The sequence below is a fragment of the Hymenobacter mucosus genome (assembly GCF_900188255.1).
Classification (GTDB): Bacteria; Bacteroidota; Bacteroidia; order Cytophagales; family Hymenobacteraceae; genus Hymenobacter; species Hymenobacter mucosus.
In genome coordinates, this window is sequence record NZ_FZNS01000009.1 from 1 (window position 1) to 57671 (window position 57671).

The 57671-nt window shown below is 55.4% G+C and carries 50 protein-coding genes (1 of these 50 running past the window's edge); 28 read left to right on the forward strand and 22 right to left on the reverse strand.

All coding sequences use genetic code 11. The features are described 5' to 3' along the window. Positions 1-313: 313 nt before the first annotated feature. The 5 genes from CHB83_RS17780 to CHB83_RS17800 all read right to left on the reverse strand — a co-directional run bounded on the left by CHB83_RS17780 (position 314) and on the right by CHB83_RS17800 (position 8408). Positions 314-1594: a M16 family metallopeptidase gene (locus tag CHB83_RS17780; protein ID WP_089333596.1), complete on the reverse strand. Its 1281-nt coding sequence runs from the start codon at positions 1592-1594 to the stop codon at positions 314-316. 11 nt (positions 1595-1605) lie between these two features. After that, on the reverse strand, positions 1606-2802 hold the full coding sequence (gene porV / locus CHB83_RS17785; RefSeq protein ID WP_045689266.1) for a type IX secretion system outer membrane channel protein PorV: 1197 nt from the start codon (positions 2800-2802) through the stop codon (positions 1606-1608). Between the two features lie 46 nt (positions 2803-2848). Continuing rightward, positions 2849-6784 (reverse strand): type IX secretion system sortase PorU, encoded by a 3936-nt coding sequence (porU, locus tag CHB83_RS17790; RefSeq protein WP_089333597.1) that lies wholly within the window; start codon positions 6782-6784, stop codon positions 2849-2851. A gap of 135 nt (positions 6785-6919) precedes the next feature. After that, positions 6920-7657 carry a CDP-alcohol phosphatidyltransferase family protein gene (locus CHB83_RS17795; protein WP_089333598.1) on the reverse strand — a complete coding sequence of 246 codons (738 nt, stop codon included), beginning with the start codon at positions 7655-7657 and terminating at the stop codon, positions 6920-6922. Between the two features lie 115 nt (positions 7658-7772). Continuing rightward, positions 7773-8408 carry an MBL fold metallo-hydrolase gene (locus CHB83_RS17800; protein WP_089333599.1) on the reverse strand — a complete coding sequence of 212 codons (636 nt, stop codon included), beginning with the start codon at positions 8406-8408 and terminating at the stop codon, positions 7773-7775. Positions 8409-8526: 118 nt separating this feature from the next. On the opposite strand from CHB83_RS17800, the gene CHB83_RS17805 reads away from it, so the two are divergent. The 8 genes from CHB83_RS17805 (at position 8527) to ccsA (ending at position 19125) form a co-directional block, all read left to right on the forward strand. Continuing rightward, positions 8527-9651, forward strand: coding sequence for an NAD(P)/FAD-dependent oxidoreductase (locus CHB83_RS17805; protein ID WP_089333600.1), 1125 nt, complete (start codon positions 8527-8529; stop codon positions 9649-9651). A gap of 17 nt (positions 9652-9668) precedes the next feature. Next, a complete protein-coding gene (locus tag CHB83_RS17810) occupies positions 9669-12974 on the forward strand; it encodes a TolB-like translocation protein (RefSeq protein WP_089333601.1) in 3306 nt (1101 codons plus the stop codon). Between the two features lie 250 nt (positions 12975-13224). Next, the gene (locus CHB83_RS17815; protein ID WP_045689268.1) at positions 13225-13866 is read left to right on the forward strand and encodes a heme exporter protein CcmB; all 642 of its coding nucleotides are present in this window, start codon (positions 13225-13227) and stop codon (positions 13864-13866) included. A 123-nt stretch (positions 13867-13989) separates the two neighbouring features. Then, on the forward strand, positions 13990-14661 hold the full coding sequence (locus CHB83_RS17820) for a cytochrome c biogenesis protein (protein ID WP_055562210.1): 672 nt from the start codon (positions 13990-13992) through the stop codon (positions 14659-14661). Then, positions 14642-14887: a CcmD family protein gene (locus CHB83_RS17825; RefSeq protein WP_245855382.1), complete on the forward strand. Its 246-nt coding sequence runs from the start codon at positions 14642-14644 to the stop codon at positions 14885-14887. The genes CHB83_RS17820 and CHB83_RS17825 overlap by 20 nt, the downstream gene beginning before the upstream one ends. A 134-nt stretch (positions 14888-15021) precedes the next feature. Then, a complete protein-coding gene (locus tag CHB83_RS17830) occupies positions 15022-15450 on the forward strand; it encodes a cytochrome c maturation protein CcmE domain-containing protein (RefSeq protein WP_045690036.1) in 429 nt (142 codons plus the stop codon). A 112-nt stretch (positions 15451-15562) separates the two neighbouring features. Then, complete coding sequence (locus tag CHB83_RS17835; protein WP_143437182.1) at positions 15563-16450, forward strand: hypothetical protein; 888 nt, start codon at positions 15563-15565, stop codon at positions 16448-16450. A gap of 65 nt (positions 16451-16515) precedes the next feature. Further along, positions 16516-19125 (forward strand): cytochrome c biogenesis protein CcsA, encoded by a 2610-nt coding sequence (ccsA, locus tag CHB83_RS17840; RefSeq protein ID WP_089333603.1) that lies wholly within the window; start codon positions 16516-16518, stop codon positions 19123-19125. Positions 19126-19386: 261 nt separating this feature from the next. Here ccsA and CHB83_RS17845 read toward each other — a convergent pair whose 3' ends face one another. Further along, positions 19387-22200, reverse strand: coding sequence for a T9SS type A sorting domain-containing protein (locus tag CHB83_RS17845; RefSeq protein WP_143437183.1), 2814 nt, complete (start codon positions 22198-22200; stop codon positions 19387-19389). A gap of 166 nt (positions 22201-22366) precedes the next feature. Between CHB83_RS17845 and CHB83_RS17850 the strand changes: the two genes are divergently transcribed. The 8 genes from CHB83_RS17850 (at position 22367) to CHB83_RS17885 (ending at position 28816) form a co-directional block, all read left to right on the forward strand. Then, positions 22367-23167 carry a Rossmann-like and DUF2520 domain-containing protein gene (locus CHB83_RS17850; RefSeq protein ID WP_089333605.1) on the forward strand — a complete coding sequence of 267 codons (801 nt, stop codon included), beginning with the start codon at positions 22367-22369 and terminating at the stop codon, positions 23165-23167. Between the two features lie 86 nt (positions 23168-23253). Next, the gene (locus CHB83_RS17855; RefSeq protein WP_055562208.1) at positions 23254-23583 is read left to right on the forward strand and encodes a 2Fe-2S iron-sulfur cluster-binding protein; all 330 of its coding nucleotides are present in this window, start codon (positions 23254-23256) and stop codon (positions 23581-23583) included. Positions 23584-23696: 113 nt separating this feature from the next. Further along, complete coding sequence (iscX, locus tag CHB83_RS17860; RefSeq protein WP_045690196.1) at positions 23697-23933, forward strand: Fe-S cluster assembly protein IscX; 237 nt, start codon at positions 23697-23699, stop codon at positions 23931-23933. Positions 23934-23993: 60 nt separating this feature from the next. Next, positions 23994-24497, forward strand: coding sequence for a KdsC family phosphatase (locus tag CHB83_RS17865; RefSeq protein ID WP_045690195.1), 504 nt, complete (start codon positions 23994-23996; stop codon positions 24495-24497). Positions 24498-24634: 137 nt separating this feature from the next. After that, the gene (locus tag CHB83_RS17870; protein ID WP_045690194.1) at positions 24635-24829 is read left to right on the forward strand and encodes a cold-shock protein; all 195 of its coding nucleotides are present in this window, start codon (positions 24635-24637) and stop codon (positions 24827-24829) included. 141 nt (positions 24830-24970) lie between these two features. Next, complete coding sequence (locus CHB83_RS17875) at positions 24971-25888, forward strand: geranylgeranylglycerol-phosphate geranylgeranyltransferase (RefSeq protein WP_089333606.1); 918 nt, start codon at positions 24971-24973, stop codon at positions 25886-25888. Positions 25889-26005: 117 nt separating this feature from the next. Then, complete coding sequence (locus CHB83_RS17880) at positions 26006-27322, forward strand: BamA/TamA family outer membrane protein (protein ID WP_089333607.1); 1317 nt, start codon at positions 26006-26008, stop codon at positions 27320-27322. Positions 27323-27532: 210 nt separating this feature from the next. Beyond that, entirely contained in the window at positions 27533-28816 is a 1284-nt protein-coding gene (locus CHB83_RS17885) for a glycosyltransferase (RefSeq protein WP_089333608.1), read from the forward strand. Here CHB83_RS17885 and CHB83_RS17890 read toward each other — a convergent pair. From CHB83_RS17890 to CHB83_RS17900, 3 genes are read right to left on the reverse strand one after another with little or no spacing between them, the layout of a single operon-like run. After that, positions 28737-29342 carry an SAM-dependent methyltransferase gene (locus CHB83_RS17890; protein WP_089333609.1) on the reverse strand — a complete coding sequence of 202 codons (606 nt, stop codon included), beginning with the start codon at positions 29340-29342 and terminating at the stop codon, positions 28737-28739. The genes CHB83_RS17885 and CHB83_RS17890 overlap by 80 nt on opposite strands. Before the next feature lie 48 nt (positions 29343-29390). After that, entirely contained in the window at positions 29391-30146 is a 756-nt protein-coding gene (locus CHB83_RS17895; protein WP_089333610.1) for a PIG-L deacetylase family protein, read from the reverse strand. Continuing rightward, entirely contained in the window at positions 30139-31347 is a 1209-nt protein-coding gene (locus CHB83_RS17900) for an acyl-CoA dehydrogenase family protein (protein ID WP_089333611.1), read from the reverse strand. Before CHB83_RS17900 ends, CHB83_RS17895 begins: the two co-directional genes overlap by 8 nt. A 230-nt stretch (positions 31348-31577) precedes the next feature. Between CHB83_RS17900 and purH the strand changes: the two genes are divergently transcribed. The 7 genes from purH (at position 31578) to CHB83_RS17935 (ending at position 40960) form a co-directional block, all read left to right on the forward strand. Beyond that, a complete protein-coding gene (gene purH / locus CHB83_RS17905) occupies positions 31578-33116 on the forward strand; it encodes a bifunctional phosphoribosylaminoimidazolecarboxamide formyltransferase/IMP cyclohydrolase (protein WP_055562206.1) in 1539 nt (512 codons plus the stop codon). Between the two features lie 337 nt (positions 33117-33453). Next, positions 33454-34479: a rod shape-determining protein gene (locus CHB83_RS17910; RefSeq protein WP_045689771.1), complete on the forward strand. Its 1026-nt coding sequence runs from the start codon at positions 33454-33456 to the stop codon at positions 34477-34479. A 123-nt stretch (positions 34480-34602) separates the two neighbouring features. Further along, positions 34603-35523 carry a rod shape-determining protein MreC gene (mreC, locus tag CHB83_RS17915; RefSeq protein WP_045689772.1) on the forward strand — a complete coding sequence of 307 codons (921 nt, stop codon included), beginning with the start codon at positions 34603-34605 and terminating at the stop codon, positions 35521-35523. Between the two features lie 2 nt (positions 35524-35525). Further along, positions 35526-36059, forward strand: coding sequence for a hypothetical protein (locus CHB83_RS17920; protein ID WP_045689773.1), 534 nt, complete (start codon positions 35526-35528; stop codon positions 36057-36059). A gap of 239 nt (positions 36060-36298) precedes the next feature. Continuing rightward, positions 36299-38137 carry a penicillin-binding protein 2 gene (mrdA, locus tag CHB83_RS17925; protein WP_045689774.1) on the forward strand — a complete coding sequence of 613 codons (1839 nt, stop codon included), beginning with the start codon at positions 36299-36301 and terminating at the stop codon, positions 38135-38137. 52 nt (positions 38138-38189) lie between these two features. Further along, a complete protein-coding gene (rodA, locus tag CHB83_RS17930) occupies positions 38190-39488 on the forward strand; it encodes a rod shape-determining protein RodA (RefSeq protein ID WP_045689775.1) in 1299 nt (432 codons plus the stop codon). Positions 39489-39556: 68 nt separating this feature from the next. Next, positions 39557-40960: a hypothetical protein gene (locus CHB83_RS17935; protein ID WP_089333612.1), complete on the forward strand. Its 1404-nt coding sequence runs from the start codon at positions 39557-39559 to the stop codon at positions 40958-40960. On the opposite strand, the gene CHB83_RS17940 is transcribed toward CHB83_RS17935, so the two are convergent. Then, positions 40885-41961, reverse strand: coding sequence for a hypothetical protein (locus tag CHB83_RS17940; protein ID WP_143437184.1), 1077 nt, complete (start codon positions 41959-41961; stop codon positions 40885-40887). The two genes, CHB83_RS17935 and CHB83_RS17940, sit on opposite strands and share 76 nt — an antisense overlap. A 117-nt stretch (positions 41962-42078) precedes the next feature. Continuing rightward, positions 42079-43284 (reverse strand): hypothetical protein, encoded by a 1206-nt coding sequence (locus tag CHB83_RS17945; RefSeq protein WP_089333614.1) that lies wholly within the window; start codon positions 43282-43284, stop codon positions 42079-42081. Between the two features lie 34 nt (positions 43285-43318). Between CHB83_RS17945 and CHB83_RS17950 the strand changes: the two genes are divergently transcribed. The 4 genes from CHB83_RS17950 to recO all read left to right on the forward strand — a co-directional run bounded on the left by CHB83_RS17950 (position 43319) and on the right by recO (position 47800). Then, positions 43319-43642: a 2Fe-2S iron-sulfur cluster-binding protein gene (locus tag CHB83_RS17950; RefSeq protein ID WP_089333615.1), complete on the forward strand. Its 324-nt coding sequence runs from the start codon at positions 43319-43321 to the stop codon at positions 43640-43642. A gap of 208 nt (positions 43643-43850) precedes the next feature. Continuing rightward, positions 43851-44480: a thymidine kinase gene (locus CHB83_RS17955; protein ID WP_045689780.1), complete on the forward strand. Its 630-nt coding sequence runs from the start codon at positions 43851-43853 to the stop codon at positions 44478-44480. A gap of 85 nt (positions 44481-44565) precedes the next feature. Continuing rightward, a complete protein-coding gene (porZ, locus tag CHB83_RS17960; protein WP_089333616.1) occupies positions 44566-46911 on the forward strand; it encodes a type IX secretion system anionic LPS delivery protein PorZ in 2346 nt (781 codons plus the stop codon). A 166-nt stretch (positions 46912-47077) separates the two neighbouring features. Next, positions 47078-47800, forward strand: coding sequence for a DNA repair protein RecO (gene recO / locus CHB83_RS17965; protein ID WP_055562204.1), 723 nt, complete (start codon positions 47078-47080; stop codon positions 47798-47800). Positions 47801-47888: 88 nt separating this feature from the next. Here the strand turns inward: recO and CHB83_RS17970 are convergent, their stop codons facing one another. The 6 genes from CHB83_RS17970 to CHB83_RS17995 form a co-directional block, all read right to left on the reverse strand. Beyond that, the gene (locus tag CHB83_RS17970; protein WP_236704834.1) at positions 47889-48830 is read right to left on the reverse strand and encodes an FKBP-type peptidyl-prolyl cis-trans isomerase; all 942 of its coding nucleotides are present in this window, start codon (positions 48828-48830) and stop codon (positions 47889-47891) included. Between the two features lie 136 nt (positions 48831-48966). Continuing rightward, on the reverse strand, positions 48967-49464 hold the full coding sequence (locus CHB83_RS17975; RefSeq protein WP_089333617.1) for an FKBP-type peptidyl-prolyl cis-trans isomerase: 498 nt from the start codon (positions 49462-49464) through the stop codon (positions 48967-48969). Between the two features lie 9 nt (positions 49465-49473). Beyond that, positions 49474-50031: an FKBP-type peptidyl-prolyl cis-trans isomerase gene (locus CHB83_RS17980; protein WP_179225558.1), complete on the reverse strand. Its 558-nt coding sequence runs from the start codon at positions 50029-50031 to the stop codon at positions 49474-49476. 49 nt (positions 50032-50080) lie between these two features. Then, a complete protein-coding gene (locus CHB83_RS17985; protein WP_089333619.1) occupies positions 50081-50602 on the reverse strand; it encodes an FKBP-type peptidyl-prolyl cis-trans isomerase in 522 nt (173 codons plus the stop codon). Positions 50603-50692: 90 nt separating this feature from the next. Next, positions 50693-51748: an FKBP-type peptidyl-prolyl cis-trans isomerase gene (locus CHB83_RS17990; RefSeq protein ID WP_045687932.1), complete on the reverse strand. Its 1056-nt coding sequence runs from the start codon at positions 51746-51748 to the stop codon at positions 50693-50695. A 48-nt stretch (positions 51749-51796) separates the two neighbouring features. Continuing rightward, a complete protein-coding gene (locus CHB83_RS17995) occupies positions 51797-52840 on the reverse strand; it encodes a DHH family phosphoesterase (RefSeq protein ID WP_055562202.1) in 1044 nt (347 codons plus the stop codon). A gap of 263 nt (positions 52841-53103) precedes the next feature. Here CHB83_RS17995 and CHB83_RS18000 point away from each other — a divergent pair, with 263 nt between their 5' ends. Beyond that, positions 53104-53523: a nucleoside-diphosphate kinase gene (locus tag CHB83_RS18000; protein ID WP_045687931.1), complete on the forward strand. Its 420-nt coding sequence runs from the start codon at positions 53104-53106 to the stop codon at positions 53521-53523. Positions 53524-53930: 407 nt separating this feature from the next. Here the strand turns inward: CHB83_RS18000 and CHB83_RS18005 are convergent, their stop codons facing one another. The 5 genes from CHB83_RS18005 to CHB83_RS18025 form a co-directional block, all read right to left on the reverse strand. Then, positions 53931-55220: a nucleoside permease gene (locus CHB83_RS18005; RefSeq protein WP_055562201.1), complete on the reverse strand. Its 1290-nt coding sequence runs from the start codon at positions 55218-55220 to the stop codon at positions 53931-53933. Between the two features lie 204 nt (positions 55221-55424). Next, positions 55425-56033 carry a superoxide dismutase gene (locus CHB83_RS18010; protein ID WP_045687930.1) on the reverse strand — a complete coding sequence of 203 codons (609 nt, stop codon included), beginning with the start codon at positions 56031-56033 and terminating at the stop codon, positions 55425-55427. A gap of 134 nt (positions 56034-56167) precedes the next feature. Next, positions 56168-56614, reverse strand: a complete 447-nt coding sequence (locus tag CHB83_RS18015) for a nucleoside deaminase (protein ID WP_089333620.1) — start codon at positions 56612-56614, stop codon at positions 56168-56170. Positions 56615-56727: 113 nt separating this feature from the next. Then, on the reverse strand, positions 56728-57282 hold the full coding sequence (locus CHB83_RS18020) for a hypothetical protein (RefSeq protein ID WP_045687929.1): 555 nt from the start codon (positions 57280-57282) through the stop codon (positions 56728-56730). Positions 57283-57420: 138 nt separating this feature from the next. After that, a protein-coding gene (locus tag CHB83_RS18025) for a hypothetical protein (RefSeq protein ID WP_055562199.1) crosses the window boundary here: on the reverse strand, positions 57421-57671 show its 3' portion. 202 nt of this gene lie beyond the right edge of the window; only the last 251 of its 453 coding nucleotides appear in the window; its start codon lies off the right edge, out of view; the stop codon is at positions 57421-57423.

Consider the following 57671-nt stretch of genomic DNA (forward strand, 5'->3'; position numbering starts at 1 on the left):
TTAAGCCCCGGAGCGCCCATGGTACTGCCTTCACCGGCGGGAGAGTAGGTCGCCGCCAACCTTACTGTTTTTGCGGACGAGCCCCCGGCTGCGTCACCCAGTCTCCCCGTAGGGGGAGGAGGGGGATGCGCCGGGGGCTCGTCCCGTTTAGGGCCTTCCCAGCCGGGAGGCTCTTTTATCTATTTTGCTCAACAAGCCTATCTAGCGTTAACATTACCAGCCGGGGGCTTAGGAGCTAGCTTTCACTGTACGCAGCGCCCCACCGCCCCGTCTTTGCTTAGGCGGAGCGGTGGGGCGCTACGTTTTTATCTGCTTATCGTGTTGGGCCAGCTATTACCTCAATCATACTACTTGGTGAGAGGTATTCCTGAGCTAGCTCTCGCAGAGTGCTTGCCTCAACTTGATCAACCTCCTTCAAGAAGTCAGAGTAAAATGTACTTGGTAGGTCGTAGAAGATAATGCTCTTATACTTGTCACATTGTTCAAATACAGTGCTTAGTTCGTTAGCAAACTTACCAGCCATGTAGTTTTTCACTGTTCGCAACTCGTCTGCTGGAATTAAGTCTTCTTGCAACAAGCGTAGCTCATGCTGAACTTCCTTAATGGCCACGTCTGCATTCTTGGCGTTTACATCTGAACCAATTGCGAAGCTAGTTGCATGTTCGCGTGGGCCAGTGCTAGCGTAAATACCGTAGGTCAGGCCTTTGTCTTCGCGTATGTTCTTCATCAGGCGCGAACCGAAATAACCGCCGAGAACTTTGACTAGTACTTGGAGCTGGTGCGTCTGGGGGTGGTCAAGTGCCGGCCATAAACGACCAATGCGTAGAGAAGCTTGAATGCTGCTAGGTACTGTAACATAATCGAGTGCAGGTCCGCTAGCAGGAGCAACAGATACAAGCTTTTCGAGTGGCTTTTCAGTTACAATGCCTTCTCCTAGCGTTTGGCGCACCAACTGCTCATGGTACGTACTGACATCACCGCATAAGAACAGCTCAGCGTGTGAGAGCTGGTAGGTAGCATGGTAGAAAGCTTTAACCTCCTCAGAAGTTGTTTGCTCGAATTGCTTTTCGTTAAAGACCACTCCGTACGGATAGGTAGCTCCATATAGGTTCCTAGAGAACCGTTCAGCTGCTAGATAGCTAGTTTTTTGGCGCTCTACCTGGACGTTTTGGATAGTACGGGTCTTGAGTTGGTTGAACTCGTTTTCGGGGAATGTAGCTTCAGTTAAAACATCTAGGAACAAGGGAAGAAGCTTTTCCAAATGGCGAGCTAAGCAGTACAGCGTAAGCGTTGCCCGGTCAAACCCTTGTTCGCATTCCAGTGAAGCGCCGTAGAAAGCTACTTCATCAGCAATCTGCCGGGCCGTGCGGGTACGCGTACCTTCCAGTAGCATACGAGCGGTGAGTAGCGAAACGCCGGAAGCAGTATCGTACCACTTTCCGGCTTTGAATACCGCCTGGAGGCGAATTACTGGCTGGGCTGCGTTACAAAGAACGTGGAGGCGGGCTCCATTAGGGAGCGAAAACACGTCAGCCGCGGGCAGCGTTACGCTGGCCAGCGGCTGAACGGGAGGAGCGACTGTGCGGTCGAGCATTCAGTAGGGAGTTAGTTGGTCGGAGACGGCTCAGATTCACCGAAGGCATCCGAGAGGTCATTGACGTTAAAGTGCAGAGAGATGCGGATTGTTTGCGAGAGCGGATTGTTGCGCGAGTTTGGTACCAAGTAAGCTGCATCAACCCCTAGTACGTTGTAGCGCAAGCCCGCTCCAAAGCTGAGGTATTGCCGGTCACCTTTTCTGGGATTCTCGTAGAAGTAGCCAACGCGTGCCATCAACAGATCGTTGTACGTATACTCAAGGCCAGTTGATAGGTTAATTTCGCGTAATTCCTCTTTGAAGCCGCCTGGGGCATCACTAAACGAGTTGAAGACAGCTGCAACAATACCTTGCTCAGCACGCTTTCTGTTCTCGTCTACCACGGATTGCTTGGTAGTATTCGTCGGATCATCAACGTCGTAGAAAGGCGTTGGAACCAGAAGCTTGTTCACGTCGAAAGCTAGGGTAAGCTTGTTATAGGGGTCCAGCTCTTTTGTAATGGCCGTACCCAGCTTAAGATTCATAGGTAGAAAATCTGGCTGAGCGACATTGGTATAAGATATCTTATTGCCAATGTTAGAAATAGTACCACCTAACGACAAGTTGTACTCGCCCGCTCCAATTGTGAGGTCGTTGGTGTAATAGGCTCCCAGGTCAACGGCTACGGCATTAGCAGGCTTCGTATCGGCAGCGCCACCAGTGAGGTTAGAGCGCAGGAAGCGGGCATTTAAGCCAACGCCAAAGTTCTCGCTGAGCTGCTGACCATACCCTATGGTTAAGGCGTACTCTTTGGGGTTGAACGTTGGACCGGCTTGGCCCTGGGCATTACGGTACTGAATCTCACCCAAGTCAAAGTACATCAGATTGGCAGATAAGCCAGCGCGTTGGCCAATCTTGGCGGTACCGGAGAGGTAGGCAAGGCCCATATCATTAGCTACGCTAGCTAACCAAGGCGTATACGAGGGAGAAACGCTGTACTTGTACCTAACGAATCCTAGCTTACCAGGATTGTAGTATCCGCTGTTGGCGTCTGGGCTAATGGCCACCCCTGCCTCGCCGAGGGCTGCTGAGCGCGAATCAGGACTGATTGTAAGGATGGGTACAGCAGTGGTAATAGCGTTTGACTGGGTCTGGGCCTGAGCAGCAACTGCGAGGCTCAAAAGACTAGGAACAAGGGCAAAACGCAAGGACAGTTTTGTCGAACGCATAACAACGGAAAAAGTAGGAGCGGAAGGTAGGCGAAAAGCCAAGGTTTTAGTTGAGAAGAACTAATTTTTCGTATTTGGAAGCAGTAGAGCCGTCGCTTGTGCGAACACTCACCCGGTACACGTATACCCCACGCGCGAGCTGATCGTGGTACTCATCGCGCCCATCCCAGGTGATGGACGACACGTGCGAGCCAGCAGCCAGCGCCGAACCTTGTAGCGTGCGAACCAAGCGACCCGCTACCGTGAAGATCTGCACTTGAATGTCTAACTCTTCCCCACTCCGGTTATGATCGAAGTGGAAGGTCGTGTTACCAGCAAAGGGATTAGGATAGTTCAAGACGTGTTGCAGAGCCAGCTTGTCGGTGGAGGCGGCAATGAATTCTAGACTACGCTCACTGGAGTTGTTATACGTATCCCAAGCCTTCACCTTAAGCAGGTGTGGCCCCGGAGTAAGTTCTTTGAACACATACTGCACTTGGCCCGCCTGAAAGCTATCCACCTTAGCGGTGTAAAACTCATTCAGGATAATGACTTTGTTAGGGTCATTATCAAGACTAGCCGTAATGTCGTGGCCGATACCGGAGCCAGCCGTATTGATACCACTTTCATCCCGTAGCTTACCCAGCAGGGTAGAGGTAGTAGGAGTCAGACCGCCAAACACGAATGACTCATCATTGTTCATGAAAAGCCGAATGCGAGGCGGGATGGTATCTAACGAAGCCAAATCGGAAGCACCACCAACTGGCACCAAGCGGGCACCGTGGGCGTCTTGCTTACGAATGGAGTCGGCGGCATACAAACTAATTTTGCCTAGCCCAAAGCTGTAGTTGATATCCTTCGGCACCACAAAGTTGACAGTGAACCGACCGTTGGTTACGCTGGCCTGCCCATCATACACCACGTTCTCGCGAACAACTACGGAAATTACCGAGTCAGAGGATTCATTGCGCAACGTTTTAACGATGGACTGCTTTTCAAAGACCGTTACCTGAGCCGTGCCGGTAAAGGTAGAATTACGCTGACCGCTTTGCTGTACTTCTCCTTTGAGCACTACTCGGCTTAGGGCCTTTAAGGTGTCTTGCTGGGTAGCTCCTACAGGGCGGCCGTTGAGTTCCGTCACAACGGTCTGTTGGTCGGGGTAGGCTAGGCGCATGGAAGGGTCGCCTAGCAAGGCGTAGTTACGGTTGGCATCGCCAAAGGCGGCTATGTTTTTGGCCGTGGTGATGACGTCCCCAATGCGGGGCATGGTCCCGTCGGAGCGCCGTTGTAGCACGTCGTTAAAGAACTCAACCGCTAGGCCTTGGTTGTTGCTGGCGTACACTACCCGCGTAGTGGTAAACAAGCCAATAGCGCCCCCTGCAATGTCGGTCAGGGATAATTCGCCGGCGGAAGTGAGTTCAGGGTTGTCGTAAGTACTAAAGTCGCACGTACCGGTGAACATGAACGCCAAGCGGCGGGTATTTTGCAGGCGAAGAACAGAAGCACTGGTCAAAATTTGCTCGTCGGCCCAGGCAGTGGGGCCACCATGCCCGATATAGCTCACAAGTAAGGAACCCTGCTCAAACGACTCATCAATTGCCTGTTCGCACTCGGGGGAGCGCTGACCCGCGGCTACAGGGTTTTGCCGGTACATGTCAAGATACACCTTGCGCACGTTGTAGTTGGGCTGCGTAGTAGCCAGCGGGTTTGCTAGTGGCTCGGCACCTGCTCTTGTAAATAGGTTTGCGTCGCCGTCATCCGTGACGAACGTGAGGCGGTTGCGCCACTTGCCATAGCTAGTCGGGCTGTCGTAGCGGATAAGCTTATCGACTACCGCCTTTGCCATATCAGCATTGCCATATTGGCCTACTGCCGAGCGCACTGGGAGGCGGCCAACCCGCACGTCCATTAACTCATTGGAGCCTGGTAACCACGCACCCTCGTCGTCGTCGAGGATGCCGTAGTAATCATCAGAGGAATAGCTAATGCCTTGGTTGTTGGGGCGGAAGCCTTGCACGGGGTCAAAGCTTTCTACTGATTCGTAAACGGGAACGTAGTTCTGGGCAATACGGTCGGCGTCGGCTGGTAAACGGTTTGCCCACCAGCTGGGCTGTTGGGCTTTGTTGTTTGTTGGGTCCGACTTGTAGTCGTAAGAAGCGTCGCCGAAGAGGAGGAGGTACAACTGCTTGCCAGATGGTGACCGGTCGTAGATCATCTTCATCAGGTCGCGGATGGCCGTGACATCCTGCCCTCCCGAACCAAATTCGTTATATATCTGCGTGGTCGTTACTACGCTTGCCACCAAGCCATCGTGACTAGCACGGTGGTCGGCCAACCGCTGGGCCTGCGCTAAAAACGCAGGGTGCGTGACAATGACCAGGTCTATTTCCCCGTCCAGATTCAGGGTGTGCAGGTTTTGGTTGGCAACCTTGCCAAAGCCTAATGGCGCGGGAAAGGAGCTGCCCGGCGTAAATGCCACGAACTCGCGTAGCGTATCGGTGCGTGCCACGAAGGCGCCGTTGTTAAAGCTAACAGCTGCTGGCCGGCGCGGGTTGGTGACGTCCCATACGGTAGCACCGGCGGCGTTGCCGACATCAAACTGGCTAATGGCTGCCGGCCCAATGTTTTCGAGAGAACGGAACTCCAAGCTGCTCCCATTTAAGCGTAACTGACGCTGGGCATTAAGTTCTAGATAGTCTAAGTACCCCTTGGCTGAGAGGTCTGAGCCGCCATTGTAGGTAATATCTACCCGTAGCTCCGCCGGAGCCGTGGCAGGAACCACATAAGCGAAGGTAGATACACTAGTGTTGGCTATTTCCGGATAGGGAGTTGGTGTTCTGCCGCTTACTACCTGCGTACTGGTTTGGCCATTGATGCCTACCTGAAATATAGACGAGCTAGCCCCCGTAGACACCACCGATGACGTGATGCTAGCGGTGGTACCCGGGACCAAATCGGCCACCGGAAAACTAAAGGTTTTCTGGTTAGTGGTCGAGAATTCCTCTCCCAGCCAGGTGCGGCCCGACTTCAGAAGGTTGAGAAGGTCGCGCTCATAGTACTGCCGCTCTGTAAAGGCAGTAATGCGGGCCGTAGGCGTGCCCGTAACGGCTGGAGCTGTTGCCACGCGCCGGCCGGCAGTGGTGCCTACCGTCAGGAAATAGTAGGCGGTATCGGTATAAATATTGGTTTGATGGCGAAAACGAGTGGCAAAACCATCGCGCACCCAGGTATGTGGGCCGCGGGCATAAAATAGAAAGTACTCGTTGTCGTCGAAGGTAGCATTGGCATCGCCAACAAATTGGATAGCATTTTCCACCAAATCATCGGGCCGATAGGCTGCATTGGCTTGAGGAAGCGTACCCATTGCATTGCCATATAAACGCAGGCGGCTAGGGTCAATGCCCTGCACAGTGAGTCCAAAGCTCTGTAAGGTGGCTTTGCTGAGCTTGTAGATGCCGTTGGAGGGTACCCCAATCTTAAACCACTCGCCCTGGTTCAGAACGGAGGTACGGGCGTACACGCGGGTGCTTTGTCCGTCGCGGCGGGAGTCGGAGCTACGCGTGTAGGCGTAGGTGAACGACGTGAGTTTTTCGGCTTGTCCGGTTTGGGGGTTACGGCGTAGGGGCTGCACCGCCAGTAGCGTGACTGGTTGACGTTGCTCGGTGGTATGGGTAAGCCATACTGTTGGGCTAGCGGGAAGCGTAGCAAGGCTAAGCTGGCGCGTTTCTAGGGGCGTGGCGGCCTCGTATACTGCTTCGCGCAGCTGCCCATCCGTCACGTTGCCCGTCAAGCGTAGCTGATACGTACCTACCTGCTCATTCATGCGGAATGTAGCACCCCGGAAACTGGGCACGCGGCGCAATTGGTTGCCTACTATTGCGGGTACGGTTCCCAGCCATTCTACTTTTCCCTGTACCACCTGCTCGGCCGACTGAGCTGCAGCAGATGCCACAAAGCCCAACGCGGCCACTGCGGCCAGAACCCAACTAGTAAAGTGGCGCATAAAAAATGCTCAATAGTCTGGTGAACGAGGAGTGGTTAATACAGTTCGCAACAGGTAGTAGGTAGGCACAGTTCAGCAAACGCCGGCTACTTAACTATCGGACCAGGTAAATATTGTGGCCTGCCAATAGAAATATCAGGCGCGCGCAGTCTTTACCACTGAGAGCAGCACATACAGTAAAATAACCAACGGGATGGCCGCCGCTTGCAATACTACTAGCAGGCCCAAGCTCAGCAGTAGGAAAATGAACTGCAGAGAATTATCATGCCACCGTAGGTTTTTGAATTTTAAAGCAAAAAGGGGAAGCTCCGCTACCAGTAGCCCCGCCAAAGTCAGCGCCAGGAGCAGCAGTACCCACGGGTTCAGAATAATATCCTGCAGGGAAAATGTGTCGTGGACTAGAATGAGTGGTAATGAGGCTACCACCAAGGTGCAAGCAGGCGTAGGCAGGCCAATAAACGAGTCAGACTGCCGGGTATCGTTGTTGAACTTGGCCAGCCGCAGCGCCGAAAAAATACTAACCACGAAGGCGACGTATGCCAACCATTCAGGGAGACCAGTAGCGGGGAGGGCATGCCGCAGCAACTGAAATAAAATAGCACCCGGCACTACCCCAAATGACACCATGTCGGCCAGGGAGTCCAGGTCCTTCCCAATGGGAGAAGAAACGTGCAGGGCACGCGCCACCAATCCATCAAAAAAGTCGGCCACGGCAGCTATGCCAATGAGGTAAGCTGCCGTTACTAGTGGCATCTGCCAGGAAAGCGAAGTAGCGTCAGCCTGGGAGACGCCAGGGCCGAGGATAAGGGTAAGAGCTAGGCAGCCGCACAGTAGATTTAAGCAGGTAAGCGCGTTTGGGAGGTGCTTTTTCAAGGTTTGGAGGTAATCAGGAGCTAGTAGAGCAGGGCACTGCGCCCCAAGGAGATTTTCAGAATAGGAAGTAAGTTGAATAGCAGCTAGGACAGCAAGCCGCGCGGGGTAAAATACGCTAGCGCAAGAATGGGTTGCTTTTCCGCTCGGCGCCAATGGTGGTAGCAGGGCCGTGGCCCGGATATACCGTTACATCATCGGGGAGGGTAAGCAACTGGCTTTTGATGCTTTCAATGAGAGTATCGTAGTCGCCGCCAGGTAGGTCGGTGCGCCCAATGCTGCTTCGGAATAGCACGTCGCCGCCAATGACGGTACGCGTAGGTGCATGGTAGAATACTACATGGCCCGGCGCGTGGCCCGGCGCAAAGCGCACTTCCAGTTCGGTTTCACCAAAGCGCACCGGCTTCTCCGGCGTTAGAAAACCGGTAGGCTCGGCGGGCGTGTAGTGTGGAAATCCATAGTTAGAGGCATACGTAGGGACGGCCCGTAGCACGCTTAAGTCAGCTTCGTGAATAAGAAACGGGACTTGATAGGTGTCGAGGATAAACTTATTGCCTAGCACATGGTCAATATGGCAATGCGTGTTCAGCAGTAGTACCACCTGCAGCCCTTGCGCAGTAACAAATGCTTGTAGTGCCTCCTGCTCGGCCCGCTCGTAGCAGCCGGGGTCTACCACTACGCATTGCCCAGAGGCATCATGCAGCAAATAGGTGTTTTCAGAAAAAGCATTGAAGGTAAATCCAGAGACAGTCATGCAATGAAGGAATGAGGCCAGTGCCAGCCGAATAAAATTGCGAGGGTAAGTTACGAGTCTTACTGCGAATGATGCCCACGCTACCCGCGTTTCATCCTACCCCCGTACCTTGCCAGCCATGACACAAGTAGAGTACCTGATAATAGGCCACGGCATTGCCGGGGCTACCCTGGCGCACGAGCTACGTAGGCGTGGCCGTAGTGTGCTTGTGATAGACACGCCCCAGCCTGATTCGGCCTCGAACGTAGCTGCGGGGCTGATGAACCCTGTGGCGGGCAAGCGCTTTGCCTTGGCCTGGCGCGTAGAAGAATTGCTACCCGCCGCTAGCGCATTCTACCGCCAGTTGGAAGCCCGTTTTGGCCAGCCATTTTTCGTGGAAGCTCCCATCTTGAAGCTGTTTTCCTCCGTAGCAGAACAGAACACAGTAATAGCCCGCAGTGCGGACCAACCGTGGCGACACTTCGTGGAAAACCCAGGCGAGCCGCTGCCAGTGGTGCCTGGCATGCGAGCAGACTATGGGGGCCTACGCATCCGAGGCGGAGGCCACGTACTAGTAAGCAACGTGCTGGCTGCCTTGGCCGCCGAAGGAATTCAGGAAGGTTGGTTATGGCACGAAACTTTTGTTTGGGAGCAGCTTGTTCCGGCTGCGGAAGAGGCCGGGGGAGGTCTGCTTTATGCAGGTCGGGTACGGGCGCAGCATGTAGTGTGCTGCGAAGGTGCTAATGCCCGGCATAATCCCTATTTTCATTGGCTGCCGCTTACTCCTAACCAAGGAGAAGTGCTGGACGTGGAATGCGCCGGTCTTTCTGATCAGCAAGTATTAAATAAAGGCGCCTACGTGGTACCGCTCGGCAACGGGCAGTTTCGGGTGGGCGCAACGTACCGTTGGCCGCCCTTTGCGGCGGGCACCACTCCGGAAGCTCGCCAAGAGCTTAGCCAGCGCCTGGATGCTATGACCACCGAACCATTCCGGGTGACAGGCCAGCGGGCCGGGGTTCGGCCGGCGGTCCGCGACCGGAAGCCATTGCTGGGCACCCACCCGGCGCAAGCTTCCGTACACATTTTCAATGGCTTCGGCTCGAAAGGTGTGATGCTGGCCCCCCGGCTGGCTACCCTGATGGCTGATTGGCTGGAAACTGGCCAGGAGTTGTGGTCCGAGGTCAATATTCAGCGGTATTCTGCGTTATACATTGCCGCCTTGTCTTCGGCTGGGGTAGCATCTTCTTCTGGTTCTCGCTCCTAGTATTTCAGCCTTCTTCTATGAAGCACATCTTCTTTCTTTCCCGGCGCGGTTGGGGCCGTCCGGCTGGCCTGGCTGCGTTGCTGTTGGGTGCCTTTCTGCCGGGTGGGGCCGCCCTGGCCCAAACGGCCCAGGAGCCGTTCGGGCGTGTGCGTATCCAGTACAAGGATTTCAACTGGCAGCAGCTCAGCACCCAGAACTTCAACATCTACTTCTATGCGGGCGGCGAAACCAACGCCCGGCACGCGGCGGAATATGCCGAGAAAGAGTTGCAGCGCATCACGGGGCTTATTGGGTACTACCCCTATTCAAAGACGACGATTATGTTGTACAACTCCGTGGGCGACCTACGGCAGAGCAACATTGGTTTGGATGCGGATAAGTACCAAACCGGCGGCGAGACCTCACTAACCCGCCTCACAAAAGTTCAGATTGCGTTTGAAGGGCAGCAGACGCGGTTCAAGCAGGACTTAAGCACCCACATAACCCAGGTGCTGCTCAACGATATGATGTATGGGGGCTCCCTCAAGGAAGTCATCCAGAGCAGCTACCTGTTGCAGTTGCCCAACTGGTTTATTAGTGGCGCATCGGCGTACGCCGCCCAGGGGTGGAGCGTGGAAATGGACGACTACATGCGTACCATGACCAGCGAGTACGAGGGTACGAAGACGGCGCCGTTCTTTCTTCGCAACCCTGAGTTGGCGGGCCAGAGCATCTGGAACTACATAGCAGAACGCTACGGCTATACTAGCATTCAAAACATCCTCAACCTCACTCGTATTACCCGCGACGTTGAGGTGGGCATTAGTTCGTCGCTCAACGTGCCCTATAAGGTGTTCTTGAAAGATTGGCTGGGATACTACCGTCAGCTGAATGCTCAACCCCAGACGCCGTTTCAAAATACCGACGAGGCGCGGCGCGTAGTGCGCAACAACCGCAAAGGCGTGCTCTACTCGCAGCCAGTGATGAGCCCCAATGGGCAGCGCTTGGCCTACGTGCAGAATGACCGGGGCCGCTACCGCGTTTTGGTCGTTGGTAAAGACGGCAAGGGCCGCGACATTATTCACCGCGGGGGCTACAAAACGCCTGACCAGGAAATTGAAACCCGTTTGCCGGTGCTGGCTTGGCGGGGCAATGGGCAAGTGGCCGTGGCGGAGATGTACAAGGGCGATATGACCTTGCAGTTGCGTGATGCCCAAGGCGGCTTTGGAAGCATGCTAGACCGCCTGAAAGCCCTACTGCCTACTTTCGGCAAAAGTGCTTCCATATTCTCGGTGTACTCGCAGGTCAACAGCATGAGCTACTCGCCCGATGGCAAGTCCTTGGTGTTTAGTGGCGTGCGCAATGGTCAAACCGACTTGTACCTCCTTCGTGCTGGCACCCGGACGCCGGAAAAGCTCACTAGTGATGTTTTCGACGACGTAGAGCCAGCCTTCCTGCCTGGTGGGGGCGGAATAGTTTTCAGCTCGAATCGGTGGCTCGACTCGGCTGGCACAGCAAAAGGCAGCTTTGGGGCAGTAGTGAATAACTACGACCTGTTTCTGTATCACCTCGATGGCCGGGCCCAGCCCGTAGAATCGTTGGTGAACACCATTTCTAATGAGGGGCGGCCACGGGCCTTGTCCGACTCTGAGGTGCTGTTCGTGGGCGAGGAAAGTGGCGTGCGCAGCCTATACCGCCTGTCGTTGGCTACCAAGAAGTACCAGCCCGTAACAAGCTTCCTGCCCAACATCAAGGACTACGACTACAACGCTACCTCTGGCACTCTGGGCTTTGTGGCTGCTGAGCAGGCCCGCGACTTCGTGTATTTGTATCCCAACTACGCGTTGCCCGAAAACCTAACGCTTTCCAAAACGGCCCGCCAAGAAATACTGGAAGACCGCTCGAAAGCGCCAGTTCCCACCAAAGCAGCTACTCCGGCACCTAGTCCTACGGCGCCTACTATCGCCAACGCACAAGAGCAGCAAAATCAGAGCAACGGAGAGCAGCCACGTCGTACCGATGGGCGCGTCAATACCACTGACTACGAGTTCGACGAGGATATTCCAACCTCCCGGGCCAACCCCACGCCGCGCCGTATCGCCCGCCAACAGGCGCCTACCATTGTAGCACTGCCCCAGGCCGCCCCCTCCGAAACGAGTGGCGTAACGGGACCGTACCGCTACGATAACCGCTTCAGCGTTGACAATGTGGTATCGTCGTTGTACGCTGATCCACTGTTGGGCCTTGGCATCATTGCCCAGGCTAACATGGCTGACCTGTTTGAGGACCACCGGATTCGGGCAGGAATTTTTGCCCTGACGGATTTGCGCACCAGCAATATTTTTGCTGAGTATACCAACCTCAAACATCGCTACGACTGGACTATTGCTTATACCAAGCAAGCCTACTTCTTTGACTCTGAAACATACCAGAGCCGCTTGCGCTATGGCCGTCACGAGGTAGCGCCTACCATAGCGTATCCTCTCACGCACAACTTGAGCGTCCGTCTGGGGCCGCGCTTTGTAAACGTAAGCCGGCAGGTATTTTCTGACCTCAGCGGTACCACCGATGTAAACCGCAGCTACCTAGGCGGCTCCGGCGAATTGGTATTCGATAACTCCGTTGCTACGGGCGTAAATATGCTAGAAGGTACCCGCATGAAAGTGGGTTACCAGCGGCTGTATGGTCTTGATAATGGAGTGCCCACCTTTGGTAAGATTTACGTTGACCTGCGGCACTACCAGAAAATTCACCGGCAGCTGATTTGGGCTAACCGGGCCAGCTTTGGGCAGTTCTTAGGCGGCGGCAGCTTGCCTCCCTTCTTCCGCCTAGGCGGTATGGACAACTGGTTGAACAACGACTACGATGGTCCGCAACTAGCCACGCGCAGCCAAGACCCGTTGCCGGACCCCACGGAGTTAATGTATCAGCAGTTTGTGACCAATATGCGCGGCTTCAACTACAGCAAGCGCACGGGCCCGAAGTATGTGCTGCTCAACTCTGAACTCCGGCTTCCTATTATTCAGTACCTGTCTCGTAAGCCAATCGACTCCGGTTTCCTTCGGAACCTGCAGCTCACGGCTTTCGGTGATGTAGGTACTACCTATTCTGGTGCTAACCCGTTCAGCGTAAACAACTCGAACAACACGCAGATCGAAGAGCAAGGACAAAACCCCTTTACGGCCACCGTCATCAACTTCAGCAATCCTATGCTGTACGGCTACGGCTTTGGCATGCGCAGCACTGTACTGGGCTTCTACGTGAAAGGCGACCTTGCATGGGGCCGGGAGAACTACACGGAAAAAGGCCCGAAAGTATACGTGACGCTAGGGTACGATTTCTAGGGTAGCTACTACCCACTTGCGGAAAGCCGTCGAAAGAAATTTCGGCGGCTTTCGTTTTTGTACCCACGCGGTTGCAAGCACCGCTGCATCCCCTCAGTGTGCGGCCCACTACGAACTGCACCAGTAAATAGGTAGCAGATTCAGATGGATTCCGGACCTAATAGAGGCTAATCCGGGAGTTGGGTTGTATCTTTGCGGTCCTTTTACCAGCCGTGTTGCCGTGACGCTACTGAGCGAAATCTGGGTGTTGATACAGAAGGACTTCCGTCTGGAATGGCGGCAGCGCGCGGCCCTGAATGGGATGCTGCTGTACGTGGGCAGCACTGTGTTTGTATGCTACCTCAGCTTCTCCCTACGCGGCGGACAACTTCCGGCCCCGGCCTGGAATGCGCTATTCTGGATTGTCCTGCTGTTCTCAGCCGTAAACGCGGTGGCGAAAGGCTTCCTGCAAGAAAGCCGCGGCCGCATGTTGTACTACTATACGGTGGTGCGGCCCCAAGCTGTTATTCTGGCTAAAATTGGCTACAATGCCCTGCTATTGCTGGGGTTAGCATTGATAGGCTTTGCGCTTTATGCCATTGTGCTCGGAAATCCCGTGCAAAACACTCCGCTCTTCGTGGGCAATGTAGTACTCGGGGCAGTGGGGTTTGCCAGCACACTAACGCTAGTATCAGGCATTGCGGCTAAGGCTACCAATAGTAGCACGCTGATGGCCGTGCTAGGCTTCCCGCTGATGGTACCTATGCTGCTGCTGTTAATCAAAGTATCTAAAAATGCACTTGATGGGCTGGAGTTTGAAGCCAGCCAAAGCTCCCTGCTAACACTAGTAGCCCTAAACATGATAGTTGCGGCTGTTTCTTACCTCCTGTTTCCCTTCCTATGGAGAAGCTAAGCCGGTTTGTAAGCACTGAGGCGCCAATAGCGCATTTCGTAGCACTAAGCCCCCGCGCAAGTTGTTTCCCGCTCGACGGCCCAAAAGAGGGGGCCTTGGTTTACTCATTTCTTCTCTGTGCTCATGTCTAAAAATTGGTGGAAAGCCCTGTGCGTGGTACTGCTCCTGTACGTGGCAGTAGCAGGGCTGCTGATGCCCGTGCCGCGCTTGGCCATTCTGAATGAGAGCATCCGCAACCTGTACTTCCACGTGCCCATGTGGTTCGGGATGACCTTCATTCTGTTTGCCTCAGTTTACTACTCCATTCGTTATCTGCGCACACCTACGCCCGAACTGGATATTCTGTCGCACGAGGCGGCTCGCACGGGCATTCTGATGGGGTTGGTAGGTTTGGCAACGGGTAGCATCTGGGCGCGCTACACCTGGGGCGCTTGGTGGACCAACGACCCCAAACTCAATGGGGCCGCCATTGCCATGCTGATTTACGGTGCCTATCTGGTGTTGCGCTCGTCCTTTACTGATGAGCAGCAGCGGGCCCGTATATCTGCCATCTACAACATCTTCGCTTTTGCCACGGCAATGCCGCTCTTTTATATTCTGCCCCGCCTGACGGACTCTTTGCACCCAGGGGCGGGAGGCAACCCCGCTTTTGCAAAATATGACCTTGATAGCAACATGCGCTTGGTCTTTTACCCCGCAGTCATTGGTTGGACGCTGCTGGCCTTCTGGCTGGCACAAGTAGCCAGCCGTCTTTCCCTGCTCAAACTGAAAGTGTATGAAAAACAGCTTGCGTAAGCTTCGTCCGGCGCTATTGCTGCTGATGGCCCTGCTGCTACCAGTGCTACACGTAGCCGCCCAAACGGCCGCAGCCAACGAGCCTGAAATGGCCGATTCTCTTCGCCTCAACGGCAAAATTTACGTGGTGGTGGCTGTCATTACGGTGGTACTGGCAGGGTTGCTGTTCTTCTTGGCTTCCCTGGACCGTAAGCTAACCCGCCTCGAAAAGGAAGTGCGCGACTAGGCTAAACGAAGTTGGTTCTACCCCCTAGGAAAGGGCCTTCTTGCTTCACAAATTCATGATTCATGCGGACCTTTGCCGCTGACTTTGTTGTTTCGATTATCGGCTACCAGTAGGAGCCGCCTGTTGCACCCCACATGAAAAAAGCACACATCCTTGCCATTGCGGTTATTGCCGTGGCCATTGGCATCATCATGAGCGCCGCCGGAGATGCCAGCGTGTACGTGTCATTTAGAGAAGCTCGGGAGCGGGCTGCCGATGGCAACCTCACCAAAGTGCACGTAGTAGGGCGCCTCCCCCGTGATGGACAGCAGAACATCCTCGGGCTGGAATACAACCCTGTACAGGACCCCAACTACTTCGCATTTACGCTGGTAGACACTAACCGCATTGCGCAACGCGTAATCTACTTTAATCCCAAGCCACAGGATTTCGATAAATCGGAGCAGGTAGTGATTACGGGTGCCATGCGCAACGACATCTTCGTGGCCGATAAGATTCTGCTGAAGTGCCCATCGAAGTACGTGGAGAAAGACATCGAAGGCGCTACCGCCTCTATCAACTAAGGCTAGCATGAAGAGTGAGCAAGCAACATACGGAGCCTGGAAAGCGCCTAAGCGCCTTGGGCTGCGCGTAGCTGCAACTCACTTGATGCTTCTACCTGGTGCCTTGGCTGCCATGGCTCAAGTACCAAATGATGATATCGAAAACCGACAGCAGCTGCGCTTAAATGCGGCTATATCCTCGAACACCACGGGCTGCACAGTGCAATGGCGTTGCGTGGACGAAAAGCTGACGGGCAAATGCATCGAGTATCACAACGACCAGTGGTTTGAGTTTACGCCGCGCACAACGGGCCGCTACTACGTGAATATTGGTGGGCAGAAATGCCGCGATACGCGCGGTGTACAGCTAGTAGTGCTTACGGGGCAGCCCTGCCAGCCGGCTACGTACCGGGTGCTTTCCTGCACCTCGCTGGGTAGTCAGGATGATGTGTTTATAACGCTAGACTCTTTGCAGGCGGGCCAGCCCTACCTATTGGATGTAGACGGCTACCTCAAAGATTTCTGTCAGTTTTCCCTGGCCGTGAGCGACAAGCCCCAGGGCGTGCCTGCTCTAGCTCCACCACCTGTTTCAACGGTAGTAACGGCCACTAACAGCCGCTTCACTCTGCGTTGGACGCTGCCTGACTCGCTCAGCGCTACGCGTCAGTTTCGAGTGTTGCGACGGGAAGCGGCCCAGTTTCGGGCGGCGCCCATGGCTACGGTACCGGTGGCGCGCACTACTTACGGCGCTAACACCACTGAGTATACCTGGACTGACTCGCTCACCGCACCGGGCCGTTACCTCTACCATGTACTAGCTGATGCCTCGGATACTGGGGCGCCGGCCCTGGTACAACAGCAATGGTACGCCTACAGCCAGCTACTACCTGATCGTAGCAGTGCTCAGGCTATGAATGAGGCCGCTGCCAAGCGTGCCCTGAAAGCACAACAAAGCTGGGAGCGACGCGGCCATCGGGCCCGCCTGAAACGCCTTGCTACCCAGCGACGCTCTAATCCCTAAAAACAAGTTTGTACTGGTCTGGTACTACACCATAGGCTAGTATTTCCTCTTCAACGCAGTAGCTCATGTTGAACACATTTATCGGCGACGCCGGGCACTTTAGTGTCATCGTGGCTTTCGTAGCGGCCACGGTAGCGGCGTATGCCTACTACGCGGCAGCACGCAACCAGCCCTTGGGCGAGTCAGATGCCTCTTGGCTGCGTATTGGCCGCGGAGCATTCATAGTGCACGGCTTGGCGGTGTTCTCGGTAGTCATCTGCCTGTTCACCATCATTCACAGCCACCGCTACGAGTACTACTACGCTTGGAGCCACAGCAGCAACCACTTACCCGTGGAGTACATGATATCCTGCTTCTGGGAAGGCCAGGAGGGTAGCTTCTTACTCTGGATATTCTGGCAGGTGCTTTTGGGCTTTGGCATCATGCGTTACCACCGCCGTTGGGAAGCTCCCGTCATGACGGTGTTTGCCGGCGTGCAACTCTTCCTTACTTCCATGATTCTGGGCGTAGTGCTAGGTGGCGTGAAGATTGGCTCTTCACCCTTTATCCTGCTGCGCGACTTCCTAACGGATTTGCCTGTATTCAAGCTCAATCCCGACTTTGTGCCGAAGGATGGCACTGGCTTGAATGCCCTGCTGCAGAACTACTGGATGGTAATTCACCCACCCACGCTGTTCCTAGGCTTTGCCTTAACGCTGGTGCCCTTTGCCTTCGCCATTGCCGGTCTTTGGAAAGGTGAGTTCACCAAGTGGGTGCGCCCCGCTTTGCGCTGGACGCTGGTGGGCGGCTTAGTACTAGGGGTAGGCATTATGATGGGTGCTTACTGGGCCTACGAAACTCTGAACTTTGGCGGGTACTGGAACTGGGACCCGGTAGAAAATGCTGTGTACATTCCATGGTTAGTCCTGGTTGCATCTTTGCACGGTTTGGTGCTATGGCAGCGTAGCCGGACGGCCTTGCGCACGTCCTTCGTGCTGGTTATTGCCACTTTCCTGCTGGTTCTCTACGCTACCTTCCTCACGCGTAGCGGGGTACTAGGCAACGCTTCTGTACACTCCTTCACCGATCTAGGCCTCTCGGGCCAGTTGATTATCTACCTGGCCGCCTTTGTGGTAGTAGCCATTGGGCTGCTCGTATGGCGCTGGAAGACTATCCCCGTGTCGGAGAAAGAGCTGACGACCTACAACTCAGAACTGTGGGTATTTGTGGGAGCCACGGTGCTATGCCTGGGTGCGTTCCAGGTGCTGGTCACTACCAGCATCCCGGTGTACAATGCCTTCCTCGGCTTCATCGGTATCAAGTCTAACCTGGCTTTGCCTGCCGATCAGATTCAGCACTACACCAAAATCCAGTTGTGGATGGGAGTCGGCGTAGCCTTCTTCTCGGGCTTGGCCCAGATAATGTGGTGGCAGAAAAATAACAAAGAGTCGCTTACTAGCTCGCTCACCGTGCCCGGCATTCTGACGCTGCTTGGCGCTGCGCTGGTTATCCTACTGGTTCAGTACTTCGGTCTGAAAATGAGCATTACGTACATTGTACTGCTTACGACGGCTCTGTTCGGAGTACTAGCCAACTTGAGCATGGTCATCACGCTTATGAAGCGTAAGGTTAGTCTTTCCGGAGGTGGTATAGCCCACATTGGCATTGCGCTGATGCTGTTGGGCATTCTAGCATCGGCTGGTTACTCAAACATTATCAGCCAGAACGTTTCGGGCTTGCTATACTCGCGTGAGTTTGATGAGACTACCAACCGCGACAACGTGCTGCTGTGGCGCAACGATAAGGCCCAAATGGGTCCGTATGAAGTAAGCTACACGGGGCAGTACTTTGATGCGCCTGGCGTTCCTGGCTACGTAAACAAGCAGTTGCTATTCCGCACGGCCGACGAATATAAGGCGCTAGCTCGGGCTGACATTAAGCGCGGCGATAAGGTGTACTACAAGGCTGGCGACACAGTCGACATATTGCCCGAGAACACTTATTACCGAGTAGAGTATAAGCACCGCGAAACGGGAGAAACGTTCACCCTTTATCCGCGTGGGCAGGTGAACGAAGAAATGGGCGAGGGGCTATTGGCTTCTCCTGACATCAAGAAGTTCCTAGACCACGACATCTACTCCCACATCAGCGCCGTGCCTCCACCCGATAAAGAGAAGGACTGGAGCGAAGTGAAGGAACATGTGTTGTCGCTGGGCGACACGATTTACTTGAACGATTACTTCGCGGTATTCCGTGGGGTAGAGCCTGCCCACCAAACGGCGGGGTTAGGGCTGGCAAAGGGTGACTTAGCCATCCAAGGCGACTTTTTGGTATACGGCGAGAAAAAGCAGTACCATGTGCACCCCGTATTTGTGGTGCGCAACCGCATGATCGGCCGAGTACCGGACGAGGTAGAGGACCTAGGCTTGCGTTTAACTTTCCTCAACGTAGATCCTTCCAACAGCAAGTTCACCTTTGGTGTGAGCACCACTCAAAAGGACTACATCATTCTGAAAGCAGTAGAGAAGCCCTTCATCAACCTCCTGTGGAGCGGTACGCTGCTCATGGCTGTCGGCTTCTGTATGGCCCTGTACAAGCGTCGCCGCGACGTAGATGTAGCTGAGCTGCCCGTTCCTGAAGAAGCTGTGAAGGCTCCTCGGCCTCGCCCGATTCAGCAAAAGCGCCAAGTTGCGTAAGCGTTAAGCCTATCACTACGGCACAAACAACGAGGCCCTAGTCGTCTGACTAGGGCCTCGTTGTTTGTGATGGCCAAGTGTGGAACGCGAAGCATGCCTCTTGGTACTATCCTCACGAATGGCAGATAACGCAGTAATTCCGCTTACCAATGCAGGTGTTTTACCTTGGCTAGACAGGTTGCAGGTATGATCCTGTAGCAACAAAAACGGGCAGCTCCTAGAGCTGCCCGTTTTTGTGAGGCCTATATGAAGTAACAACGCCTACTTCTGCACGGCAATGTTGCGAATCATGTAGTCGTTGCCCGACTTCACCTTCAGGATGTACATGCCACTGGCTAAGCGCGACAAATCCAGCTTGTTGGCGAAGTTGTCGCGGACGTTGGCTGTGTATACACGCTGGCCCACCAAGTTCGTAACTTCTACTTGAAGTCCGGCCCGGGCGTTGGCGCCGCGTATATCCACTGTAAATTGCCCCGCTGACGGATTAGGATATACAGTCACGGCTTGCACGAGCGCATCTGAAACGCCAGTAGATACCGACGTGATAGTGATGTCGTCAACGGCCAGGAAAAACTGGTCGGCAGCGCTGTATACGTGGAAGCCCAGGAAGTAATTGCCGGTAGTGGCGGGCGTAATAGCTGCTACTGGTGTAGCGCTGTTGGCATCAGCAGTCAAAACGGTAGCAGTAGCAATGTTGCTGTTGTTCCACAGCGTATTGGTTTGGCCAGCCACCGTTGCAGCCGTGCCATACTTCACTTCCAGCTTTTCAGGGTAGTTGGCGCCACTGTTGCGGTATTTGAAGGCAAGCTGATAGCGAGAACCCGCACGCAGGAAAAGAGCAGGCGTGAAAAACCAGTCGTCGGCCTCCGTGGTACCGTCCTCGTTATAGAGGTAGGTCATGGCATTTGGTGAAGACGAGCCCACGAAAATAGGACCGGTGTCCGTTGGTACGCTCGAGCGGTTCTGCCAAGTTTCTTCATCATTATTCACGTTGAGCACCGTATAGCCACAAGGTATTGACCCGCTTGCTACTCCATCGAAGTTCTCGGAGTAGGGGAAGCTGGTTACAATGCTGGGTTGGCACTGGGTCGTAAACGTGAATGGGCCGGCCAAATCGCTCTGGCTAGTAGCACTGCAGTTGGTGCGAATGTAGAACTGGTACACGGTAGCACTCGTCAAGCCGGTGATGGTGGCGGGAGAGCCCGTAACTACTACAGAAGTACCGCTAGTAGCCGGGTTGAAGCCACCAGGACCGTACAGGATTGTGTAGCCTGTAGCACCAGTAGGAGCAGTGAAACTTACAGCGGCCGTTGTGGTATTAGTGCTGGTTACTGCGGTAGCCGTCGGCGTTTGACAGGTTTGTGGAGTGCCTACACTAGCGGCTATAGCCAACCGCACAAAGTTGAGGTTAGAGGTATTCAGCGGTATCCAGGCTCCAGTAGAAAGCTTGGCGAAGAAGGTATTTGGCCGTTGAGGATCTTCTATTTGTACAGCTAGGCCGATATTCGAAGCAGAAGTTTCCTTGACAGCCACAAAGAACGAACCGCTCACGGCAATATTAGGAATGGCTACCGTTGCAGTGCCCCCCGCCGTCGTCCGATTCTGCGTGGGGGAGGTGTAGAGTACCGCACCTGGTGTGCCATTGGCTCCGGTGGCGTCTAACACTACAACTTGGTATGGAGCCGTATTGGTGCTAGTGCCGCCCGCAAAGGTTGGCCTTACCTCGTAGAGGGTGGTCGGCTGCGTTAGGGTGTATTTAACAGCTAGCATCCCATCAACGCCTGTTCCGCCGACACCGCCTGCGAAAGCTTCAGTGGTATCAATATAGGATAAGTGGTTAGAGGTTACCACTTGGGTGTAAGTAGCCGAATTGTTTAACGTAACGTCGTCCTCGGGCACTGTTACCGTCAGTGTGTTGGTGCCGGTAGAAGTGAGGGCATAGCCAGCAAACGTAACCGTGGTAGTAGCCCCAGGAGCTAGGCTAGCAACAGTTTGTGTGGCCGTAAACGTGTTTGGTCCCCGTACCGCGAGCGTTACCGGGATGTTAGTGAGAGTAGCATTGCCCGCATTAGAGATGACAGCTTGTGGTACATGTGGCGTAGCAAATGCCCGTGGCGCTTCTCCTAGCGTATAGACTGCGTCAACGCTCACATCATTGTCAGGAAGCGCAAACCGGTAGGTCCGGCCTGCATCAGGTAAATGGGTATTCTGTACCAAGTGTGGTAGATAGAACACCGTACCATTTTGCGTTATCGTATTTTCAAAAATAGTGGTGTTCCAAGGTTGATTAGGCGCTTTATATGTCAGATTTAAATCGACTGGGTCAGCTGATAATCCCTTTAAACCGATATAGAATGATTGAGCAGTAGGTGTGTTGCCGGAGGATGTCCAGGTGCCATACACCAGTTCTATCGTATTAGTACCCTCAAAAAGCCGGATCTGAAACTGCATCGTGTTCATCTGCGACGGAACAGTTGACGTAGTTCGCGTAGTGGGCTTATCGCGCAGATTCTCAAACTGAATAGTACAAATGCGGTTGCCAGCCGTACCCGTAGTAGCTACTCGGTATTCCGTTGGGGTAGCTGTTTGATCGGCAGCACCTGTCAAGTCGATGCCCGAGGTAGCGGCTATAATGTTTTGGTCATCCTCATTGAAAAGCGGGAATAAATCGGTGGCGCTAGCCGGCGCAGCAGACCCCAGTTTAATGAAGCCGTTGGTATTGAGCACAAACTGCGTGTACACCGTACCGTTGAACACGAACGAAAACCCAATAGGCTGAGCAGCCGAGTTAGCATCGTCCGTATTAGCAGTTGTAATGGCAGTTCCACTCGTGCCTAAATCGGTGTAGGTGCCGCTTACGTTTTGGCTGAACGTCTGAAGGTACGGGAGGTCGTTTACTCTATTTGCCGTATTGCCACGCTGCTGAACAGGTGTTACCCTAGTAGGTATGGTTCGGGTATAGGGTCGCATATCGGACCACACCTGGGCTTGAGCGGTTGTGGCCCCAAGACTCACAAGAGCCCCCAAAGCCAACTGGCGCCACGTGGTAGCAGCCTTTGTGTAGAGGTTTAACATATTCTGAATGAAGTTGAAAAGGATGACCAACAGTGCAGTTAGCAGCTACACGTAGCAAGGACGTTAGCCTAGCTAAACAAGTTGTTAAATTTCCTCTAAAAATTGATTTCTACAGGCGGAAAATGTACAAGCCCGTACCTTGTTGGTTAAATAAAGGTGGAGCGCTATGGAAGAAACTAAAACTGCTGCGAAACGCGTAGTGCTGCTGGGCGCCGGCCGGGTAGCCCAGCATTTGGCCCCGGCCTTACTGGCCGCCGGCTATCATGTGGCGCATATTTGGAGTCGCTCTTTGGCCTCGGCCCAGGCCCTAGCTGCCACAGTACCGGGGGCTACCGCAGGTGCCACGGCAGCACTTCCCGCCGCCGATGTGTACATACTAGCCGTGCCCGATGCAGCGGTACCGGCAGTGCTAACCACAATGCAGTTCCCAAGTGGTGCCCTGGTAGCCCACACGGCCGGCGCTTTGCCGCTCAGCGTATTTTCTGCGTGCCCACAGGTGCGAGGTGGAGTGGTATATCCCATTCAAACCTTCAGCCCAGGCCGGATGATAGATTGGGGGCAGGTACCGCTGTGCGTAGAAGCCGCCGAGGCAGCCGGGGAGGCTACGCTGCTGACGCTGGCGCAGTCTCTCAGCCACAACGTGCGGCTTGTCGACTCAGCTCAGCGCCTCCGTTTGCATGTAGGAGCAGTGTTTGCGTGCAATTTTACCAATCACTTGCTCGGTATTAGTCACGCGCTGCTCACGGAAGATAAGCTACCCTTTGAACTGCTTGCTCCCCTGGTGCGCGAAACCGTAGAAAAAGCTCTTGAACACCCGCCTTTCATGGTGCAAACCGGTCCTGCCGCCCGCTACGATGCTCCTACACTCGCCCGCCATGAGCAGGCGCTGGCCGAGCAGCCAGGGTGGTTGGCTATTTATAAGCATCTGACTGCTAGTATACAAGAGAAACAGCATGCAATAAGTTAAAACAAGCAAGCTGGTCTCTTACTTTGATTCCGGGACGGGGGTGTGTACCTTCGTGCCCGCATTTTTGCCCGTTCAACGCGCTACTCGTGAAAGTCGTCAATATTACCTTTAAGTTTCAGGACGGCCAGCCCGACCAGACCCACGTGGCCGCCCAGGGCGAATCGGTGCTGGACGTGGCCCTCAACAACGACATCCAGCTCCAGCACAACTGTGGTGGAGTATGTGGGTGCAGTACCTGCCATGTATACATTGAGAAAGGCGAAGAAGATCTGCCCGAAATCAGTGATAAGGAGGAGGACTTCATTGACCGCGCCGTAAACCCGCGTATCAACTCCCGCCTGGGCTGTCAGTGTGTGGTGCAGGGCAATCAGGACGTGGTGGTACTTATTCCCCCACAAGAATTCCTGGGCCACTAACGGGTTGCCGCCGCGCATCTAGTTAGCACGTGCTACCTAGATGCGCGGCGCACGCGTGTGCTACCGAACCACGCCGCCTTCACACTTTCCTACTAACCAGCACAACGACGGATATGAATCACTTTGAACCCCCCATGCAGTGGAACGACCATGAGGATATTGCCATGGCCCTGTACGAGAAGTTCGGCGACGATTTTAACGAAGCAAAGATCTACCGCATTCGCTTTACCGATTTGGTAGAGTGGGTACTGAGCTTGCCCAATTTTGAAGGCACCCGCGAACAGTCCAACGAAGGCCACTTGGAGCAAATTCAGGCTAAGTGGGTGTATGAGTGGCGCGATAATCAATAAAACAACCGGCCCGGCGCTAGGTCCGCGGCCGTGTATGAATGCGGGCCTAGTTATCTGGCTATGAATACTGTGAATGCCGCGCCCGACCTGACCGGTATCAAGGCGTTTATTTTTGATGTGGATGGCGTACTAACGGATGGTACGCTGTTGGCGCTAAACTCCGGGGAGCAAGCCCGTGCTTTTCACATTCGTGATGGGTACGCCATTCGGTACGCCCTGCGCAAAGGCTACCGGATTGCTATCATCTCGGGACGGGAAGAGGAGGGGGTACGTAAACGGCTAGAGTCGTTGGACGTGCACGATATTTTCTTGGGGGTAGATGACAAGATGAAAATCTTCAACGCCTACATCAATACCTACCGCATCGACCCCGCCCACATTGCCTACATGGGCGACGATGTGCCTGATGCTGAGGTAATGCGCCGCTGTGGCGTGGCGGCCTGCCCAACCGATGCCGCGCGCGACGTGCGGGAAATAAGTAACTATTATGCCACGCTGCCTGGGGGCCATGGCGCCGTGCGGGAGTTGATTGAAGACGTGCTGCGCGCTCAGCAAACTTGGTAATACCAGCGGCTTGTACTAGGCGGATTACATCCTAAAAGGAAACCCTGGCAACCCCAACCCAAACGGTTGGGGTTGCGCTTTTCTAAAATCCATCTATATTTACCCGACCATCATCTAACCTATTTTTTTTCTTTTTCATGAAAACAGGAACCGTAAAATTCTTTAATGAGTCGAAGGGCTACGGCTTCATTACAGAAGACGGCACGAAGGAAGATTTCTTCGTTCATGTTACCGGCCTTAACGGGGGCCAGGTTCAGCAAAATGACCGGGTAGAATTTGACACGCAGGAAGGCCGCAAAGGCGTGAATGCCGTTAATGTGAAGAAACTGTAGAATAAGATCTATACGTTTTAGTAACTAGCAAGCAAAGCCCTTTCCAGTCCTGGAAAGGGCTTTCTGTTGGGCTCTTGTTTCCCTCATTCCTACTGGTACTTGGGTCCGGTGCGGCCGATATCGTGTTTCTTGCAGCCTGTCATGTCAGCCGCTTCTTTGCCTTCTTCTGCTCACCGGAACCCAACGCCTGCTGCCGAGCCTGGCCGTTTGCGCCAACTAGCGCAACTTATTCGCCTGCCCAATCTGCTCATTATGGCCCTGTGCCTGCTGCTGGAGCGCGCTTCACTGCTTCTGCCTGGCGCACCGTGGCGGGTTGTTCTGGCTCCTTCGTTTGGGTTATTGGCCTTGGCTGCCCTGAGCATTGCGGCCGGAGGATACATCATCAATGACTACTACGATGTGAAGATTGATGCTATTAACCGGCCCGACCGGTTGGTGGTAGGGCGGGCCGTCAACCGTCGCCATGCTATGCTAGCCCATATTTTATTATCTGGGCTGGGTGTACTAGTAAGCGGAGCACTGTCGCCGCTGTTAGGGTTAGTAAATCTGGGCTCGGCACTACTACTGTGGGGTTATTCGGCGCGGTTTAAGCGAGTAGCGCTGATAGGAAACCTAAGCATTGCTACGCTCACGGCGGCGCTGGTGCTGCTGCCGGAGTTGCAGTTGCGCACCGGGGTCACGTCGGTTTGGCTGTACGCGCTGGCCGCGTTACTACTCACCATGGTGCGCGAAATAGTAAAAGATGTAGAGGATATGCGCGGCGACGCGCAGCACGATTGCTATACTCTACCTATTGTATGGGGGGTGGTGCGCACCAAATGGGTAGCCGGTTTTTTCCTGTTGTGCTTGGTAGTGCTCGTGGGCGGTGTGCTAGCCAGAACCACGGCTATGGAGCGTTGGCTACTAACTACTTGGCTACTTGGGCTGGTTTTGCTACCATTGCTTGGGCTGGCACACTACCTACGCCGAGCCGACCGACGGCGGCACTTTGCGCGCCTAAGTGCCTGGTGCAAATGGGTGATGTTGGCAGGGGTACTTTCTATGCTGCTAGCAGGGTAAAACCGCAGAGCACACTGTTGCGTTAGGGGGTAAACGAATGAACTGCGGGGCTGCGCCTTATGCAGGTACGCATTCCCGTATACTTCTCTTTCACCTTCTGACCCCAAGCCATCCAGTATGCGCTTCCTCTACCCGCTGCTAGCACTCAACACGCTGGCTGCATCCGTTGCCACTGCACAATCGGCCGTTACTGCCGACACGGCTGCCCAGCCCTCGGTTGGGGTTGCCGTACCTACTGCCACCGTCGATACGGCCGCTGCCTCGTCGTCTACCAGCGCTGAGGTAACTACTGGGTCTGCCAACACCGCTGCCGGCGGACCTACCTTGGGCCTGAGCCGCCCTGTGCAGCCCACAGCGCGTAAGATAGGCGCTCGTGACCCTGATAAACCGAGCTTCATTCCGGTACCCATTGCCTTCTACCAGCAAGAAACTGGCTTTGCTGGCGGTGCTGCTGTTTTGCCCGTGTGGCGCTTTGGTCAGGATACCACTGTTCGGAAATCGAATGCGCGCTTGGTGGCCTGGATTTCGCAGAAAAAGCAAACTACGGTTCAGCTTACGCATACCATTTTCACGCCGGAAGAGAAGTTTTACTTTTCTGGTGAGCTGAGCTACTATGATCTGGCTTTCAGCTACTACGGCCGCGGCAACGATACCCGCAAGAGCGACGAAGTAACCATCCAGTACCCACTGTGGGTGTTCGATGAAAAAGTACTGGCGAAGGTAGTTCCCAATCTGTTTTTGGGTGTGCGCTACCGCCTGACCAACTTGGGCGACGTGAAGCTGAAGGACCAGATGGGACGGGGCGACGACAACGTGTACACCCGTTTGTCAAATCAGGAGCGTAACGGCGGCATCAGTTCGGGCGTTGGCCCGGCTCTGCTCTACGATGGGCGCGACAACGTGCTGGCTACGTACAGCGGCAACTTTGTAGATGCGCACATGCTGTTCAATGGCAGCTTCCTCGGCAGCGACTACAAGTTTACTCGCTACATGGTGGATGCGCGTCACTTTAACCCCTTGTTCGGCTCAAACAACACCATCTTCGCGGCTCAGTTTCTGGGGCAGTACCATTCCGGTAATGTACCTTTCCGTGAGTTGGGCGGGATGGGCGCTACCCTGGGCGGGTCGTTGTACAACAACGCCTACTTAATGCGTGGTATCTATGAAGCCCGTTTCCGTGAGCGTCAGTTTACTACGGTGCAGGCCGAAATCCGACAGAAACTATTCTGGCGCTTCGATGGGGTAGTATTTGGTGCCCTGGGCCAAGTAGGCTACAAGCTTTCTGACTATTCGTTTGACGGCACCAAAATAGCCGGTGGCGTAGGCGCACGTTTCCGCTTCAACCGCCGCGACCGTCTCAACATCCGTCTCGATTATGGGGTAGGTTCTGGCGGAAACTCCGGCATCATCTTCGCCGTGGGCGAGGCTTTTTAGTCCATACTTAGCAACGACGTATCAACAAGAAGCGCCCTCTTCTATTCGTAGAAGAGGGCACTTCTTGTTGGCAGATACTAGGGACTTAAACACAACCAGTAAGTTGACAATGTGGTTAGTAAGCTGAACTAGTGTAGCCTCAACAATAAAAACAGAATTTACTAACCTATTTAGACCATCACGGAGGAGCTTGCTGCGTAGAAGAATTCGATGGATTTCCTACTCTCTCCTCACCTATCTATTCCGTATAAGCCGGCCATTGCACTACGTTCTGCCGAGGCATGGAAAGTGCTAATTCCACCAGCGGAAGGCCTGCGCGCTATTGTTGTTATTCCGGCCAAGGATGAGGCCGAAAACTTGCCCGCCACCTTGGCCGCATTGGCTGCCCAAACTACACTGGAAGGCCAGCCCTTGCCCGTTGGGTTTTATGAAGTGCTAGTACTGGCTAACAACTGTACCGACAACACGGCAGCTGTAGTACGCCAAGCTGCAATCCGCTGGCCGCAGTTGGCTATACACGTGGGTGAGGTGCGTCTGCCAACAGGCGAAGCTCACGTAGGCAAGGCCCGCCGCCTGCTGATGGATGAGGCCTGCCGCCGCCTAGAATGGGCGGGTACTAAGGGCGCATTCATTGCCAGCACGGATGCTGATACGCGCGTGGCTCCCGATTGGCTAGCCGCTACTGCGGCTGAGCTAGCCGCCGGGGCCGATGCCGTCGGAGGGCGTATTCTCACGGCCGGTTCGTCGGTGCCTGCTTGCCCTGTGCGGCGCTACCAGTTGCAGGATGCGGCCTATTACCTGCTCCGGGCCCGGCTAGAGCATCTGCTCGACCCCGTAGCGGCCGACCCGTGGCCCCGGCATCACCAGCATTTTGGCGCTAGTTTGGCCTTAACCACGGAGGCGTACCGCCGCGTGGGAGGGCTGCCCGTAGTTCCGTACCTAGAGGATGAAGCTCTTTGCCAGGCCCTACTGCAGCACGATTTGCGCTTGCGCCATAGTCCCCGCGTGCGGGTGTACACCTCTAGCCGCCAGGAAGGCAGGGTAGCGGTGGGCTTGTCGTGGCAACTGCGGCAGTGGGCCGAAATGCAGCAAAAACAATGTGAGCCCCTGGTAGACAACCCTGCCCGTCTGGCCGCCGAATGGGAGGCACGCAACCGATTACGACGCCTTTGGGAGCAAGCCGCCACCGGCACCTTAAAGTCTAAGCAACTTCAACAGGAAGCACACTCGGTGGCGGTGCCACTACGGGCCTTGCAGCGGCAAATTAGGAAGAGCACCACCTTTGGCCACCTGTGGAGCTGGGTTCAGCAGTGGTGGGCACAGCAGAACGACTGGAGCTGCCGTTGGCCCCAGGTGGCTCTGAGTACTGCCCTACTAGAGTTGCGTCGGCTGCTGGCGGCATATGATGCTCAGCCTATATACGCGAGAATAAATCCAGGCGATACTGTTCATGGCGTTGCCCGCCAAGGTGGTGTAGTGCACCCTCGGGAGTAGCTAGTTCTAGGAAGAAGGTATGCACGTCGTCACCAGTCAGCGGGTAGTCGTGTACGCGTGGCGTCCAATGAACCAATAACAGATGGCCTCCTGGTTGCAGCGCCGCAAGTACCTGATCAGCCGCGCGCGCCAGATCCTCGGGACTCCAGTAATAGCCTACCTCTGATACCAGGATCAGGTCGAAGGCTTGCTGGCTTGGAAACTCTTCCGGCACCCGCAGTTCCTGAAACTCTACGTGTGGAAGATGCGCGCAACGCAGACGGGCTTGTTCCAGGGCTGCTGCCGCCACATCTACCGCTAATAAATGCCCACAGCGGGGTGCCAACTGCTCCGTGAGCACTCCCAGAGAACAGCCTATCTCAAAGGCTTGGGGGTAGTGGTCACGCGGTAGAGCACCTATTGTGGTAGCATATTTTTCCCGCTCATACGGGCTGGTCTCGAAGTTCCACGGGTCGGCATTTGCCCGGTATACCTCGTCGAAATAAGAGGGCGGGAGCGTATTAGGTTGGTTGGGATTGGGCTGCATTTGAATAGGAAGAGCAATACTGTGCTTTAGCAATACATGTCAGGCGGGCTAGCCGCCAGAAGCTTCCAGGAATACTTCTGTGGGCTGAGAAAAATGCGCTAGCATACTAGGCCCCAGCGTGAAGCCGGCGGGGTCGTCGTCGATGGGGCTTCCAGGTAATTGGGAGCGGTGGCAAGCAATGGCGCGTTGTTTTTGACGTAGCACTGGGCTGATGTCGAGCTGCCAGCCTTGCACCTCGCCCGGTTGAGGTAAGTCGGTGGGGGAGGCACGCTCCCAGGCCCATACTACGTATTCCACCATACGTGGGGGATGCGTTAGGTGAGCTAGCGCCGCTAGTGCCAGCGCACTAGTAGCCCGGTGGTCGGGATGCGGGTCGCGGCGCCAGGGCACCAGCACGCTATCAGGCTGGTACTGCTGTAAAATGGCAACCAGCTTTTCCACGGCCGCAACTCCAGCTGCCTCCTTAGGTGTTGGCACGGCTCCGTCGGGAAGTTTTAGTGTCTGCAGATCAGCAGTGGGTACCGCTAGCTCACGCAGGGCCGCACGTAGCTCCTCCTCGCGCAGGTGCTGGCGAGCGGAGGCTGAAAACTTCTGCGAGTTGGGGTGGGACATGGTGCCGTCGCTTACCAAAACGCACCACACAGGCAGGTTCGCTTGCCGCAATAGGGCGAGCAGCCCCCCGCAGCCCAAGGATTCATCATCGGGGTGAGGAATGAGCACCAAGGTGCTACCCAACGCAGTGGCAGCCCCAGGTGGGTGAGTAGGGTAGGTGGTGAGTTCAGGTGGGGAAGGCAGGTTAGTCATGCCACAGGCAGTAAGCGGGAGCGGAATGTTGCAGCACAAAGCGGCCTGCATCGGCTTGGGCAGCATCGGGCGCGGGCTGGCGCAGGTAATGAGTTAGGTCGCGGTGGAGGCGTTCAAAAGGTTCGGGCTTCAAGAGGCCGCGTGCTCCTACGCATTGCTCAGCCAAGGGCAGTATGCGCTGGCAGATTTCGGCAATGGCGGTGCGTACCATGTTGGCGTGAGCGACGGTAGCTTCGGCGGTAGGGGCCGAGAGTTGAGCTACGTAATCGGCTGCCGCCCGCAGCCATTGCCCTCCGCTTTCGGTCAGCAAAGCCATTTCGCCCAGCCGTTGGCGTTGGTAAGGGTCGTCGGTGCGGTGCAAGGCGCATAAGAAGCGGCGGGTCTCATCAAAAACAGCCTCGGCGCCACCCAACTGCACAGCGGCAAACCGAATGGCTCCGCCGCTAAACCACGGCTGGCGGTAATAGTCGCCGGGATGGCCAAGCAGTTCTGCTGAACCTATTTCCAGACCCGTAAAATCGACGCGGAAGCTAGCCGTAGCCTGCATACCCAGAGGGCGCCAAAAGCTTCCATCTAGGGTTGGGCGCTTCTCATCGGCAGGTAGAATGAGCATCTGCCAGCTGCCATCTGGCAGGGCCCCCGTCAGGAGCGGGCGCGTGACATGGCCTGCGCCGGAGGCAAACGTTTTGCTGCCGCGCAAGCGGTAGCGGCCGTTGGGCAGAGGCTCAAGGTGTACTCCATCTTGTGCTTCCGTATTCCAAACCCCGAACAAGTGGCCCGCTCGGGCATCGGCCGCCCATTGGCTTATTTGTTCAGGCCGCCCAAAGCGCTGTAACAGCTGCAAGGCGTTTACGTGTCCTTCGTAAACCCGCCCTACTGCCAAGTTGCCCCGGCCTATGTGGCGCAAGGTGCTAAGCAGCGTGTGCGTATGTGTGGGGGCGCCTAGTCCTACGCCGCCCAAGCTAACCGGCAACGGAGCCACCAGCAAACCCGCTGACCGTAGCCAGGCAAACTCTGCGGTGGGGAAGCCGCCCGGCTGATCGGAATGAGGGGCTTGGGCGAAAAGACGAGGGGCTAGTGCAGCCGCGGCTGTTTCGGCCGCCCCTACTGAGGATAGTAGCCCGCTGGGAAGTGCCGCTTGCTGATCATCGGCCGCAGGTGGGCCAGTAGATTCGACAACCGATGTAAGTAACTCTGACATAATATCGAGTAGAAAAACAATGGGTAGGCTATCCAGCGGAGAACCCGCTACGTAGCGCCAGAGCAGTTACCGATAAAGAATAGTACCGCGTAGCAATAGCTCCTCCGTAGCACAACGTAGCTCAGCGCTAGAGGTTGGCGTAACAATTCCGTAACATACCGAATTGGGGTGCCGCCGGGGGGGTGCCTACCTTCGCGGCGCGTTTCACATTTCACCTAAGCCCGTTTGCCATGCAGCCGCAGCCTATTCGTTCCGCTCTCATTTCCGTGTATTACAAGGACCGTTTGGAGCCCCTCGTAGCGCTGTTGAAGCAGCACGGAGTTACTATTTACTCCACCGGTGGCACTCAGCAGTTCATTGAGGAGCAAGGAGCCGAAGTAACAGCCGTAGAGAGCCTGACCGGCTTTCCTGCCGTATTCGGTGGCCGCGTAAAAACTTTGCACCCGAAGGTGTTCGGTGGAATCCTGCACCGCCGCCACGAAGCCGGCGACTTGCAGGAAGCCGAGCAGCACCAGATTCCCCCCATCGACTTGGTAGTAGTAGACCTGTACCCTTTCGAGGAAACAGTGGCCTCGGGAGCGGCTGAGCAAGACGTTATCGAGAAAATTGACATTGGCGGCATTTCCCTGTTGCGCGCTGCCGCCAAGAACTTCCGCGACGTGCTGGTAGTAAGCAGCCGCGACCAGTACGCCGCCGTGACGGAGCTGCTGACCACGAAAAACGGCGCTACTGACCTGGAGGACCGACGCCACTACGCCGCTGCTGCTTTCGAAGCTACCTCTCACTACGATACCCAGATTTTCCAGTACATGGCCCAGGGTACGGAGTTGAGCGGCGCGGCCCTCAAGCTCAGCGAGAAGCCCGCCACGCCGCTGCGCTACGGTGAAAACCCCCACCAAGCCGGCACATTCTACGGTGATCTGACTGCCCTCTTCGACCAGTTGCACGGCAAGCAGTTGAGCTACAACAACCTAGTGGACGTAGACGCCGCCGTGTTGCTCATGCAAGAGTTTGCTACCAATGGCCCCGCGGCCTGCGCTATTCTCAAGCATACCAACGCTTGTGGGGTAGCACAAGCGGCCACGCTTCAGGAGGCTTACCTCAACGCCCTGGCCTGCGACCCTGTATCAGCATTCGGTGGGGTTATTATTGTTAATCAAGAAGTAGATGCGGCAACGGCCGAGGAGTTGAACAAGCTATTCTTTGAAGTGCTGATTGCTCCCTCCTTTGCTGCCGATGCATTACCTATTCTGCAGAGCAAGAAAAACCGCATCCTACTTCGTCAGAAGCCGGTAACGTTCCCCGCCAAGCAAGTGAAAACGCTGCTCAACGGGGTAATCGAGCAGGACTTTGACCGCGTAATTGAAGGGGCCGCCGAATTCCGCACCGTTACCCAGTCAGCCCCGACGGAAGAGGAAGTGGCCGCCCTGGAATTTGCGCTTAAAATCTGCAAGCACACCAAAAGCAATACCATTGTGCTGGCTCGCGCCGGGCAGCTGCTAGCCTCTGGTGTAGGTCAAACCTCGCGGGTAGATGCTTTGCGCCAAGCTATTGAGAAGGCCCGCAGCTTCGGTTTCGACTTGCAGGGTGCGGTAATGGCTTCCGACGCGTTCTTCCCCTTCCCCGACTGCGTAGAAATTGCTGGCGAGGCCGGAATCCGGGCCGTAGTGCAGCCCGGCGGCTCTATTAAGGACGCCGACAGCATTGCCGCCTGCGACCAGCGCAACATGGCGATGGTACTCACGGGGGTACGCCACTTCAAGCACTAACCCATTGTAGGTAAGAGCAAAGCACCGAACCTATTCTCGGCTGAAGGACCTGAACAACAAAGCCCCGCTACTTCTTAGAAGTAGCGGGGCTTTGTTGTTCGCGAAAGAGTACAAATGCGCGCTAAAAGAATTGTTGCGGTTGAGTTGCAATGAAGCGCGTACATTCGCGTTAGAGTAGCTTGATCTAATTTTGGATTGTATTGTAGGAAGCAGCAACGCCTGGTCATTCCGCCGCACATATGAATGCGGACGTGCCGGGCTTCGCTGAAACTTGCTTACTTTTGCCCCACTTTTGACGGGTGCAATCGGCCCGTTCTCATTCACTTGCCGCTACGCAATGGGTTTCTTTAATTTTCTGACCAGCGACATTGCCATCGACCTGGGCACGGCTAACACCCTCATCATCCACAACGATAAGATTGTGGTGGATGAGCCGAGCATCATTGCGAAAGATCGTACCACCAATAAAGTAATTGCCGTGGGTCGGCAGGCGCAGCAAATGCACGAAAAGACCCACGATAACATTAAGACCATTCGTCCTCTGAAAGACGGCGTTATTGCTGATTTCCACGCCGCAGAGGAGATGATCAAGGGAATGATTAAGATGATTGACACGCGGACGCGACTATTTCAGCCCTCGCACCGCATGGTCATCTGCATTCCCTCGGGCATCACGGAAGTAGAGAAGCGCGCCGTGCGCGACTCCGCTGAGCACGCCGGTGCCAAAGAGGTTTGGATGATTCAGGAGCCTATGGCGGCGGCCATTGGTATTGGCATCGATGTGGAGCAACCTGTGGGTTCCATGATTATTGACATCGGCGGTGGCACCACCGAAATTGCGGTAATCGCCCTGTCGGGTATTGTTTGCGACCAGTCGATTAAGACGGCGGGCGACGTGTTCAACCAAGACATTCTGGATTACATGCGCCGCCAGCACAACCTCCTGATTGGAGAGCGAAGCGCCGAACGCATTAAGATAGAGGTAGGCGCCGCCCTCACTGAGCTGGAAGTGCCCCCTGCCGACTTTGAGGTTCGCGGCCGCGACCTGATGACCGGTATTCCGAAAGTTATTAAGGTGACCTCATCTGAAATTGCTATTGCTCTAGATAAGTCAGTAGCCAAAATTGAGGAAGCCGTTCTGAAGGCGCTGGAGATTTCGCCACCCGAGCTATCGGCCGATATCTACGAGAATGGTATTCATCTGACCGGCGGCGGCGCGTTACTGCGTGGGCTCGACAAGCGGCTGGCTGTTAAAACCAAGCTGCCCATTCACATTGCCGAGGACCCGTTGCGCGCCGTAGTGCGCGGCACCGGTGCCGCCATCAAAAATATCCAAGGCTTCCGCGGCGTACTGCTGACCTAAGCTTCTCTAGTACCAGGACGTAAGAAGTGAGAAGCAAGACGTTGGAGAACGGCCCGTACGGGGCTGCTCCGCAACTCTTCCTTCTCACTTCTTCCTTCTCATCCTTCTGCCACCTGACCATTCGTGAGAAACCTCTTTGCCTTTCTGTTTCGCTACCGGGGTATCCTCGTGTTTGCGCTGCTGGAGGTATTGAGCTTATACCTACTGGTCAAAAACAGCTCCTACCAACGGGCGGCCTTCTTTAACTCGGCCAACACCTACGTCGGACAGGTGCTGGATTTCCGCACGCGCATCACTGATTACTTCCGGCTGGTAGAGCTAAACCACGAGTTGGTAAAGGAAAACGCCATGTTGCGCCAGCAGTTTTACCAGCCCGACCTGAGCCGCCGCGAAGCCGATTCCTTGCCCGTGAGCCGCGACAGCCTCACCCAAGCCCGCTTGGCCCGTTTGGGCCGCCCCGATTCCTTGCTGCTGGGGCTGCGCCAGCTGCCCGCCCGCGACCCAGACTACCCTCTTATTCCGGCTCGGGTAGTAAGCGCCCCCTTGCGCAAGGTGGACAACTTCATCACCCTGAACGTGGGAAGTATTGATGGGGTAAAGCCCCAAATGGGGGTTGTATCGGCGGCGGGAGTAGTAGGGCGGATACTGGTGGTAAGTGAGCATTATGCCACGGCTACCTCGGTGCTGCATTCGGGTACCAAGATTTCGGCTCAGATTGTTCGGGACGGAACGGTGGGCACCATCCGCTGGCAAAACGATGATCCTACCCACGTTCTGCTCGACGATGTGCCCCGCCAAAACAAGCTGGTGCGGGGCGACACAGTAGTTACATCCGGGTACAACGCGGTGTATCCGTCCGGGGTGCTCATCGGTACCATCGACTCCTTCACGCGGGAGAGCGACAAGAACTTCTGGACGGTGCAGGTACGGCTAGCCGTGGACTTCTCCCGCCTGTCGTACGTGTACGTGGTCAATAGCCGGGTAAAAGCTGAGCGCGACTCACTGGAAATACGCGCTGGCGTTAAACCCGATACCGACGAATAGCCATGAGCACACTAGGTTCTCTGCTGCTGCAAGTGTTGCGCTTCGTGTTTTACGTGGCCTTCTACGTGCTGCTCGTTAGTGGACCCGACTTCGTGCTGTTCAACCTGGGGTGGTGCTATTTCTACCTGGGGTTTCTGCTGTTCCTACCCATCGGGACGCCCATTGTGGTGCAGCTGCTGCTGGGGTTTGGCTTAGGCTTCACCATGGACGTATTCTTTGATACGGGGGGCGTGCACGCCGCCGCCGCGGTGCTGCTCGCCTATGCGCGCCCGTGGGTGCTACGCCTGCTTACCCCACGCGATGGATACGACGCGCAAGATTCAGTAAACATCCATCAAATGGGAGGGCAGTGGGTTATTGTGTATCTGCTGCTGCTTACATCTTTGCACCACACCGCTTTCTTTCTACTCGAGCTAGGCAGCTTTCACGTATTTGGCCTTACTCTGGTCAAGATTATTGTTAGTACGCTGTATACCAGTTTAGTGCTGCTGATTATTCAGCTGGTGTTCTTTCCTACGCGGCGCCGGAATCGGTAGAGGAAATCTTACACTTGTGGATGGTAGGGTGGGAGAGGAGGCAGCATGCGGTATATACTGGCGGAACAAGTAGGCCTCAGTTGGTTGTTCTTGGCCGCAAGCTCAGGCGTGGGCAGGAGCGAAGCTAGGAGGCGCTGCCGTTGTCACGCTCAGCCGTTTACTGTTTCCCGGTCTGCTGCTAGTATCTTTGCTGTTCTGGCCTGCGTGCCATAAGTGCCTACTCTTCAGATTACACCACCTTGCAATACCTCGAAGGCCGTAAATACGTCGTCCAAGCCATCTTCTTGGCAGTGGCGCTGGTGTTTGCCGCGCGCCTTTTCTACATCCAAGTCATGGATGGCAGCTACAAGCTAGCCGCCGACCGCAACACGCTGCAGCGAATTGTGCAGGTGCCCTACCGCGGACTCATTTACGACCGGAAGGGTCAGATTCTGGTGCAGAATACTCCGGTGTACGACCTGATGGTGACGCCCCGGGAAGTGAAGAAGCTAGATACCCTTCGGTTTTGTGAGTTGATTCAGTTATCCCTGGAAGACTTGCGCGCGGGCCTCAAGGCAGCTAAAGCGTTCAGCCGGGTCAAGGCTTCGCCGTTGGTGTCTAACCTCAGCACGCCGGAGCTAGCCGCTATTCAAGACAACCTGATTGACTTTCCGGGCTTTAGTGTGAAGGCTCACATGGCGCGCTCCTACAACACCAAAAACCTTGCGCACGCCCTGGGCTACGTGGGCGCCATCACGCCGGCTTTTCTGGAGAAGCCTAAGTTCTCCAAGTACAACCCTGGCGACTTCCTCGGCATCACGGGTCTTGAGTCGTATTACGAGAAGGAATTGATGGGCCGTCGGGGGGTGCAGTATCGCATGGTGAACGTGCGGGGCATCGAGAAAGGCGCGTTCCGGGGCGGAGAGTTTGATACGCTATCGGTGGCTGGCCAAGACCTCCATCTGAGCATCGACTCCGACTTGCAGGCCTACGCCGAAATGCTCATGCAAGGCAAGCGGGGCTCAGTAGTAGCCCTAGACCCCAAAACGGGCGAAATTCTGGCCTTTGTGTCGGCGCCGATGTTTGAGCCCGCCACCCTGTCGGGCAAGGGCATGGGCAACCGCTACATGGACCTGCTCAATAACACCGAGCGGCCCCTGTTTAACCGCCCCCTAATGGCGACCTATCCGCCCGGCTCTACCTTTAAGCTGGTAAATGAGCTAGTAGCCTTGCAAATGGGGGTTGTAACGCCACAAACCGGCTTCCCCTGCAACTGGAAGCTAGTGCGCTGCACCCACCGCCACGAGTACCCCAGCAATGTGGGTATTGCCATTAAGAACAGCTGCAACCCGTACTTCTATCAGGTAATGCGGACTGCCGTCATGCGGGGGCGCTCGGCCAACCGCTTCGAGGATGCTCGCCTGGGCCTGGGTGAGTGGCGGCGGCAGGTAATGAAGTTTGGCTTGGGCGAAAAGCTAGGAGTAGACTTGTCACAGGAAAAGAAAGGCCTAATTCCCTCACCGGACTTTTACGATAAGCGCAATGGCTACCACCGCTGGAATTTCCGCACGGTATACTCGCTCAGTATCGGGCAGGGTGAAATCGGTATTACGGGCTTGCAAATGGCCAACATCATGGCCACCATTGCTAACCGCGGCTGGTACTATACTCCTCACTTTGTGAAGGGGATTGGTGCGGGTGGGCCACTGCCTCAGTACCGGGTACGGCATACCGTGGGTGTTGACCCCATACACTTCGATGAAATCATTCCCGGTATGCAGGGGGTAGTAGATGGTAGGGGGGGCACTGGCGGCAACGCTAGCCTGCTGGACGTAGGAATTTCAGTGGCGGGTAAAACCGGTACTGTGCAAAACCCCCACGGCGACGACCACGCGACCTTTGCGGCCTTCGCGCCCGCCGAAGACCCCAAGATTGCGGTGGTAGTTTTCATCGAAAACGCTGGTTTTGGGGGCAGCTCAGCTGCTCCGCTAGCCTCGCTGCTCATGGAGAAGTACATCCGTGGCAGCGTGGCACCCTGGCGCAAGCGCTGGGAAACCTGGCTGCAAGGCCCCGGCGAAAAGTTTGTCCGGCATCACTAATATTCTTGACTGTTGTGCTGGGCATGTCGCAGCATAACCTACTTCCTACACGTTGAACACGCAACCTGCACGGTATTCACGCAGCATCGACTGGGTCACAGTCCTCATCTTCGCCGTGATGGTAGGACTGGGGTGGGTGAGTGTGTACGCAGCCAGTTACTCTCCCGACGCTCCCGCCGACCCCTTTAGCCACCTGAGTTTTCAGGAGTTAATGGCGTTCAACTGGTTTAAGCAGATTCTCTGGATTGGGACGGCCATTGTGCTCATCGTCGTTCTGGTCGTCATCGATTCCAAGGCTTACGACACCTTTGCCTTCGTGCTGTACGGAATCATGATTCTGCTGCTCATCGTTACGCCCTTCATTGCACGGCCCATTGCCGGGTCACGTTCTTGGCTAGAGCTAGGCCCGGTGCGTCTGCAGCCCGCTGAGTTTGCCAAGTTTATTACGGCGCTGGCCGTATCGCGCTACATGGCGGGCATCAACCTGCGGCAGCAAAACTTCCGCGACCAACTGGTGCTAGCTGGTTTGACGTTGCTGCCACCATTGCTCATTATAGCGGCCAACGAAACGGGGCAGGCGCTCGTGTTTGGAGCCTTTTTGCTGGCCTACTTTCGGGAAGGAATGTCCCCGCTAATTCTGCTGATTTTGGCGGCGGCCGGGGCCATCCTAATTCTCGCACTGCTGGTACCTAAGCTGTGGCTCATGGGGGCTTTTACGGTGATGCTGGGACTGATTTTCGCTTTTAACCCTCGCCTGATGCGTCATCACTTACCCATGTCGCTCAGCATATGGGCCGTAGTTATTGGCATGGTGTTCGGCGTGGACTTCTTTTTCAACAATGTACTGCAAGACCACCAGCGTAAGCGGATTGAAGTGCTGATTAACCCTTCCGCCGACCCGCTGGGAGTGGGCTGGAACGTAACCCAGTCCAAAATTGCCATTGGCTCGGGCGGATTAGCGGGCAAGGGGTTTCTGCAAGGCACCCAAACCAAGTTCGACTTCGTGCCCGAGCAAAGTACCGACTTTATCTTCTGCACCGTAGGCGAGGAGTGGGGCTGGATTGGTACAATGGTGGTGGTTATTCTGTTTATGAGCCTGCTGGCTAGAGTACTCTACGTGGCAGAGCGGCAGAAATCAGTATTCGGGCGCACCTATGGGTACTGCGTAGCCAGCATCATCTTCTTTCACTTCTGTGTGAACATCGGCATGACCATTGGGCTGGCCCCAGTTGTAGGCATTCCGCTCCCCTTCTTCAGTTACGGGGGGTCTTCGCTGTGGTCCTTCACCACGTTGTTATTTATTCTGCTGGCCATCGATGCCTACCGCAAACAGGATCTGGAGCGTTACTAATGCGTTGGTAGCGACACTAGCAGCAGGGCGCATTCAGTAATTGCGCATAATTCTGCGTTCTTGCGGTCATGAAGTATTCGGCGGCTGACGTTGCCTATTCTCCTCTTTCTTCGGCTCGGGTTCCGGTATGGATATGGGGTATCCTGTTGCTACTACACGGCCTGTTCTTCGGCTGGCAACTGGGGCATCAATCTTACGACTTTCCCGATTCAGGCCGCTACCTCATGGCGGCTCACAACCTGCGCACAGCGGGAGTGCTATACGCTGAGCCACTAACCGGCCTGCCCCTATCCGCGCAAGAATACAGTATTCGTCCTCCGGGCTATCCGGTGTTGCTGATCTTGCTGGGCGCCACTACTACAGCAATACCAGTGGCCGTGCTTCTGCTGCAGAATCTGCTGAGCTTACTAAACGTAGGGCTGGCCTTGCAGTGGATTGCTCGGCGCCGGCCTACTCTCCACCAGTGGCAGTGGGGCGTGCTGCTAGGGCTAGCCATAGTACCAGGGCAGTTTATTTACGCTAACGCACTCATGAGCGAAATACTGCTGCAAAGCTGCATAGTAGGCCTTTGGTTAAGCTTGACCGCCTTTTTTGCGAACCCCCAACGCCACTGGGTCTGGGTATTAGGGGCCATATTGGCGGCACTTGCCCTACTCTTCAAGCCCGTATTCTTTCCATTTGCCGGCCTGTTCTTGGCCCTAGGTGGATGGGTGGGCTGGAAGCAACGGCGGCTTCGGCTGTTCCTGATTGGGTGTATTCCGGTGGTAGTAGCCCTGGGCTGGCAGGCACGTAATGCAAAGCAAACGGGGTACTTCCACTTCTCCAGTATTGCCGAAATCAACTTGCTGCGTTACAACGTACGCGCCGTTTTACAAAAGACAGAAGGCTACGAAGCAGCTGAACAGTTTGTAGCTACTACGGTGGCTGCCGCAGAAAGCCAACCTACGTTTGCCGCGCAACAGCACTACATCCGGAAGCAGAGTCAAGCAGTGCTACTACGGCATCCTGTGGCGTATGCAGCCCTGCATGGTCAGGGTATGCTCAATCTGCTGCTCGACCCCGGTCGATTTGACTTGGTGCACTTCTTTGGGCTACCGGAGCGAAATACGGCCGGCTTGCTTGGGCAATTTGCGCAGCATGGGTACGCGGCCATGGTTGCCTACGTACAAAGGCTGCCCCTGGGGCTGCTAGCTATTTTGCTGTTGGTAACAGCCACCAATGTAGTGCGGCTGCTGCTGCTGCTACGGTTTGCTGCCTGCCCCTTACCGTGGGCTTGGCGTTTGCCACTGCTTGGGTTGGTTTTGTACGTGGCACTACTTACGGGCCCGTTGGGGGCGGCGCGTTTTGCTGTGCCCATATTGCCCCTGCTACTGGCCGCGGCTGGCCTAAGTTTACCTCAAAGGTGTACCGGAGCGCCAGGCTCCTCTTCTGAAGGAGCATTGCCTGGGCTTAGCCAGGCAAACAAAGGGTGATGCGTAAGAATAAGAGCAAACGCCACGGCAAAGGCGGGCGCTAGTAAGTAGCCCATTCTGGCCAGGTCACCGGATAGTAGCATGTGGACGGCAACTACCCCCGCGAGGGTGACTACCGGCCAGCCCAAAGGGCGTACCCATCGTTGCCGATCCGCGGCCTTACCTTGCAGACCTGCTAACAGGGCCAAACTAAAGAAGCCGAAGATGCTGAATATCTCGCCGGCGCCTTTCACGGAAAACAAGCGCCGGAGCGAGTACGCCAAGTTCTCCATATGACTGATGGCATTGTGCACACTTTCTGCCGGGGTAGCTCCAACGCGAGCGTCAATCCAGCTGCGTACTCCCCAAGCCAGGGCGGCACTTACTACCATCCATCCCAGCTGTGCCCGCCACCCTACTGCCCGCTGCCCCCAGAACAGCAGCCACGGCGCCAAAAACACAAACGATTCCTTGGCGTGTGGGCCTAGTAAGATGCAAGCTACCAATGCTGCGGCTGAACCACTCCGAGCAGCATAGAACCCGAGAGCAAATACGAATAAGTACAGGCTATCTACTAATGGTAACCCCGCGGTATACACGGCCCAGCGGCTAGTCAGTACGGCTACCACGCCTAACGCCGCTGCGGCTGGAGTGGCACCATACAAGCAGCTAGTTTGGTACAGCACCAGCCCCACCCCCGCCAATAGCAGGCAGTTGACAAGGTAAAAGCCCAAGCGTAAAGGCCACTCGCTGGCCGCACGCTGGGGCCATAGGCGGGCGTATACCTGCTCTAGCGGCCACGCTACGGCGGCGGCGGCCAGCGGCACCAGCACCCGGTAGCGACGCGTAATACTCACACCCGCAAACTCACCGCGGGCAATTTTTAAGTAACTCCGGGTGTCAAGGGAGTGCGAGAAGTCGTAGTGAACGTACATCGTGTACGCCGGACCGGCTACCAGGCCAAGGGCCAGCAAGTACACCAGCAGCCAGCGCCGCACCCTCGGCCGACTTATCCTCCACATATGCTCATGGCTAACAGGCCAACTTGGTGTACTGTACACGAGCCATATAGAGTACGCCACGCTGAGCACGCGACCATGTCGGCCGGCATAGGCAGTGGGCGGAGCATAGCAGGGAAACTAGGCAAACTTCCGGTCGATGAGCTTGAGCAGTTTCTGTACGTGCTCATCCTTACGGGCCCAGTTGTAGCGGCTAGCTAACTCCTCGGTTACATAGCGCTTTGCTATATCGGCGTTGGGTAGCGTATCGAGGTGCTGAATCATGGCGTGGTATTCCATGTTTTCTCCATTGAACAGCTCGTTAATAAAGCTGAAGCGTTGGTTAATCGAAATAGCTTCCCGCAACGATTCCACTTTCGGAGCTTTGCTTGCCAGGGTAGCCGCGGCGGGGCGTTCCGTTCGCAGCGTTTCGCTGAGAGAAGGCGCCCCCGACTGCTCAGCCTTCAGCTTCTCATACAGCGGCACGCCTGCTGGTGCCGTCTCGGCTAGCGCCCGTCGGCTATCAGGCGTAGGCGCGGCAGGCGCTGGTATTGCTGTCGGGGGTGGGGTAGGAGCCGGAGCAGGCTGGGCAACTGGGGTTGGTGGCGCTGCGGCAGGCGTGGGTATGGCAGGCGCCTCCACTGGCTTAGGGGCCGGGGGCTCAGTAGCCGGTGCAGGGCTGGGCGGGGTAGTAGCAGCCGGCGCTGGTTGGGGGGCTTCCTCGTACAGATCGGTTTCTGCCAGGGGAAGCAGCACGCTTAGCTGTTGCACTACCTCCGTAGTTGGTTGCACCTGGTCAGCGTGGGCTTCTAGGTACAACCGAAAGCGGCTAAGTAGGTAGTCGTGGTCCTGGGCTTGGCCAGCGGGCAGCGAGCTAAGGAAACCTTCAAATAGTTCCTTATTAGCATCAAGGTAGCGCAGGCTTTCCAGCAGCTTTTCCGGGGTAGCACTCGTTTGATCACCCACCAACTTGCGGGCAAACGTTTCAGAAGGGTCGCAGGCGCCGTGCAGGGTGTCACAGATAGCTTGAGCAAGCAGCGGCTCGAACACGGGGCGGCTGAGCTTGATGCGGCGCGACAGCACGTTCATGAACTGCGTTAGCGCCTGGCGCACTTCCGTATCCTCGAAATCAAAGTAAGGGCTACGCAAATTACCCATTTCGCCCATCCACTGCACAAGCAGCTGCTGCACTACAAACAGATTTACTTGCCGTACGGGGGTAAAGCGGAGCACCGCGGGGCCGTCGAGGGTAGCCGTAGGGCGGGCGCCAAAGTGCTGGTCGCAGAGTAGGGCAGCCAGGAGGCGGCCGTATTGTTCACGCTTGGCGTGGCTATATTTGGTCTTCATTGAAAGCCTGATTCAACGGGCAATTTAGGGAAAGATGCCCACTCTAATCGTTCAAAATCTGCCCGCTGCTCCCGTAGCGGTACCCGTCGGAGTTACGCTGCTTGCGGCCCTGCAAGATGCGGGCCACGACTGGATGCATGCCTGCGGGGCTAAAGGCCGCTGTACTACCTGCCGCGTAGAAGTGCTGAGCGGGGCCGAATACCTCACGCCCCCTACCACTGCCGAGGAGCGTTACCACTCGTTAGGTCGCCTGCGGCTTACTGACCGGCTGACTTGCCAGGCCCGCTTGCAGGGTGGCGAACTGGTAGGGCGGGTACCCGAAGCCACCAAGCTCCCGCACGTAGCCTACCTGGAGTAGTGCACACTGCCCGCCAGGCCTACCTCTTATAGCTGCTAAAAGTGAAAAGATGCTCACTGGATGCATCTGCCTGATGGAGAGTAAGTAGCAGCATGCGGGGCACGAGGTATCTGGTTTTGGGTTTGAGCCTAGCCGCTGAAAGCTGTACTTTAGATGCTCCGATTGCTGTCAGCTACCTGACACGTGGCCACCCTCAACTGACGACTTTGTGTTTATAGAACCCCGCGTTGGCACAGGCCCCGGCGTTGCCCGCCGGGGCTGGATTGAAGTGGTGTGCGGCTCCATGTTTTCGGGTAAAACCGAGGAGTTGATTCGCCGCCTCAACCGCGCCAAGATTGCCCGTCAACGGGTAGAGATTTTCAAGCCCGCCCTCGATACGCGCTACCACGCCCAGGATGTAGTATCGCATAACGCCACGAGTATTCGCTCCACGCCGGTGCCTGTGGCCCAGGAAATGCTCCTGCTAGCCGGTGGCTGCGACGTGGTAGGCATCGACGAAGCTCAGTTTTTTGACGACTCGTTGGTGGAAGTATGCGTGCAGCTAGCAAACCGGGGTACCCGCGTTATTGTGGCTGGCCTTGACATGGATTTCCTGGGACAGCCCTTTGGGCCCATGCCCGCGCTGATGGCCGTGGCTGAGTTTGTGACCAAGGTGCATGCCGTGTGCGTGTGCTGCGGCGACATTGCTTCCTACTCCTTTCGCGTAACAGCTTCGGAAGACAAGATTCTACTAGGCGAAACCGATGCGTATGAAGCGCGCTGCCGCTACTGTTTTCAGGAAGGCATGAAGGAAAAAGCTACCGAGCCTGCCCGCACCGTTCAGCCCCGGCCGCTGTAGCCGTAGGGCGAAAACCTTGCTGCACTAAACCCGGCCGTTAGGCGTTACTTTCCCGATTCACCGTTTTCGTCGCTATTACCTGCCGATGACACTATCGTTACGCCTTGGCCGCGGAGTTGTGCTCCTGGCTTTATTACTTACCTCTGGCACTGCGTTAGCCCAGTTTACGGCCGGCTACGGCGACTGGCAGTTGCACCTGCCCATCAACCGGGCCAAGGCCCTTGCCGACGTAGGCGACCGGATTTATGTAGCGGCCGAAGATGCATTTTTCTACTACGATAAAGAGCTGAACACTACCCAGCTGCTTTCCACCCGCGACGGGCTGCACGATGCAGGTCTGAGCACATTAGCTTTCGACTCAGTAAGCCAGCAGCTAGTAATTGCCTACCGCAGTACCAACCTAGACATTCTGCGCCTGCGCGACGGCGCCATCCTGAACATTGCCGACATTGCCCGCAAGGAAATTCAGGGACAAAAGACCGTCAACCATATCAACATTGCCAACCGAGTAGCTTACCTGGCATGCAGCTTTGGCATAGTAGCGGTAGATCTGACCAAGCTGGAAATAAAGGACTCGTACACCAACATTGGGCCGAATGGTAGTGTAGTGCAAGTGTATGCTACGGCGGTAGCCGGGGGCGTCCTGTACGCGGCTACTTCAGGGGGCGTACTCCACGCTAGCCTCACAAGCAACCTCCTGGATTACCGCGCCTGGACCACCGACTTTGCTGCCCGCGTCAATGACCCTTTTCGGACGGTTGCAGCTCAGGATGGCCGTGTGTACGTGGGTATAAATAACGACCGACTCTACCGCTACAATCCGGGCCAGCCTGCCCAGGGGTGGCAGGCCGTAGCCAGCCCATCAGGGGTAGAGTTTCGGCAGCTGATGCCCTCGCGCGCCGGCCTATTGGTTACGGATGCTCAGCGCGTATCCGTGCTGAATACGAATACAGGAACGATAACTGCCACCCTAAGCCCGGCACTACTAAGAAATGCACGCACTGCTATTCGAGCCAGAAACGGCTCTTTCTACGTAGCCGACTTCAACAATGGCCTGCTTGCTATAGCGGCTGATGGGCAAACTACCCAGCAGTTTATTACCAACTCACCCGCCTTTCCCCAGGGACAGGGCGTGCTGGCGGATGCCCGGACAAATACCGTTACAGTGTTTGGTGGTGGGTATGGCGAACGGTACTTGCAGCAGGATTTCTACCGGGGCTTTGCCGAGTACCAAAACGGCCGCTGGACTACCATAAGCGCGCAAACGCAGCCAGCAGCGCAATACCCCAATCCCAAAGACCTAAGCCGCGGCACCCGCACTCCGGATGGAACACTCTATGCGGGCAGCTATGGCAATGGCCTGCTGGAATGGAAAGGGCCTGGTAATTTTCGCTTGTTCAATCCTACGGTAGGCCTACCCAACCCACTGCGTAGCGCTATTGCCGATGCTAACTATGCGCGCGTCACGGATGTTGCAGCCGATGCGGATGGTAAGGTGTGGGTAGTCAACCGCCATCAAGTTGCGGGTCAATCGGGGTTGTTCTTGTTCGACCCTGTAGCTACCACGTGGACTACCGTTCCGTACTTCAGCGGGAGTGATAATCTAGACCGTATTGCCCTTGACGATGCAGGAAACGTCTGGGTGACGCGGGCCCGCGCTCCGCTCAATACCATTCAGGGTATTAATGTGGTCAACCCAGCTACCAATGAAAACCGTTACTTTGGAACGTCTGATGGTTTGCCGGCGGGTAGTGAGGTGTTTGATATTGTGAAGGACCGCAACGGCGACATATGGGTGGCTACCAACAAGGGACCAGTCGTATTCAACGATGCTAGTTCTGCCTTCGATACGAGTCTTGGCTTCCAGGCCCCTATTGTTCGGCGAGGAGAAGGAACAGGGTTCCGTATATTGATGGATGAGCCTGTTCGAACCATTGCAGTGGATGGCGGTAACCGGAAGTGGTTTGGTACTGATAGGGGCCTGTGGCTTTTTAGTGCGGATGGCGACGAGGCCTTATTACACTTTACCACGGCCAACAGCCCACTACCTTCCGATCGGATTGTGGATGTGGACGTGAACGACAAAACCGGTGAAGTTTTCGTGGTGACGGATGGCGGTGTGGTATCCTACCGGGGCTCGGCTACCGTCACGGAAGGAAAGCCGGAGTGCGCCAAAGTAACTCCTAACCCAGTGCGTACCAATTTTACTGGCCAGGTCGGTATTTCAGGTTTAGCCAACAATGGCACGGTAAAAATTACGGACGTGACGGGCAAGCTGGTGTATCAAACGCGTGCAAGCGGGGGCACCGTCGTATGGGGCCTCACCGACTACAATGGGCGCAAAGTGCAGTCGGGCGTATACTTGGTACTTTCTTCCGATGCCGACGGCAAAAATGGCTGTATCAGCAAGGTGGCGGTGGTTGACAAGTAAAACCAGCCGCATCTGGCCGCGAACAAATACTGGCTTTTTGCGCGAATAAGTTAGCTATAGGGGAGCCGATTTGGGGCTGCACGTTGTTACGTAACAGCCGCTTTTGGCCTCATTTCGCGCTTCTTTTCCTTTGTAGAAAAGGGCGCTACATTTAGGTTCTTTACCTATGCTTATCAAAACCCGGGGCATTGTCCTGAACTTTCTGCGCTACCGCGAAACCAGCATTATTGCCCGGATCTACACCGAGCGCCTAGGGCTGCAGAGCTACATCGTGAACGGGGTACGAAAGGCTAAGCCGCCGGGGCGCATTGCTTTGTTTCAGCCATTTACCTTGCTAGACTTGGTGGCCTACACCTCGCGGCAAGGAGGCCTTACGCGTCTCTCGGAGTACCGCTGTGCCGAGCCATTTCATAGCCTGCCCTACGATGTCCGCAAAAGTAGTATCGGGCTGTTTCTGGCCGAGATTGTAGGGCGGGTACTGCTAGAAGAAGAAGAAAACGAACCGCTTTTTACTTTCCTGCACGACTCTATTTTGGCCTTTGACCGGCAAGAGGAAGGGTTTGAAAACTTTGCCCTCATATTTCTGCTAGGCCTAAGCCAATACCTCGGTTTTGGGCCCGAAACAGGGGAGCAGATTACTTCGCAAGTAGCGTTTGCGGCCGAAGCGCCCGGTAGTATAAGTAGCCATAGCCCTACTGCCCTGCGCTTCCAGGAGTTTGAGCAGCACTTTGACGCCTTATTGCGTGACCCCACCACGGCAGCCATTCCGAACGGACGCGTGCGGCGTGAGCTACTAGGGGTGCTTATTCGCTACTACCAACTGCACGTAGAGCGCCTCGGCGATGTGCGGTCTTTGGCTGTGCTGTCGGAGGTACTGGCGGAGCTATAACCCTCAGCAGCTTATTATCTACCGCAAACGGCGGCTTTTCTCGTGAAAAGCCGCCGTTTGCGGTTCCATACATCTTGGTGGTGCAAGGCTACTTCACATCTACTAATTCCACGTCGAAGCGAAGAATGGCGTTTGGTGGAATGTCGGCACCAGCACCGCGGGCACCGTAGGCCAGGCTGGCTGGAATTAACAGAATAGCCTTGGAGCCTTGGTTGAGCATAGCAATGCCTTCATCCCAGCCCTGAATAACCTGGTGTTGACCCAGCGGAAAGGAAATAGGCTGGCCACCGTTCTTTTCCGATGAATCGAACACCTTGCCTGAGAGTAGCATACCCGTGTAAAGAACCGATACTGTTTGCCCGGGCTGGGGCTTGGGCCCCGTACCCGGTTTCGTGACTATGTAATAAACGCCCCCCGCCGTTTGCGGCCCCGTCAGCTTCTGCTGGGTCATGTAGGCCTTAATCTTGGTGTCCTCCTGTTTTTTAGCGCGCGCCTGAGCTTGGAGTGCTTCCTGCTTAGCATCGGCCTGGGCAGCTTCCTGGGTTTGTACTTTCACCGCCTTGGCAAGCATGATGAACGTATTGCCCGCCTTCTGGATGAAAGGTGGTACGGGCTGGCGAAACGACTTTGCAAACACGCTGTCGGCGGAGAAGCGAAAGATGGCCGAGTCGCCGGGCTGTAGCAACGACAGGGCTTCCTCAATACTACCGCGCTGCTGGGCCCGGAGCGTATCTAGCGGAGCCCGGAGCAGCCCTCCCGTCTGGCGCGAGTTCAGTAGCACAGAATCCTTGCCGGTGCGGAATTGCATGTGCAAAGCCATAATTTTTCCAACGCGGGTAGCGTAGGTAGCATCTCCAGTTGGAGCAAAGGGCGGACGCAATACATAGCGGCCGTTTTCGCGCCGGTACACCCGGTACTCCACCCCCGATTTTAGCTTGTTGAACTTTACGGGCGCACCCTGGAAAGCCAGTAGCCCAAAGAGAGCTATTAGCCCCATGCCAAACACTCTAGTACGCGACAACCAAAACATATTTGGGAGATGATAAGAATAGTTAAGCTGCCAAGATAAGCCTTATTCAGACCAGTCTTCAACCTTTATACACAGCCACGGCCCCGCTACCGGCAAGCGGTAGTGGGGCCATGGGTAACTAGTGTGCCGTATCAGGCTATTTCACCTTCACTATTTCCAGCTCAAATACTAAATCAGTATTAGGCGGAATCAGATAGTGGTTCGTGTCATCAGGGTCGCGCACGCCTTTGTCGGCGTAAGCCAGCTGGGCCGGGACCCACACGCGCGCCCGGGCACCCTGGGGTAGTAGCAGCAGAACTTCGTCCCAGCCTTTAATCACTTCTCCCCGACCAGCACGAATCTTTAAGGGGCCGCCCTGCCGCACCGAGGCATCGAAGATGCGGCCGGAAGGTAAAAAACCTGTGTAGTGCACCAGTACTCGGTCGCCAGGCTGTGCTACGGCGCCAGTGCCGGGCTGCCGAATAGCGTAGCGCATACCCGAAGCAGTTTGGGTGGCCCGCGCAAGCACGCTATCGGGAGCAGCCTGAGCTGGAGCGGTAGGTAGGGCCTGTTGGGCAATGGCTGGCCGCACTAGCAAGGACCCACCAAGCAGCACGGCGGCGCATAGCAGGAAAGAAGACGTAGTGCGTAGCATATGAAGCGGCTATTGAACGTCCTGGATTTCCAGATCGAAAAGCAAGGGAGTATAAGGAGGTATACTGCCATAGCCGACTTCTCTGTAGGCTAGCTCAGAGGGTACTAGCAACAGCTTCCGGTCGCCCTTGCGCATCAGAAGGGCTGCTTCTTCCCAGCCAGAGATAATGCCACCACCGCCAGCCGTGAAGCTAAAGCATCCGCAGCTTGTGCGGTTGTTACTGGAGTTATCAAAAATAACACCATCGTTGGCCTCATAAATGTACTTGCCAACGTAATTAACCGTCACCTTTTGCCCTTTTGTGATGAGTGGGTTGGTAGCGGGACCGTTCGTGAGCGACACGAGGTACAACCCTGAGTTGGTGCGGGTATACTGCGAACCCGTGATGTTGTGGCGGGTAAGGTACGCCTGAATAGTTGCTTCATCCAAGGCTCTTTGCGCCTCAGTTTGCTCTCGAATTTGCTTGGCGTAGGACGGTTCCGTATCGCAGCCCGACAGTACGGGCACCGTCACCAGCAAAGTGGCAGCCAAACGAAGTAGGAGGGCTGGGCGAGTGAAGAAAGACATAGGTAGTAGGTAGAAAGCCAGTGGGCCGGTAGTACGAGCCGGAAGGAAATTACTTGATATCTGTGAGCTCAACGTCGAAACGCAGCACCGTATTCGGAGCAATGTCACTCCCTGCGCCACGCGAGCCATATGCCAAACCAGAAGGAATTAGCAGCGTGGCCTTGGCTCCTTTGTTCAGTAAAGCAATGCCTTGGTCCCAGCCAGCAATAACCTGACCCCGGCCAATGGCAAATGAAAAGGGCTTGTTGTCACGACTAGCCGTGGAGTCAAATACCTTACCATCGAGCGTGGTGCCGGTGTAAAGCACCGAAACCTGCTGGCCAGCAGTGGGAGTAGCGCCCGTGCCAGGCTGCGTAATAACAACATACAGCCCCGATGCTTGACGCTGAGCCGTAAGGTTGTTGGCCTTGATGTACGCCTGCAAAATCTCCTCATCACGAGCGGCGTAATCAGTATTGTCTACTACTACGTCGTCATCGTTGAGGCTGAGGCAACTAGGTAGCGTTGCGCAAAGCGAAAAGAACAGCGCGGCGAGAAGCCACGACCGGAAACGAGAAAGCAAGGTGTGCATAGTGTAAGCAAGTAGAGTTCTACGGGAAGATACAAAAACCCCCGGCCTAGTTGCACCGGACCGGGGGCTGATGAAAACAGGCAAGCTGAATTAGCGGCCGCCCTGTGCTTGCTGCTGTTGCTGCATAGCCTCGATCTGACGCTGAATGTCAGCGGCGCTAGGGCCGGCGGGCTGCGGAGGAGCTGCTTTCACGTCTACTAGCTCCACATCAAAGCGGAGCGGCGAGTCGGCGGGAATGTCAGCCCCAGCACCGCGGGCACCGTACGCTAGTCCTGAAGGAATCAGCAAAGTGGCCTTAGAGCCTTTATTGAGCAGGGGAATCACTCGGTCCCAACCCGGAATCACGCCACCAACCCCAATGGGGAAGTCAACTGGCTTGCCGTTGTTAGGCGCCTTTTCTGAGGTATCGAACACCTTGCCGCTGAGCAACGAGCCCTTGTACTTCACGGATACCAACTGGCCCGTCTTGGGCTTGGGGCCCGTACCTGGCTGCGTTACCACGTAGTACACGCCAGAAGTATCCTTCTGGGCGGTGAGGTTGTTTTTCTTGATATAGTCTTGCAGCTGCTGGTCATCTTTGGCCAACTGGGCAGTAGCCTGCTGCTTGATTTTAGCCTGGATTTGGGGGCGCATCTGCTCCGAAACCGTCTTAGCCTTTGCCTCGTCCATCAACTCTACTGCCTTCACGAAGAACGTGAGGGTAGTGCCCATTTTCTTAACCTGGGGCGGTGCTGGCTGACCCGTATTGCGTACGAACATGGAATCTACGTTGAAGCGGAACACGCCTGAGTCGCCGGGCTGCAACAACGAAAGTGCCTCTAATTCGGTGCCCTTATTAGCTACTGGCTGCAGCTGAATAAAGGTAGGGAAGCCAAACATGTTCTTGCGCGAGCTTTGCAGCACCGAGTCCTTGGAAGTACGGTACTCAATGTGCGCCGTCATGATTTTGCCGATGCGGGCTTTGTAAGCCGCTGTGTCGGCCTCCGCATTTTCTGAGCGGTAAGAATAGCCGCTGCCGTCCTTCTTGAAAATCTTGTATTCAATACCGGACTTTGTTTTTTTAAACTCGCCGTCTTTATTGCAAGAAGCGAGGCTCAGAACACCAGCTGTTACGGCTAGGCTCAGAAAAGTGCGTTGAAGGAGCATGAAAGGGGTTAGGTAGTAAGACAGAATGAAGGCCCAAGTTACACCGAATTATACCGATGGTGGTGCAGCTGCCAATGGAGCCGTCACAAGTTGAGTTTGGTATTGGGGTAGCAAGCTCAGGAAGCGGTCTACCGTAGTGTCTAGCGGCTCCCGGCTGATGCCACCCGACGCATTGTGGTGGCCGCCGCCCTCGAAGTGGCGACGCGAAAAATCACTCACGGAGAAGTCACCAACCGACCGGAAGGAAATCTTGATTGCCTGGTTGCGGTCAATCAAAACGGCCGCGAAAACGATACCCTCAATGCTCAGGGCAAAGTTGACGAGGCCTTCCGTATCACCCGTTTTGGAGTGGTACTGCCGAAGCTCGTCCGCCGTGATGGCAATGTACGCCGTGTTATACTCCCGTAGCACCGTCAGCTTATCTTTCAGCACGAAGCCCAGAAAACGCAACCGTTCCTCGGAGTGAGAGTCGTAGATGCGACGGTGCACATCGGAAAGATTAATGCCCGCGCTCAGCAGCTCGGCAATAATCAGGTGCACATTGCGCGACGTGCTGGGGTGGCGGAAGGAGCCCGTGTCCGTCATGATACCGGCATACAGGCATTCTCCGATGCCCGTATCAATCAACTCCTGGTCGCCCAAGTCACGGATAACCTCGAACACCAACTCGGCAGTAGCAGCCGCTTTCGAGTTCGAGTAGTCCAAGTCGGCAAACTGCTCGGGGTCCTGATGATGGTCGATGAGCACCTTCTTGCCCGGGGCGTGCCGGATATACTCCCCCAGCTCATTGATGCGGTTCAGGCAGGAGAAATCGAGGCAGAAGAGCACCTCGGCCCGGCCAATGATGTCGCGCACCTGGGCGTCGTTTTCGCGCGGCTCATACACCACTACTTCCTCATTGCCCGGCATCCAAGCCAGGAAATTAGGATAGTCGGAGGGCGTTACCACCGTGACGTGGTGGCCTTTCTTGCGAAGGTAGCCTGCCAATCCTAGCGACGAACCCAAGGCGTCGGCGTCGGGCTTATGGTGTGTGGTGATGAAAATCTGTCGGGGCTGCGCTAGCAACTCCTTCAGTTCAGATATTGTGGACATTGCCTACGGGGTAGGTGACTGAATTTCGGTCGTTTAGGCCGCGTACAAAGGCGGCAAAAGTCGTAAATATTCTGGGTTCCAACAAAACACCTTTTGGAAAGGTGCGTTTAAGGCGTGCATTGCTGGCTGGAATAGCAAGACAGTTTTCTGTAATGATTCAGTTCCACCGTACAATAGCCAGCTAAACCCGCTACTTTTGCGCCCGCAAACTGGCAGTGCTGCATCCCCAGTATTTTATTTCAACCCCAACCATACCAAACCACATGGCCACGAACCGCACGTTCACGATGATCAAGCCCGACGCTACCCAGGAAAACCACATTGGTGGCATCCTGAGCATGATTGAAGAGGGTGGCTTCCGCATCGTAAGCCTGAAGAAAGTACTGCTGACTGCTGAGCGCGCCGGCAAATTCTACGAAGTACATAAGGAGCGCCCCTTCTATGGCGACCTGGTTAAATACATGTCTTCGGGTCCTATCGTAGCTGCCATCCTGGAGAAGGACAACGCCGTAGCTGATTTCCGCACGCTGATTGGCGCTACCAACCCCGCCCAGGCTGCCGAAGGTACCATCCGTAAGAAGTACGCCAAAAGCATTGAAGCCAACGCCGTGCACGGCTCTGACTCTGACGAGAATGCGCAAATCGAAGGCAGCTTCTTCTTCGATGCTGACGAGCAGTTCTAAGCAGTAGCCCTCGAAAAGGGCACCTGCTCTGTTGAGCGCTCATTTCGGAGCTCATCACAAAAAATCCTCCTCTACTACCTGTAGAGGAGGATTTTTTGTATACCCTAAGTAGGCTTTTTATAGACTTAATTAATACTCATTTTATACTAAAGACCAGTAAGCAATTCAATCTGAATTGCTGCTGGCGCTTCTCAATTGAATGGTTTGCCAAGGCTATAAGGTCACTACCTGGCTGCATTTGCCCGAGAAAGGTAAATAGATTCTGCGCTTCATACTAAGCCAGCAGTTGAAAATACAGGGCGTGCTGTCGTTGCTGAAATACAGTGAGTGAAAAAACCGAGCCACTGGCTCCCGCAACTTTTGCAGGGGCCAGTGGCTCGGTTTTTTCGTGCGGGGAGGATAGCCGCTTAAGCTTGCTCTACAGACAGCAGTGGCTCAGTATGCGCGGCGTCTTGGGTTTCCTGCGGGTTATGCTTGTGGCGGAACAACACCACGAACAGCACGGCAATAACCAGAGCATACAGGGCAAAAGTCAGCCAGATGTTATGCCAGTCCTTGGTTTGGTCGATAGGGTTGGTGAAGTACTTCTCAATCACGATGCCGCTGACCGAACTGCCCAATACGGCCCCAAAGCCGTTCGTCATCATCATGAACAGCCCTTGCGCACTGGCCCGGATGGAGGAAGCCGTCTGGGTCTCCACGAACAGGGAGCCGGAAATGTTGAAGAAGTCAAAGGCCATACCGTACACGATGCACGAGAGGATAACCATCCAGAGGCCGGGGCCGGGGTTGCCGTATGCCAGAAGGCCGAAGCGCAAAACCCACGCAATCATGCTGAAAAACATCACCTGCTTAATGCCAAAACGGCGCAGGAAGAAGGGAATAGCCAGGATGAAGAGCGTTTCGGAAATCTGGGAGATAGACATGATCATAGCCGGATGTTTTACGGCTAGCGTGTCTTGGTAGGCGGGCACCTTGTCGAAGTCGTGCAGAAAAGTGTCGCCGTAGGCATTAGTGAGCTGCAGTGCCGCGCCTAGCAACAAGGCAAACAAGAAGAAGGTGAGCATCTTCGTGTCGCGCAGCAGGGCAAACGATTTGAGGCCCAAGGCATCTACCAAAGAGCGGCTGGCAGTTTCTTTGGAGGGCGGGGGGCAGGCTGGTAGCGTAAACGAATACACGCCAAGCAAGAAAGCGGCGGCGGCCGCTATGTAGAACTGATTGGCTGATTTCTCAAAGCCCAGCAGGCTTACCGTCCACATAGCCGCAATGAAGCCGATGGTTCCCCACACCCGAATAGGTGGGTAGTCCTTCACCACATCAAGTCCTTCGCGCTTAAGCACGGAGTAGGACACGGCAATAGATAAGGCCAGCGTGGGCATGTAGAAAATCATGTTTAGCAGCATGACCCAGAACATAGTGCCCGGCTCCGTAACTAGGGGTACCGTGCAAAGCACTGCACCGCCCAAGATGTGCAGCATGCCGTACAGTTTCTCGGCATTTACCCATTTGTCAGCCACAATACCCATAAGCGAGGGCATGAAGATGGAGGCAATACCCATGGTGGAGAAGATGGCTCCAAACTGAGCCCCGGACCACTGCTTGGTCTGAAACCAATATGCCCCGATGGTTATCAGCCACGACCCCCAAATGAAAAACTGTAGAAAGCTCAGAATAGTGAGACGTAGCTTCGTACTCATGCAAATGCGGTTGAGAAAAAGTGGGGACAAAATTTCGAACCTAAAGATACAAGAATTCTTTCCGGCGGAATATGAGAATGCTTGGCCGCGAAGCGCCCTGGATGGCAGAGTAAGCAGGCGCAAACTGCCGTTGCCGTGCTAAATAAAAAGCCCTTCTGCATAGTGCAGAAGGGCTTTTTCTAAAACAGGAATTCGTAGTTTACTCTACGAAGCAGCCGCGAAACGACGGTTTACTTCGTCCCAGTTGATGGCGTTGTAGAAAGCCGCAATGTAGTCGGGGCGGCGGTTTTGGTACTTGAGGTAGTAGGCGTGCTCCCATACGTCGAGGCCCAGCACTGGAGTACCTTTGCAGCCAGTGTCAGGCATCAAGGGGTTATCCTGGTTGGGGGTAGAGCAAATCTGTACCGTGCCATCGGGCTGCTTGCAGAGCCACGCCCAGCCCGAGCCGAAGCGGGTAGTAGCAGCTTTGGTGAATTCTTCCTTGAACTTCTCGTAGCTGCCGAACGCGCTCGTAATAGCCTCGCCGATTGCGCCGGTAGGCTCGCCGCCACCATTCGGACCCAGGATGGTCCAGAACAGGGAGTGATTCCAGTGACCCCCACCATTGTTGCGTACCGCAGCCGGTGCAGCGGCAATGTTGTGCATCAATTCTTCCAGGCTTTTGCCCTCCAACTCGGTGCCGGCAATGGCATTGTTGAGGTTGGTAACGTAAGCCTGATGGTGCTTGGTATGGTGGATTTCCATGGTCTGCGCATCAATGTGCGGCTCCAGGGCGTCGTAAGCGTAGGGCAGTTGGGGCAGTTCGAAAGCCATAAGTAGAAAGGTTTTGAGGTGGATAAGGGAGAGTCTGAGTCTACTGCAGCCGCGCAGCCCACTAGGAGTACACGCTGCCGTCAGGGTATAACCACCGAACCCCGTGTAGGGTTACGGAGGCGACCAAAAGTAGCCTATTTCCGCTTGCGAGCGAAAAAGTCCTGCATCAGCCCCCCACACTCATCCGACAGGATACCCGTGACTAACTCTGCCTTGGGGTGCAGCAGATTGCCATGGCGCCGGTAGCCAAACTTAGGCTCGTGGGCACCATACACTACCCGCCGTACTTGGGCCCAGGCCGTAGCACCAGCGCACATCACGCAGGGTTCTACCGTTACGTACAGGGTGCAGTCCTGCAAGTATTTATTGCCGAGGTGGTTGGCGGCGGCCGTGAGGGCCAGCATTTCCGCATGGGCCGTCACGTCGCGCAGCTTTTCCGTCTGGTTATACGCTCGTGCGATGATACGCTTATCCAGTACCACTACGGCTCCAATGGGAATTTCATCTTCATCAAACGCGTAGCGCGCCTGCTTCAAGGCTTCCCGCATGTACTGCTCATCGGAGTAAAGCGAAAGGGTCATAAGCGAAAGGGAAGAGGTAGGTACTAAAAGAGGCCTGGAAAGTGCAGGGAAAATTCCACTTCCGCGCTACTCCCACGGTACACGCTATACGGATGGCCCACGCAGGTCCTACCTTATTTCATCACTAGGCTTGCCATAACAGCCTGGGCCACGGGCTGCCACTGGGCTTGCTCTTCCGCCGGAGCCACGAAAGTAAACACGTACAACTGGTCGCCTTCAATGCTGTACTGCACCAGCTGATACTTGCGAATGGGAGCCAGCGTAGCGTTGCGACGGTTATCGGTGACCGTCGATACAAATTCGAGCATCACATAATCGCGCTTATTTACGGTGCGAATATCTTCCTTCAAGAATTCCACCTTGGAGTACATGTTTTGAATGCTGGCCTTGTAAATCTTCACCAGCAAGCTGTAGTCGCGGTTGCTGAAGGTGGTAGGCTTTTGGGCCACGCTAAGATCAACGCGGCCGTTGGGGCTACTAAAGACGGCTAGGGGTTTGCGCGGGGCCGGGTACTTGGCCGCAATGCCATCGTCGGGTAGGGGCTGAAAGCCGTCGGGTACGCCCACGGTAATGTTTTTGCTCACCACTGTTTTCTTGAGCTTGGGGCCAGCAAAGGCAAACAGCGCGGCTACTACCAGCAGAAAAGAAGCAAAGCGAAATGTTTTCATGGGGAGAGTATAGGACACTAGCCGGAGCTGGTGCCAGGCATAACAAGTGAAAGGAGCACCCACAGTAGTGCCCGTAGCAGTACAAAATAAAGCTCCGAAGCCGTAACGACTTCGGAGCCGAAAAAATGCGAAGCTAGCTTAGCGGCGCTTCTTTGCTACGGCCGTAGAAGGGTACTTAATCATCACCTTCTTCCAATACACGTAGTTGCCGGTTTTAGCTTCAATGAGGTAGGTGCCGGCAGGAATACGGCCCAGATCTACGGGCTCGCCCGTGTTATTCTGCGGGTCGAGGTTGGTCGTGTACACGGGCTGCTTTCTGTAGTTGGTCATAACCAGCGTACCAGGCTTGGTAAACTGCTGGGTAAAGCTGAGCATGATGCGCTGGCCGT

Excerpts from the sequence above, each read along its gene's own strand:
- CHB83_RS17910 (WP_045689771.1), top strand. The coding sequence starts at position 33,454 with ATGGGTTTCTTTAATTTTCTGACCAGCGACATTGCCATCGACCTGGGC.
- CHB83_RS17850 (WP_089333605.1), top strand. The coding sequence starts at position 22,367 with ATGGAAGAAACTAAAACTGCTGCGAAACGCGTAGTGCTGCTGGGCGCC.
- CHB83_RS18005 (WP_055562201.1), bottom strand. The coding sequence starts at position 55,220 with ATGAGTACGAAGCTACGTCTCACTATTCTGAGCTTTCTACAGTTTTTC.
- CHB83_RS17920 (WP_045689773.1), top strand. The coding sequence starts at position 35,526 with ATGAGCACACTAGGTTCTCTGCTGCTGCAAGTGTTGCGCTTCGTGTTT.
- CHB83_RS17780 (WP_089333596.1), bottom strand. The coding sequence starts at position 1,594 with ATGCTCGACCGCACAGTCGCTCCTCCCGTTCAGCCGCTGGCCAGCGTA.
- CHB83_RS17985 (WP_089333619.1), bottom strand. The coding sequence starts at position 50,602 with ATGCACACCTTGCTTTCTCGTTTCCGGTCGTGGCTTCTCGCCGCGCTG.
- CHB83_RS18020 (WP_045687929.1), bottom strand. The coding sequence starts at position 57,282 with ATGAAAACATTTCGCTTTGCTTCTTTTCTGCTGGTAGTAGCCGCGCTG.
- CHB83_RS17810 (WP_089333601.1), top strand. The coding sequence starts at position 9,669 with ATGAAGCACATCTTCTTTCTTTCCCGGCGCGGTTGGGGCCGTCCGGCT.
- CHB83_RS18000 (WP_045687931.1), top strand. The coding sequence starts at position 53,104 with ATGGCCACGAACCGCACGTTCACGATGATCAAGCCCGACGCTACCCAG.
- CHB83_RS17845 (WP_143437183.1), bottom strand. The coding sequence starts at position 22,200 with ATGTTAAACCTCTACACAAAGGCTGCTACCACGTGGCGCCAGTTGGCT.
- CHB83_RS17870 (WP_045690194.1), top strand. The coding sequence starts at position 24,635 with ATGAAAACAGGAACCGTAAAATTCTTTAATGAGTCGAAGGGCTACGGC.
- CHB83_RS17800 (WP_089333599.1), bottom strand. The coding sequence starts at position 8,408 with ATGACTGTCTCTGGATTTACCTTCAATGCTTTTTCTGAAAACACCTAT.
- CHB83_RS17900 (WP_089333611.1), bottom strand. The coding sequence starts at position 31,347 with ATGTCAGAGTTACTTACATCGGTTGTCGAATCTACTGGCCCACCTGCG.
- CHB83_RS17975 (WP_089333617.1), bottom strand. The coding sequence starts at position 49,464 with ATGCTACGCACTACGTCTTCTTTCCTGCTATGCGCCGCCGTGCTGCTT.
- ccsA (WP_089333603.1), top strand. The coding sequence starts at position 16,516 with ATGTTGAACACATTTATCGGCGACGCCGGGCACTTTAGTGTCATCGTG.
- porV (WP_045689266.1), bottom strand. The coding sequence starts at position 2,802 with ATGCGTTCGACAAAACTGTCCTTGCGTTTTGCCCTTGTTCCTAGTCTT.
- CHB83_RS17895 (WP_089333610.1), bottom strand. The coding sequence starts at position 30,146 with ATGACTAACCTGCCTTCCCCACCTGAACTCACCACCTACCCTACTCAC.
- porU (WP_089333597.1), bottom strand. The coding sequence starts at position 6,784 with ATGCGCCACTTTACTAGTTGGGTTCTGGCCGCAGTGGCCGCGTTGGGC.
- CHB83_RS17875 (WP_089333606.1), top strand. The coding sequence starts at position 24,971 with ATGTCAGCCGCTTCTTTGCCTTCTTCTGCTCACCGGAACCCAACGCCT.
- CHB83_RS17890 (WP_089333609.1), bottom strand. The coding sequence starts at position 29,342 with ATGCAGCCCAATCCCAACCAACCTAATACGCTCCCGCCCTCTTATTTC.
- CHB83_RS17945 (WP_089333614.1), bottom strand. The coding sequence starts at position 43,284 with ATGAAGACCAAATATAGCCACGCCAAGCGTGAACAATACGGCCGCCTC.
- CHB83_RS18010 (WP_045687930.1), bottom strand. The coding sequence starts at position 56,033 with ATGGCTTTCGAACTGCCCCAACTGCCCTACGCTTACGACGCCCTGGAG.
- CHB83_RS17970 (WP_236704834.1), bottom strand. The coding sequence starts at position 48,830 with ATGTTTTGGTTGTCGCGTACTAGAGTGTTTGGCATGGGGCTAATAGCT.
- CHB83_RS17935 (WP_089333612.1), top strand. The coding sequence starts at position 39,557 with ATGAAGTATTCGGCGGCTGACGTTGCCTATTCTCCTCTTTCTTCGGCT.
- CHB83_RS17885 (WP_089333608.1), top strand. The coding sequence starts at position 27,533 with ATGGATTTCCTACTCTCTCCTCACCTATCTATTCCGTATAAGCCGGCC.
- CHB83_RS17865 (WP_045690195.1), top strand. The coding sequence starts at position 23,994 with ATGAATACTGTGAATGCCGCGCCCGACCTGACCGGTATCAAGGCGTTT.
- purH (WP_055562206.1), top strand. The coding sequence starts at position 31,578 with ATGCAGCCGCAGCCTATTCGTTCCGCTCTCATTTCCGTGTATTACAAG.
- CHB83_RS17990 (WP_045687932.1), bottom strand. The coding sequence starts at position 51,748 with ATGCTCCTTCAACGCACTTTTCTGAGCCTAGCCGTAACAGCTGGTGTT.
- CHB83_RS17830 (WP_045690036.1), top strand. The coding sequence starts at position 15,022 with ATGAAAAAAGCACACATCCTTGCCATTGCGGTTATTGCCGTGGCCATT.
- CHB83_RS17995 (WP_055562202.1), bottom strand. The coding sequence starts at position 52,840 with ATGTCCACAATATCTGAACTGAAGGAGTTGCTAGCGCAGCCCCGACAG.
- porZ (WP_089333616.1), top strand. The coding sequence starts at position 44,566 with ATGACACTATCGTTACGCCTTGGCCGCGGAGTTGTGCTCCTGGCTTTA.
- iscX (WP_045690196.1), top strand. The coding sequence starts at position 23,697 with ATGAATCACTTTGAACCCCCCATGCAGTGGAACGACCATGAGGATATT.
- CHB83_RS17820 (WP_055562210.1), top strand. The coding sequence starts at position 13,990 with ATGTCTAAAAATTGGTGGAAAGCCCTGTGCGTGGTACTGCTCCTGTAC.
- CHB83_RS17805 (WP_089333600.1), top strand. The coding sequence starts at position 8,527 with ATGACACAAGTAGAGTACCTGATAATAGGCCACGGCATTGCCGGGGCT.
- CHB83_RS17835 (WP_143437182.1), top strand. The coding sequence starts at position 15,563 with ATGGCTCAAGTACCAAATGATGATATCGAAAACCGACAGCAGCTGCGC.
- CHB83_RS17950 (WP_089333615.1), top strand. The coding sequence starts at position 43,319 with ATGCCCACTCTAATCGTTCAAAATCTGCCCGCTGCTCCCGTAGCGGTA.
- CHB83_RS17980 (WP_179225558.1), bottom strand. The coding sequence starts at position 50,031 with ATGTCTTTCTTCACTCGCCCAGCCCTCCTACTTCGTTTGGCTGCCACT.
- CHB83_RS17940 (WP_143437184.1), bottom strand. The coding sequence starts at position 41,961 with ATGTGGAGGATAAGTCGGCCGAGGGTGCGGCGCTGGCTGCTGGTGTAC.
- CHB83_RS17880 (WP_089333607.1), top strand. The coding sequence starts at position 26,006 with ATGCGCTTCCTCTACCCGCTGCTAGCACTCAACACGCTGGCTGCATCC.
- CHB83_RS18015 (WP_089333620.1), bottom strand. The coding sequence starts at position 56,614 with ATGACCCTTTCGCTTTACTCCGATGAGCAGTACATGCGGGAAGCCTTG.
- CHB83_RS17825 (WP_245855382.1), top strand. The coding sequence starts at position 14,642 with ATGAAAAACAGCTTGCGTAAGCTTCGTCCGGCGCTATTGCTGCTGATG.
- recO (WP_055562204.1), top strand. The coding sequence starts at position 47,078 with ATGCTTATCAAAACCCGGGGCATTGTCCTGAACTTTCTGCGCTACCGC.